Below are 47,699 nucleotides of genomic sequence, written 5' to 3' on the forward strand. Positions count from 1 at the left end.
CTTTTTCAACACGCGGACATTTATTGATACAAAATTTTATCTAACTTGTTGCTGCAAGGTCTGAAGTTCCGTTAATTTTTGGTCAGCTTATGGTTCAAAGTTTGGCCATTTTTGCGGTAAAAGCACACTCTCCCCCTGTTTCCGATGCTAGCAGCACAGAAACATGATCCCGAAAGGAAGCGATCGCCGCATCTTTGTCTTTGAGGGACATCCCACCTTGAAATTCCGCAAAGGGGATATTCGCAGCTTCTAGAGTTTTAGCTAAATAAGCACTTGTGGCTTTATGCGTGCTAAAAACCAAAGTTTTTTGGCGAGATTTTGATAGCATCTCCACCAATACCTTAGCTTTTTCCACCTGCTTAACCTGAGATGCGCGTTTTGCTAAAGTCTTTAATTCCTCATCAGGTAGGCGTTTACTCAGTTGCTTGAGTGAATCAGCCAAAGCACCGGGAGAAGAACCAGCCCGCATCAGTAAATTTGTGCGAGAGAGTTTGTCCAGCTTATCCTCGTGCGATCGCAGATATTCGCTTAAATCTTGGTAAAGCTTCTGTTCACCAGCCGCCGGGTTAACAGTGATTGTCGTAGCAAAACGTTTCGGTAATTTTACATCGACTAAGGCACGGGTATTTCGTACCATCACTTCCCGCATCAAAGAACGCAGCTTTTCGGGATTTTTGGGAACGCGGCCATTTTTGGAATCAACATATTCTTTCTTAAATGCTGCTTCGGTTTTAAGTAGCCCTGGCTTGAGGAGGGTGAGCAAATTAAATAATTCTACCAAAGAGTTCTGGACTGGAGTAGCCGTCAGCATCAGGATAAACCGCTTATTCAGGGCATTAACCAGTTTCCAGTTCAAAGTATTGCGATTTTTCAGGTGATGCGCTTCATCCACAACTACTAAATCCCAATTCCGACTGGTAACAAGAGGATAATGTTTACCAGATTTAGCTGTGTTTAAGGAAGCAATAATCCGGGGGTTTTCCGTCCAGAAATCTTCTAGGGGTGCAAGTGGATCTCGATTATCTGTGGTGATAGTAGAAATATTAAATTTGTCACTTAATTCTGATTGCCATTGGGAAACCAAAGAGGCAGGAGTTAAGACTAGCATGGACTTGACCATTCCCCTGGCTAAGTATTCGGCTATAATCAGCCCCGCTTCGATGGTTTTGCCCAATCCCACCTCATCTGCTAACAATGCCCGTCCACCGAGTTGTCTGAGGACTTTCCTGGCTGTTTCAATTTGATACCAATATTTGTCTATGGCTGTAAGGGTTGGCAGGCAAACAAGTTGGTCATAGTCTGCCATAACGGAGAGATTGAACAGGTCAAGACGTGCCTCGTAAAAGCTGATGGGGTCAGATTTCCCGGTTTTTAGGGCTTCTAAAGCCGGGGAATGGTTAAATTTAAATGTATACATTTAGATGCCTTTGTATCAACTTTCGTGAATCAATTGCAGCAACGCCTCTGTGGAAATTTTGCCACTCATATCAGTACCCTCCAGCAAGCTATCAGCTAAATCGCGCTTGTGGTGATGCAATGCCACAATCTTGTCTTCAATAGTATCCTTTGCCACTAAGCGATAGATAGTTACCGGGCGTTGTTGCCCAATACGGTGGGCGCGGTCGGAAGCTTGGTCTTCTACTGCTGGATTCCACCAAGGGTCTGTATGAATGACATAATCGGCGGCGGTCAGATTCAACCCAGTACCACCCGCCTTGAGACTAATTAAAAATACATCTCCTGTTCCTGCTTGGAAAGCATCCACCCGTTTTTTCCGCTCTGCCACTGGCGTACTACCATCTAAATATTGATAATTAATACCTTGCTGTTCCAGATAATCTCTAATAATGTGCAAATGGTCAACAAACTGACTAAACACCAACGCCTTATGGCGATTTTCCAGAAGTTCACCCAGCACCTCACCAAAAAGTTGCAACTTAGAACTGGATAACTCAGTGTCAGGCATCACCAAACTAGGATTACAGCAAGCGCGACGCAGTTTCATAATTTCCGCCAAAACTTGCAGATGTTTCTTTCCTGCCTCGGCATCGCTTTCGGTGAGTTTAGATATTGCCTGACGGCGCAAGGCTTCATAGAATGCCATTTCCTCCCGACTCAATTCCACATGAAGTAAAATCTCAGTCCGGTCAGGCAATTCTTCTAGCACCTGGTTTTTTGTCCGCCGCAACAGAAATGGTTGAATCAGTTTTTTGAGTTTATTACGTGCTTGTTTATCCTGAAACTTCTCAATGGGGATAGCAAAGCGTTGATTGAAACTTTCAAAAGAACCCAATAACCCAGGGTTAATAAAACGGAACAAATTCCACAATTCACCGAGGTGGTTTTCAATGGGAGTCCCAGTTGTAATCAGTTTAAAGCCAGATTTCAAATTCATGGCTGCTTGAGAACGTTTAGTAGCCATATTTTTAATCGCCTGGGCTTCATCCAGCACAATCGTTTGCCACTGCACCTCAGAGAGCATTTGAGCTACTTCTTCCTGCTGCAATAAACCATAGCTACATACCAACATATCCAACGGTTGCAGTTCATCCAGTAATTTTTGGCGATTAGCACCAGCAAACTGCACAATATTCAGGGTAGGGGCGAACCTCTGCGCTTCACTCACCCAATTCATGCACACGGAAGTTGGGGCAATAATTAGGGTTGGTCCCTCATGGGCGTGGTTGAGGATGACAGCCAATGCTTGCACGGTTTTACCCAGTCCCATTTGGTCTGCCAAACAAGCGCCCACACCCCAATGTGCCAGACGCGCCAGCCAACAGAAGCCATCCATTTGATAGTCGCGTAGTTCGGCTTGAAACGTAGAGGGCAGTTCTGGTTGGAGGTTCTGCACCTCCTTGAGCCGTTGGATATGTGTCTTCCAGTGTTTATCGGTTTTTACCTTGCCCACCTCATCGACAAAATCCTCTAACCCTAATGTTGCTAATGGGTGGAAACGGATACCTTTGTTGTGTTTTTCCGAAAACATTCGCAATTCGTCGAGGCGTTTGCGAAAAGCTTGAGTTAAAGCCAGAAATTCACCATCCCCAAGGGGGATAAAACGACTGGGGTTTTTCTCTAAGAGTTCTAGTAGTTGCTGCATATCCAGCACCAAATCGTTACTTAATTTCAACTCCCCAGTGGCTGCAAACCAGTCTTGTTGACGTTGAATTGATAAATTAAAGTCTTTCAAGTCTGCATGGTGGCGAACACGCAGTTTTTCTCCTTCTGGCCAGGCCATGACGACGCTGTTTCCCAGTGTTTGCAGTTCTAGCAGCAGTTCTAAACATTCTTCTGGGTCTTCTATTACCCATTCACCATCTTGTTCTTCAATTCGAGTTAATGTGGGACAAGCGGCTATAGCGGCCTGGGCAAGTTGCTGTTCTTCGGGCAGATTGCGTCTGGTTTGCAGGCGTTTGCCGTCAATCTCGGCAATTACAGTTTCACCACCTGCACCAGGACGGAAGTAGGGGCCACCCTGGGCAAAGGGGCGCGACAACAGGGTGACTTTCAATCCGGTATTAGCGGGTAAAAGGTGAATATGGGGTAAAGTTTGTGCGGGTACTTCTTCTGCTCCTTCTAGCCCCCCACCAATATCAGAATGCACGGTGACGATACCAGAGACGGCATTGATGGCTGCCAAGACTTGCTTCTCGGCGATTGCGGGTACGTTTAATTTATTATCTTTGCCGATAATTTCACCAATGCGTCGGTGTTCGGCGGTAATTTCAATGACTTTGATGCGGGTTGGGGTTTCTTTAATATTGAGAACATTTTGTGATTCTGTTAATTTGGGCGAAAATTCCAAGGTGAGACGACCTTGTTTGCCTTTTTTGACTAGTAGTTCTGGTTCTCCCTTGACAATTTCTACACGAATATTAGGGGTATCTTCCCAAAAAACTAACGGGTGTCCAATTAAGGCAGAGATGGCTTTTTCACTGAAGGTATACTCGACTTTGCCGTAATAAGAACTATCATTGTATGCCTCTATACAACTACATACCCGCATATCTTGGGATGTAATATAATTGAACTCACTCAAGCTATTGCTTAAACGTTTGATAGCTATGGGGCGGCCTTTACTCCATTCTCCTTTGGCATTAACTTTTTGTTCTCGTGGTTGCAAGATACATTTGCTGGGATAGAAGGTGATGAACCATGCTAAACGTAGTTCTGACTCAGCTTTTCCAGGCGTTTGTGGTACTTTCTGGAGATTTGCTAGGGCATTAAGACACATTTCCCAAGCTTCCTGGGGGTGTATCAGGTCTACGATGGTTTGGATGCTGCTATCTTCGCGCAGTGTTGCGGCTTGTTGACGATAGTTGCTACTGGGTTTGAGTCGAGATAGGAGTTCTGCGCTTTCCATTGCCAGCCAGTGATGACCGGATGCAAGCGATCGGCGATAGAATGGTTCTAGTAAATTAGGTAAGCGTTTTTTGGCACTATCAGCATCCATCCAGTAAAGGCACAGAGAACAAAACAATGTTTGTAAGCTATTCTCTTCTTCTACCGAAGAAATGTAGGCGTTAACTATAAATTGTTTTTGGGTAATATCACCTTGCTGAACTTGGAGTAAGATTTTCAGTCTGGCATAACTAAACTTGAGCCAATGGTCTGATTGACGGGAAATGAGACTGGCGTACTCTTCTGCTTCTTTGAGGCGTTGCATTGAGCCATCTTTTAACAGTGCTAGGATAAAAAATAAGCCGCCGATTGTATTGAAATATATTTGGCGTTTCCCCTTGGCTTTTTTCAAGGCTTTGAGAGCATCTGTATAATATTTGATAGCTTGGTCGTTCTCACCTTGCAGAAAACTTAGCCAGCCCCAAAAAACAAGGGTATGATCTCGATATTTCTCAGATATGCGCTCTAAAGTTTGTTGTGGTTCTTGGATACAGCCCCGTAGCAGTAATTGTTCTGTGAAAATCAGTTGCAGATTATCTGAGCTATGTGTTCCCTCTGTAGAGCATTCTTCTTCTAGCAGTGTAAACACATCTTCTGACGCAGACAATTTTAATGCTGAATTGAGGAGGATGCTAGATATGCCGAGTTCATATAATTCTTGTGGTAAAGTGTTAAACCAATCGGCATCAAAGGGGTTATTGCATATCTGCTCGAAGATATTTTCTATTGAAATTTTTTCTTCATCATAACTGTACTTCTGATAATCTTCAATTTGCTTATTAATAAAACTAGGGTCTTGACGATAAATACCAATGCGGATTTCTCTGATACATTGGCGGAGATTTTGGAATATCCGAGATTCGTTTTGCCAATGTTTATGTACGGGTAAAGTTTCCTCTACTGCCGTGACTAATATCTCAAACTGCCCTGTTTTTACCGCATGACGAGTCGCAATTTCTGTGAGTAACGAATGGCATTCATGACCTTGCTTACTTTCCTTAATTAGCAAGCCTGCTTTTAACAATTTATCGATTTGGGGACTGAGGGTTTTAGTGCCAAAAGGTTTATTATTTTCATCTACTGCCCCTGTTTTACTGAGGCAACTTAGGAATGAGTTTTTATCTATGGGTGCAAAAATAACCGAGTATAACTGAATAACTTTTTGGGCAAAAGGAGGTAAATCAAAGTATTTTTTCGCCAGTTGTTTTTGTAGTTGTGTGGTGTTAGGTTCAAAATTTGTCATATGATTAATTTAGTTCTTTAAATAATTCTCTTAATTTACGTTTACGACTATTATTTGCTTCTAGTTGTGAGCGACGACTTCCCGCCATATTTTGACAAGGGCTGCTTCTGCTGTATCCAGAAGAATTTTAGCCGCAGACATAGCCTCATCAATATGCCCCAAAGCTGTCAGAGTGAACTCATCTAAAATATTGACGAGCCTGAATAAGCGTGGACATCTGTGAGTTAAGGTATTTGATCATTCTGTGGAAATTCACATAAAATTAGTATAAAGTAAATTTCCTTTAACAAACAATAATGACTTACAAAGAACTATGACCAAACTCATCTTAATTACAGGCATAAGCAAAGGTCTAGGTTATGCTATGACTCAGGGGTTTATTCAACAGGGGCATACTGTTATTGGTTGCGCTCGTTCATCAGCAGCTATCGAGAAACTACGTCAGCAGTTTACTGCACCAAATGATTTTACAGTTGTAGACGTAAAAAAGGAACCGCAAGTAGAAACATGGGCAAAAGACGTACTGAGTAAATATGACTCACCAGATATACTCATTAACAATGCAGCAATTACGAATTACCCAGCACCTTTGTGGCAAGTACCTTCTGATGAATTCTCCGAGTTGATTGATATCAATATTAAAGGAGTAGTTAATATAATCCGCCATTTTGTTCCAGCAATGGTAAAAAACCAGCGTGGTATTATTGTCAACTTCAGTTCTGGTTGGGGACGTTCTACTTCTCCCGAAGTGGCACCATACTGCGCTTCCAAGTGGGCAATTGAAGGATTAACTCGTTCTTTGGCACAAGAACTTCCTGCTGGCATGGCGGCTGTTCCTCTCAACCCAGGGATTATTTATACTGATATGCTCTCTATTAGCTTTGGAGAAGAAGCTGCTAATTATACACCAGTGTCCGATTGGGTATTGAAAGCTGTGCCATATATTCTCAAGTTGAAACCTACAGATAACGGTATGCCCTTAACTGTCTCAATGTGAAAATTATTGCAATACAGGAGCATAGTGAATATATGTATAAGTATATTTTATGCGTAAACAATCGGCAGCAAAGAAACGGGCGATTGATTTGCTGAATGTGCCTTATAGTAGGCGGAAAAATCGCTGAGAATTTAACAATGCGACAATCAGTTAGAGCGTTCCCCTGCTCTGTTTGTTGAAGCTTATCGGCTTAAGTCCGATCAAAGGCATGGTTCGTAATCACAATTTGGCGAAGGCAATTTCTGATTGTGGATGGGGAACATTAACCAATTTTCTAGCCTATAAGCTAGAGCGTAAAGGTGGAAAGTTGGTTGAGATTGATAGATGGTTTCCCAGTTCCAAGCTCTGTTCTAATTGTTTCCATCAAGTGAGTGAGATGCCATTGGATGTAAGGGAATGGACTTTTCCTCATTGTGGTACTCATCATGACCGTGATGGCAACGCAGCGATCAATATTAGAGCCGAGGGTATCAGAATGCTTGCATTGAGCATCTCGACTTCGCTCGATGGAACCGCAGTCGAAATGATCAAGGCGGAAGGTTCAGCCGTCTCTGCTGTAGGAGGGGATGTCAGACCAAAGCTTGGGCGAAAGTCTAAGTGGGAGCAACGCGATTTTGTGAGGTGCTGAAACCTGCGACGTATATAGGTTGTTTCAGGATGCGATCGCAACTTAAAAACCAGGTTTTGTTGACAATATAGGGATGTAATTGAGAACTTAACCCCGATCTCACTTTTTCGCGTTGCTCCCAGTCTAAGTTGCGGCAACAGTCTCTTGTGGTACTTCGGCAACTTGAGGAATCGTGGCAGCCAACGACGGAACCAACCGACCACGATAAAACGGCTGCTGCAAACCCGCTAGAACACCCAGCACCCCCAATTCCGACCACTCGCCTAAATCTTCTCCGCGCAGAGATACCCAGTTTTCTCAAAACAGCACAGCGTTATGTCTTGTGGGTTTTCTTTGTGCTTGTCCACCCAAAGCTGTATCAGAGTAAGCCGGGAGTTCAAAATCTCACGGAACTGTCGCTTGTATTCCTGTTGTGTGGCGGTATCTTTCGGTGAAGACTTCCACCACTGCAATAATTCAGGAGTGGGGGCGAACAGAGGAAGGTGTTTACCAGTCCAGCCTTTGGGGGGATAGAGTGAGATGGAAACAGCCTCACCCTTGATTTCACCTGCGTAGTATGAAGTGTAAATTGTCAATCTGGCTGTTGCAAAGCAGGGGATCTCCACTCAATACCGTACAAGCAAGAGCCGTTGATTAACTGTAGTCCCAAAACGGTGCGAACTTTGGCAGCATGATCACCGAAACGAAAGTTAACCAATTCGCCCACCATGAACACGGGTTTTTCAGCTGCCGTAGATTGAATTTGCCCAGTGGGAATCATCTCAACCCCTGGTACTGATACAATCTTGTTATCCAGGGCAATTGAGTAGTTCCAGATGTTATCGCCCCACTCCACACCGCAGCAGTAACCGAAAGCACTAAATTTGGGCAGATAAACTCTCTCCAGCAAGCAGATGACCATTGGCGGGATTTCTTTTCCCCAGGGAGGTGAGATGTACCAACAGATTTCCAAAGAGTTGATGAGGTTATTCATGCGACTGCTCCAGTTGTTGTTGTATGTGGATAAATAACTGTGTTGCAAAACTAGGCGGGACAGAATAGCCGATGATTGACCCAGCAGTAGCAGTTTGGGGTGGGAACTCATACCAAGATGGAAAGCCTTGCAAAATTGCTGCTGCTTGGATAGACAAGGACTTGATAGTGCCATCAGGTAGCCAAATATCAGCGAATTTATTGCGGTTGCAACCCTTGTGGTCAGTGAAATGGGAGCGCAGTATGGTGTTAGCTGGTAAATGCTTAGGCTTGTATTTAGCTAATTTGCGTCCTCCAACTCGCTCTATAAGCAGTGGTGTTGGTTCATTAGTTGCAAGAAACTGGCTTAAAGCTTGCCGTTGTCTAGATAGTAGTTGAGAGTTGGGCATGGTAGGAATAAGATGTGCGATCGTCTCATACCAGCCAACTGGTTTAGATGTGGGTGGTAGCGTGAGAGTTGTATCCTGGCTGGCCACCAAGACCAAACGCCTCCGCGCCTGGGGTAGTCTGTAATCAGCCATGTTGACGACGCTGTAATTGACCCTATAACCAAGGGATTCCAGGACGTTGAGGATAATGGCGAAACTTTGGCTATTGAGATAGCGTGGAACATTTTCTAAAGTGAAAATCCGTGGTTGTAGGTTTAGGATAGCTGCTGCTACTGCTTGCGCTGCCGATAGGTCATCTGGAGTTTCTACCGCCGCCCCCGCTTTGGCTGTGTGGGCTTGGCTGAAGTTGGCGCACACCGGGGAAGCGTGAAGATAGTCGGGTTTGGGAAAGCCCTGAAATTCTGAATGTGCTACCTCCTGTACTGTCAGTTGTATGACTTTGCAGCCGTACTCATGAAAATTGCGGTGGTGGGTGTGAGCGAGCGCGTGACTGAGTTTTGGTTTAGTCGGGTCATATTCCACCGCGATGACCGGACGAATACCCGCTTGTACCATCGCAGCTTCTACACCGCCGCCTCCTGCGAATAGCACAACAGCGATAGGTGCATTGGCTGGAAGCTTTGGTTTACGTGGACTTTTGGTTTTCGCTCTTTTGATGAAAGAGATGATTTCTTCTCTGGTCGCTCCCTGAAGTTGCATTGCCCGGATCATGGGAACTGCGCCACAAGGGATGGAGCCGATACTACGACCCTTCCAAACTGAGTTGATTTTCTCTTTCCAGTTGAAACCCCATCGCCAGTGTTTTGGGTTATTCAAGTCACGTTCACCAATGATGCGGGGGTAGAAAACTGTTGAGCCGTTTTGTAGCTTTTTGCTTTCCAGGTACTGATAAAGACAACCGACTGATTCGTTTTCTGCTGATTGTAGTCCTTTCTCTAAGAATTTTTCGGGTATTCCAGATGACATAATATTTGTGGACTCACTTAAACCAGCAGTAGCGACCAGAGTTTTAGTCATGAGTTAAACCTGAGTATTGGTTTTAATGTTTTTGCATGATTATTCAAAATTCTCCTATAGTTTCGTGTTGATAATTTATATGTTATTCCAATAGCTTTGAATGATAAATTATCCGAATATTTTCGCATAACAAATATTTTTTGTAGTTCAGAATTATTGTTTTAAAGTCTGGTGTTTCAAAAATGTTTGACTTTTAATAATGAGAATATTTTACAAGAAAACTACTGATGAATTAACTTAATAGTTTTGTTTTTAATTTAACTTTATAAAGTAGAAATGTTTTTTTGAATCATTCTATAATCTCATTTTGATTTTTTGTTTTACCTAGACTAATCGTTGAAAAGATAATTTCTGAAGCTGATAATGGTAAAGTTTTCCCAGTTGCTGCTGCTAAATTACACAAAGCTAAATGCAATCTATCTGTAACTGTTGGTTTTTGAATTTCAAAATCAGGATTAGACCATAGCTTTCCACTTGCTGCGTATTTAATATAAGAACTACTATCCACAGAATCAACACCTACTGCATAAAGTTTTTGAATTATTGTAGGGGAACCTAACCCAAAAATATGCAAAGGTAAATCTCCAATTTCATTTCTGACAGTTTCAACAATGGATAGAACGAAATTTAAATCGCTAACTCTTGGTACTAATTCACCAATAGCAATCCCATCAAACCCACAATTAGCGTAGGCTTTAGCACAATCTTTATCTGATTGAGCGTTCCAGGTTTGTACACAAGCATAAATAGGTAAATCACGTCTACGTTTGTTATCTAATGCCCAATGTGCATTAGCAATTGTTAAGTTTTGGCGTTCTTTAGCCTGGGTTGAATCCATGTTTGGAGGGATGGGAAAATCCAGCGTAAAAGCTACATCAGCGATTTGTGATCGTAGTTCTAGGACATCTTTAGAGTGGATTATTTCAACTTCATCTCCCTTCTTAATTTCGATGATTCCCAATTTCCCTTTTGCACGAATAGTTACGCCTTCAAATAATGAAACAAATCCCCCACTGTCAATGAATAATGGTAGTTTTGGGTGTTGTTCTGGTGACATCTTTTTTGCATAATAATAGCTGACCATAACTGCGGGAGCTAATCGGCAAAGATAAGGGCGTACCAAATTATCTAAAGGGTACTTTTCGCCAAATGTGGTCACGGGAATATATGCGGGGTTTGAATTCGATAAAATGCTTTTGCTAACTTTTCAATTAGGATATCTTTTTGAAAAAGTCTAAGTTCCATATTTACACTCCCAATTCAAAAATTCTACAACCATCGACTTCCACGGGGCTAATATTGATTAATCCACCCCTTTAGATTCTGCATCCAAGCACGGATACCAATTGTGTTAAATGTGCGGCATACCAGTTTTGCCTGTTTGGTGCAGTAACGTCCTGCATCAAAAGCTTAATGCTCAAGGATGATGGCGATCGCGACATTTGGAATGCCATTGGTTTTCCACTCTGCTAGTTCACTAGTATCAAACCCTTGTGTGATAAAGCTTTTAGCTAATTTAATTGGTTTTAGTTCACCACTTTGGAGATGATTGATTATTCCAGTATGGCTGTAGCTCTAATACTGGCCTTATCTCTGCCTAATTCATCAACCTCTATTTCTTCCTGAATCTGTTCAATAACTTGAGTAATTTCAATTGGTGACATTTTTGGTTAAGTGCTGGAATACAAAGATTATTGTCTTTAACTTGCAGAAATCCTCAGACATTAACCTGTACTAAATCCTGTTCGTTGACAAATGAAAATCGGTTCACCTTATCTGGTGTTTGGTTTAAAACAGGCGATCGCAATTCGACAACATAAAACCAAGACCCATTAATTAGTCGAATCGCCAGAACAAGCCGCGGCTTTGTCTCATGCTTGTGAGAGCGAAACATCACTCGTTCGCCCAGCACAAAATAGGGTTTTTTTACAGTAATAGCCTCTAGCCGACCAGTGCCAATGATTTGATGTTTGGTGGCGTGTAGAATTTCGTGATCACAGGCGATCGCTAAGTTTGCGAGACTGGGGCGGTCGTCTTTTGTTTTTGCTGCATTTAATCTGTCACACATATACACACATCTATAAGTATGTATATAATTAAATCTGGTTGAATATATGTGTAGGTGTTGATATGGTTAAAACGCTAGTGGCAAAAGATTATCGAGTTAAGCCAGGAACATGGGGCGAAAGCAAGCAACGGGTTCAAATCATGTTGACCCCGACAGCGATTGAGCTTGTTGATGCTGTAGCTGAAAAAATGGAACTAACTAGAGCAGAAGTAATCGAGAGGTTGATTCGTTCTCAATGTCTTAACGTCGAAACTTTAAAAGAGATTGTAGGAGATGACAACTAAAAATCCTTTTAATACTCTTCAACGACTGTTCAGCTAGAGGTGGAAACATGAACAAACCACCCTCGAAGCGTAAAAAAGTCACCTTCCCAACTCCAAAGAATCCAGATGTACTGTCCCAGGATCATCAGGATTTAGTGACTATTGAGGTGACGGCTGTAGAAGTGGAGGAATTGACTGAGGAAGAACAGCGCGATCGTTTGCACCTGGAACGCAAAGTGGAAAGAGCGGTTTTTGAAGCTGGCAAGGCGCTGATGGAGTTGCGTGACCGCAGACTTTACCGTTCAACGCATTCAACCTTTGAGGAGTATTGCAAGAACAGGTTTGGGTTTGAGCGTCGTCATCCTTACAGATTAATCGAAGCTTCGGTTGTATTTGATAACTTGATGAAAATGTGTCCAAATTGGACACAAAACGAAATTGAAGATGATCCTGCTACAGTTAACTCTACTCAGCAACAAATCTTGCCTACCAGCGAAGGCCAAGTCCGCCCCCTCACGAAGCTAGAACCGCAGGAACAGCAATTCGTATAGCAGCAGGCAGTAGAGGAAGCTGGCGGTAAAGTGCCAAGTGGCAGAATCGTGAAAGATGTAGTGCAGCGAATTATGGAACGTACCAAAGTCCCCAATACTTACCAAGTTGGCGAAGTTTGTCAAATTCTAGCTAAAGAAAATCCTGATTTACGGGGCAAAGGTGGGTGCTGGGCAATTGTCAGTGCAGTAAACGAGTTTAGTTGCACCGTGAGAATCTGGAATGGAGAGCTTACGGTTGGACTGAAGCATCTGAAGTCTTATGACTATCTACCTGCGGAGTGTCAGCAGATGCAGGTGATTGGCGATCGCATTAGTCGGGTGTATTCTGTTTCGCTGGAAGAATCGGTGCTGAAGTTTCTGGACTCGTTGGGGAAGTTGAAGCGTACTTATTTGACGGCTTTGGAGGAGAAATTGTTGAGTGTTATCGAGTTGGAAACTACGATTTAGCGGGGGAGTATCAATAACTTCATCCCCCAGAGGGGATGGAAATTGAGTAAAATATTTAACAATACTTGTATAAAATCCGGTAATGGTAAGAGCAGATAAACCTACCAGTTATAAATTGAAGCCCAAATCTGAATCTACCTCTACTCTTCCCACATGGGCAGATGACATTGAATTGGTGGGATTAGAGTTTGATCTAGAACCACTTACTTCCAATTCCCTCTACTCTCAATACACCATCGCCCTCCATGCTTGGTTTCTTGACCAAGTGCGACAACTTGACCCAGACCTTTCCGCCTATCTCCATGATGGCGAGTCAGAAAAACCTTTCAATATATCAGCCCTAGAAAGTCAACTACTTCCCATTGGTAAACAATTACAACTAGAAGCCAACCAAATTTTACACTGGCAGGTCAATGCTTTATCTGCAAAAGTGGCAAATTTTCTCAAACAATGGTTAACTCAATTGCCACAAACCCTAAAAATAAGAGATGCTACTCTACAGATAAAACAGGTGAGAATTGCTCATCCACCCACCACCTACGCTCAACTATTACAACCACCAGCAAAATACTCTCACATCAATCTCAGCTTTATCTCACCTACCAGCTTTCGCCGCAAAGGTCATCACTTCCCCCTCCCAGTACCTGAGAATCTCTTCCATAGCTACCTGCGTCGCTGGAATGACTTTTCCCAAATCCCTATATCACAAGCAGATTTTCTCGATTGGATTGATGAAAGTGTGATTATTCATCAACACCGCTTGGAATCTGTGAAGGTCGCTGCTGGTAAACGGGGATCAGTTACAGGTTTTACTGGGGCGATTTCCTGCGGGTTAAGTAAAGCTGCTTTGGCTAATACTGAGTTTACCCAGTTGTTTTATGCTTTAGTTAAACTCGCTCCCTACTGTGGAACGGGACATAAAACCACTTTTGGCTTGGGACAAACACGCTTAGACTGGGTGGAACAAAGGTCAAATACATCTGCTCAGTTGCTGACAAATATTTTGGCAGAGCGCATTGAGGAACTGACAGCGCTATTTACTGCTCAAAGGAAACGTCAAGGAGGCGATCGCACTGATAAAATAGCGGCAACCTGGGCTACGATTTTAGCACGGCGAGAAATGGGAGAATCTCTCAAGGTGATCGCCGATGATTTAGAAATGCCTGTGGCTACTGTTAAAACTTACACCAAATTGGCTAAGCGATCACTGAAGCCGGAAAGTGCCAAGTAATATATCTCGACAAGGACAAACAATCATCCTATGATGATGTAATCAGCTTGAATTTTGGCAGACCTATAGTGAGGTCAAAAACCCTGGGGGGTTTGCCAAATCGCCAGAACCTTGACAAATCAATAGTTACAGAGTTTCATAAGTTTCAGTTGGCAGTTTTTCAAAGCCTGAAACAGGGTTTCTAGATCAGCTTTGCCAAAACTACCTCTAGAATCGCCTTGTAGACTATGTTTCAAATGGCGGGCTTTCCGCTAACCTAATCCCCGCAAGGGGACTGAAACATTTCCTTTTTTATATATTTGAGGGAAATTTATACTTTCCGCTAACCTAATCCCCGCAAGGGGACTGAAACTGTTCCTGCTCGGCTTACTCTTCAAGAAATTGAAAAGCTTTCCGCTAACCTAATCCCCGCAAGGGGACTGAAACGTAATACTCAGTATGTATAGCTTGCAGATACTACTGACTTTCCGCTAACCTAATCCCCGCAAGGGGACTGAAACAACCAAATAATAATTGAAGTCCCCCAAATCATGGCTTTCCGCTAACCTAATCCCCGCAAGGGGACTGAAACATAACATATTGCATTAGATTTGTCCTAACTCGAAGCTTTCCGCTAACCTAATCCCCGCAAGGGGACTGAAACATCATCTGGTGTTGCTTGTACTTCTTCAGCTTTTTGCTTTCCGCTAACCTAATCCCCGCAAGGGGACTGAAACCGATCGCGTCCCGCCGATAAAATTATCGCTATCAACTTTCCGCTAACCTAATCCCCGCAAGGGGACTGAAACGCAAATTTCCCGGCTTGCTCCTGAGCAACTTTATCCTTTCCGCTAACCTAATCCCCGCAAGGGGACTGAAACTCCGATTGCTCAAAATGTCCGCGCACGTTTCAAAAGCTTTCCGCTAACCTAATCCCCGCAAGGGGACTGAAACGATTATCTGCAAACCACTTTAGAGAAGGGATGGCTTTCCGCTAACCTAATCCCCGCAAGGGGACTGAAACTATTAATATCTTTACTGAGTTCTGCAAATATAAACTCTTTCCGCTAACCTAATCCCCGCAAGGGGACTGAAACTTCATATTTTCTCTATCTGTTGTGTGGGCTTGTCCATCTTTCCGCTAACCTAATCCCCGCAAGGGGACTGCACCCTTGTTCCATTAGTGCTAGTAGTTTCTTAGTAATTCTTTTTGCTATAAAGTAGAAATTCGGCAGAGATATCAGCAGCGATGCTTTGCCGTAAATCCCAAGGCATTAGGACTTCAGCTTTGGGTCGCCATGCCCGGATACGCATACTGACGTTGTGATCTAGATGTCGATAGTTGACACGGTAGTAAGCATCTTGTGAAGAACGTTCTGTGAGGACTTTGAGTAATGCTTGCTGTTGTTCTGGTAGTGGGGTGTGTTGTTTAATTAAACGTTTTACCTGCTGGTAGGCGATCGCTTCAAATGTGTCATGACGAAAAGTACCTTGAATATAACGGTCATGGTGATCTCGGTCAAATCGCAGCAGCATAACTTTAGAGGGTAAGTAAAAATCGAACCCCCAAGCCTTGGACATTTCCATTTCAATTTCTGCCGGACTAGGTAAATTAGCTCGTTGGTAGCGTTGTTGCAATAGCTGGGGAATGGATGGATCTGTCCACTGCATGGGTGTAATATCGTGAATCCGGTCTAGTCGATAGTTATACCAATCAGTCTGTCGATCAGGACTTTGCCCAAATGCACATAGATAAACTGCTCGTTGCACATAATAGATACATACTGGGTAGACTATAGATTCCACAGCTTTTCCTAATCTGGCACTGTTGTAAATTAGCTGCACAGGTGGGACTGGAGTTTGTCCCCACAGTTCCCGCAATTGATGCTGCCAGTCCTCAACACAGTCTATGGTATTACGAGGAATGACATAATCGAGTTTGAAGAACAATCGCCGTACACCACAGATCATCTGTGAATGATTTTGAGCGATCGCAGCTAAATCTTCTTGATTGAGAAAGTTCAATTCATCTCTACTAGCATTGGTAAAAGAGGCTTCTGAAGTTGTAGTTACGGGACGAGATGGTAACTTCCTAACTCGGTGATATTTCTGTTCTCGATATTCCAACCATCCCATCTGGGTGAGAATTTCCAAGTCTGCTTGCAGAGAACGACGAGTTACGCCAAATAAACGTCGTTGCAACAGTTTATGCAAATCAGTTTCTAAGATACCAGTGTGTACGATTAGCGATCGCTGCCATTGTGATTCTAAAAGTCCAGTTTTTGGGTGAAATAACCATGCCGCAGTGGTTTTAGCACAAGGACAATTTAAATCATGCAACTCAGGAATTGCTTCATTTTTGGGATGTGTGGCACTGAAAAAAGCATCCCGCCAGCCGGCAAAGGTAAAGGAGTCATCCAGCAGTAAGCGGTCTGAAGTTTCTCCATATAGAGATCCGCCTTCAGAACCGTATAACGAACGTAACCAGACCCACAATCGAATTGCTCGCAGTAGGTTTTGTTTGAGAGAACCGCGTGCTAACCATTGCAGCAGTTCTATTTGGGGAGTATCTACAAAAATTTGCTCGAACACTGGTCAAGTACATTGAGGTATAACACCAGCATAAAACAGTTTGGAAATGGCATCTTCCAATGCCGTGTATGATGTAGCTATTAATTGACCAATAGGAAGCAATGACTACCTACAAAATTGAATTCAGAGACGATATTTTACGAGTCAGCTTTGGCGAACCTGCCCAAAATGACCAAATTGTGAAGGATGCGGCGGCGCGACTGGAGGAAATGGCCACATCGGGAGAACTGACAGGAGGACAACTGCTCAAGATTAATGGGCCGATTTCTATACCTGTAGCATTTGTTTTAGCTCATAAATTGGCTCATATTTACGGTGCTATTGGTTTTTTTGACCCGAAATTAGGTAAATACGTGATTTGTATCACACATAATCCCTCGTATAAACTGGGAGACTTAATTGATTGATATTTGATTGCCGAAGGAGATGGGTATAGCTACCAAGAAATTTTATGACAACGTATAAAATCAGTTTGGATGGCGACGTTTTAAAGGTGGGGTTTGGTCAACCGGGAAATGGCGACCAAGTTGTGAGGGATGCGGCGCTGAGGTTGGATGAGATGATCGCGTCGGGGGGATTTTCTGGGGGCAGATTGCTGAAAATTGATGGACCTGCATCTGTGGCGGTGAGTTACCTGATAGCAAATAAGATAGCTGATCTTTATGGTGCGATCGCTGTTTTTGATCCCAAAATTGGTAGACCTGGATACAAGACTTATATTATTGCCGTTACCCATACACCAGCATATAAACTGGGTGAACTCATAGAAACCGATGAACCACAAAAGAGTAAGCCAATCATCAAAGTTGTGCTTTGCGGTCCACCCCAGTCAGGTAAATCATGTCTGCGTGAAGGTTTAAAGCAAGCTATTAGTGCAATTCCCGGCGCACCCTATCCTTATGTAATTACGGCTTGTCCAGATGGGGAAGGCGCTTGGTTTTCGGATGCTGCGAAGCGAGATCCTGATTTAGCCAGACGATTGAAGGATGAGTATAAAGCTAAATTTACACCAAAGTTTGCACAAAAAGCAGCAGGTTGGGTAAGGTGTGCAAATACACCATTGAATATTATTGATGTGGGGGGCAGAATTACTGAGGAGAATCGGCTGATTATCCGTGAGGCTACTCATGCAGTGATTTTGGCTGGCGATAGAAATAGAGAAGATATACTGAAATGGGAAGAGTTTTGTCGAGATTTAAATATACGTATCATTGCAAATCTTGATAGTGATTTGAATGGTAAAGAGGATACAATTAATACAGCTTTTCCGTTATTAACTGGTAGTATTCATTATCTCGCACGAGGCGAGGATGTTTCTAGTCGTCCAATGGTTCAGGCCTTGGCGCAGTTGTTGGTGGGGTTGTGTTGGGGGTAAGGAAAAAAGGCGATCGCTCATTAACTGCTTAGTTATTGATGAACACATAAATTTAAAACGCGAGGCAATTTATTATGAGTACATCTGATTTTGATAATCACAAAGTTGATCATCTATTTCTCCTTATTGGTGAAAACCCTTTACCTAACTATGTAACAGTAAATTTATTACTAGAAAAAGATGGTACTCCATACCTAGTACATACGACTGGTACAGAAACTCAGGCTAAACGTCTGAAAAATATCCTTGACAAGGACGAAGAACGAAAAGGCTTCCTACCAGCACAGCTAATCTCTCTTGGTAAATATGAATCTGATGCTTACCACATTCAAGATGAAATTCGCCGCAAAATTCAAGGTCTGAAGAATGGAAAAATCGGTCTGAATTATACAGGTGGTACAAAAGCAATGGCGGTACACGCTTATAGAGCAGTATTCAGTCAATCTCAACTTGATACTGTTTTTAGCTATCTTGATGCACGTAGGTTAGAAATGTGCATAGATAGGGAGGATGGAGAGCGTATTCGTATTAATGTAACACCTGAATTGCTAGAAGTAAAACTGGCAAGACTTTTTCAGTTACATGGGTTGGAGTTAAAACAAAAACCGACACAACAGGCGCAATTACCAAAATTAGCAACAGAACTTGCAAATATTTTTAAGGAAGAGAGTAAAGCAAAGCAGTGGTTTGACTGGTTTTACAACGTTTTTCGTGAGCAAGCGTATAAAAATAAATCAAATGGTGGGGGAGAGTGGAAAAGTAAAACTTCTTTGTTAGAAGTATCAACACCCCTGGAGAAGTTACCACAAGAAATCATTTCAGCCTTCAAAGCAGAAAATTTTGTTACGCCTGAGAATAAGCTTTCTTTGCAGCAAGTTGAAAAAACAGGAACTTTCAAAGAAATAAAACACTTTTGCAAGTGGCTTGATGGTTTATGGCTAGAGCATTACGTGTTAGAACAAGTCAAAAATATTGCTGATAAGCAGATAGAGGACTACGGTCTAAATTTTGAAATTCCTATTAAAGGTACTAGAGATGGGTTTGAGTTCGATGTTTCCTTTACACGGGGATATCAGCTTTTTGCTATTTCTTGTTAGACAACGAGTAAAAGAGACTTATGTAAAACTAAGCTTTTTGAAGCATACCTTCGAGCAAAACAAATGGGAGGCGATGAAGCTAGAGTAGCTTTAATTTGTTGTTTTAACGAACCAGATACTCTCAAAGCTGAAATTTTATCTTCTACGAATGATAAAAAAATTGCTGTATTTGGACGAGAACATTTAACAAATTTATCTGAAGAAATTGCTAATTGGATTGACCAAAATGATGAGTACGCAAAATGAATAAATTCACAATAACTGTAATAGATACATCAGGGATTCAGGGTTATATTTTCAGCAGTAACCGTCTGCGCGAAAATATTGGGGCATCTCATTTAGTTTCCGAAGTAACAGATGATTGGGTAAAAGAAACTTTAGATGAATTAGGTGTGCCAGAAAATCAACAAAATAAACCAATTGAAACGGGCGAATTTAATGCTGAAATAGTTTATGCAGGTGGTGGAAACACATTAATAGTATTCAAATCGCGAGATATTGCTATAAGTTTCACCAGAATATTGAGCAAGCTAGTTTTAGAAAAAGCACCGGGAATTAACCTAGTAGTTGCTCATGCTGACTTTGACTGGGATGAAGATAATCTTTATCAAGTAGTTAAAGATTTGATGGAAGGAGAAATTGACCACCGAAAACATGAGCGCATTCCTTCAGCACCATTAATAGGCTTAGGTGTAACAGCAGTTTGTAATTCTACTCAACTTCCTGCTGTTGATAGAAGTAATAAATATATTCAATATGGTGATGAAGAAGAAGCAGACAGCTATCTTATTTCCACTGAAACTAAGCAAAAATTAAAAGCTGTTGATAGAGCAAATAAAAAACTGCAAGATATGTTTGCTGATGTAGTTGACGGCGATATTTATCAGTTTCCTTACCGAACAGATCATTTAGGACGTTCTCAAAGGGAATCTAGTTATGTAGCAATTGTTCATGCTGATGGTAACGGAATGGGTAAACGATTTCAAAAATATGGTGAAGACGCAGAAAATAATAGAGATTACATTCAAAGAATGCGCGATTTTTCTACGAGTGTTGACAACGCAGGTAAAAATGCACTAAAGGCTGTTGTGCAGGTAATTACAAAGTCAATACAAGAAGGAAAAGTTGTCGGTAAACTAGGAGAATTTAAACTCAAGGCTAAATATTATCTCCCTTTTCGTCCTTTAGTTTATGGCGGTGATGATATCACGTTTATTTGCGAAGGAAGATTAGGACTAGAATTAGCTGCTTTATTCCTTCGAGAATTTGAAAAACAGCCTGTTGCAGATAGTGAGAAAAAATTAACAGCTTGTGCAGGTATTTGTGTTGTTAAAACTCACTATCCTTTCGCAAGAGCTTATAAAATTAGTGAGGAATTATGCAAAGAAGCTAAGAAATTTGTTAAAGAAAATAAAGAATCTGAGCCAAATGGATTTTCAGCAATTGATTGGCATTTAGCAGCCAGTGGTTTACTTGGTTCAATTTCTGAAATTCGCAAGCTTGAATATCAAATACCTGTTGATGACAAAGATATTTGGCATTTAGAAATGCGTCCTGTGCGACTAGAAAAGCATAGTAGTGAGTGGCGAACTTGGGAAGGATTTACCCAAGTTGTCAAAGAATTTAAACAAGGAGAAGATTGGAAAGAACGTCACAACAAAGTAATGGCTTTACGAAAAGTTTTACGGGAAGCCTCTGATGATGCAACTAAAGAGTTTTTATCAGCTTACAAATTGTCGCAATTACCTTCTTTCCCAGAATCTAGTGGTCAAAGTGAACACTTGGTAAGAAAGGGGTGGCTCAACAACCGTTGTGGATATTTTGATGCTATTGAAGCGATGGAATTTTATCTTGAATTGGGGGATTAGGTGACTATTTATCAACTAAAAATCAAACTTCTAAGTGATACAACCTTCGGCAGAGGAGATGGTGTAGCTGGTTTAATTGACCAAGAAGTCGAGCATAATTCTAGCGGATTTCCTTATTTACGTGGACGCACACTTAAAGGTTTGTTGAGTGAAGAATGCGATAACTTAATTGCTGTTTTACGACCTGAAATTCGTCATGACTGGGAAAATATTGCCTGCATTCTTTTTGGTACACCAGGTAGTGTTCAGGGAACAATAGCATCAATGCACGTAGGGGATGCTTGTTTACCTGAAGATTTACGAGAAGCAGTTGCTTTTCAAATTAAAAAGAAAACACTTCCTCAACTTACTAAAACAGAAGTTCTAGATTCACTTACAACAATTCGCCGTCAAACTGCAATTAATGCTGAAACTGGTGTAGCTGATAAGGGAAGTTTACGCTCTTTTCGTGTGGTAATTCGTGAACTTGAATTTAAAGCCGATTTAGTATTTGAAACCGAACCCAGTCAGGAAATACTGTCAGTTTTAGCAGTGGGTACATTAGCATTACGACGTATAGGCAGCGGACGCAATAGGGGTCGTGGATATGTACGATGTACTCTGCATGATGATTCAGGAACAGAAATTACACAAAGGTATATGAGCCTATTTGGAAAAGTTCAGGAGAAAAGCAAATGAAAACAATTACTTTTTCACTCCACACTAAACAACCACTACTTGCTACCTCATTCCAAGGTGATCCAAATAGTGATGTTTCCTACAATTATATTCCCGGTAGTATGATTCGCGGTGCAATAATTGGACGTTATATGAAAGAGTATCATTTATCACAGTTAGATTTGAATAATGATATAGTAAAGCGCCTTTTTTTTGATAAAAATACTTGCTATTTAAATGGTTATTTACTAAGTCAGAAGCAAAAACGCACGTTACCTGTACCTCTTTCTTGGGTTAAAGATAAGGATGCACAACTAAGTGAAAAAGTACCACTTATATCAGTTTATGATTTGAGTATTGAAGTAGAAGAGAAGCCAGAAACACCAAAGTCTGTTGGAGAATCTTTCTGGACAAAAGAGGGTGAAGTTACATTCTACAAGGAAAAGCGGCGTATTAATATTCATACCCGACGCGATCGCAAAAAAGGACGCTCTAGTCAAGAAGAAGGGGAAATATTTTGTTACGATGCCATAGATACTGGACAAGTTTTCCAAGCTGCTGTCCTTTGCAATGAAGCTGATGTAGATTTTTTGAAAAATTTGCTCCAAAAAACAGCAGATATTTGGATAGGTGGTTCTCAAAGTGCAGGTTACGGACATACGAAAATATCTGATGTGAATTGTCATGATACTTGGAATGAAATAAATATTCCATCTACTAAACGTATTAATCGTGAATGTTTAACAATTACACTTTTGAGTGATTTGATTTTACGTGATGAATGGGGGCAATATGCCGTTATTCCGCCATCAAAACAATATCAAACACCAGCACCGTTAACAAAGGAACTCGAAAAAGTTTTAGGAACACTTAAACCACAACGTAGCTTTGCTAGTAATAATTTAGTAGGTGGCTTCAATCGAAAATGGGGACTACCTTTGCCTCAAGTTCCAGTATTGAAGGCAGGAAGCGTATTTGTTTTTGATAAAATTTTTCTAACCTCAGAGAAAATTCAACAATTAGAAAATTTAGGCATTGGTGAGCGCAGAGTTGAAGGTTTTGGCAGAATTGCTGTGAACTGGCTAGAAGAACGACATTTTCAGGCAAAACAACCTGAACCTGCAAAAACATCTAGTCAGCCTCTATTAAAACTACCAGAATCACAAACTTTAGCAGCACAAATGGCAGAGAGATTACTGCATCAAAAAATGGAACAAGCATTACAAAAGCAAATTGGTTATTTAAAAATAGAAGGTCAAATCAGCAATAGTCAATTATCTCGTTTACAGATGGTAGCACAACAAGCTTTATCAACAGGAGATTGTGATTTAGTTCTATCTCTTCTGAATAATCTCCCTTCTAATGCAACTGGTCAATTTGAAAGAGCAAAAATTAGAGATAAATCTCTTAAGCAAAAGCTGAATGAATGGCTAAATAATCCTATGTCTTGGATTGAAAACTCACAAACAGTCAAAATTGCAGATGTAGAGCGAAGTATCACAGATAAATTTGCTAGAAAAAATAAACTAGCTGAGAAATATACATTGCGATTAATTATGGCAGTAGCTAAAAAGGCAATAAAGGAGAAAAAGAATGATTCATGAATGCCTAAGATATCGCAATCAGCGTCAAATTATTGAACGAATTATTGTACGCGGTACATTAGTATTAGATACTCCAACTTGTTTGGGAAGTGGTGATGCTGAAGGTGATACTGATTTAGTTATTTTACGTGACAGTGTAGAAGATAAAGCATTACTAATGGGTTCTTCCATTGCTGGAGCATTACGTAATTATTTACGAGACCATGAATATGGTTATAACGCAGAAGAAATATCTGTATTATTTGGTGGAAAACGTAGTGAGGAAGAAGGTGAACAAAGTCCTTTAATTATTAATGATGCCATTAGCAATACTATTCCTCGTATAGAATTACGAGATGGAGTCAAAATTAACAGTATTACCAAAACTGCTGAAGATGGACAGAAATATGACTTGGAGTTGCTGGAAGCTGGAACGCAGTTTGACATTTGTTTTGAATTAATAATAGAGAATAATCGAGAGCAATTAATTAAAGAGTTAGTAATTGTTCTCCAAGGATTAGAAAGCGGTAAAATTCCTATTGGAATGAAAAAACAACGTGGTTTTGGTTGCTGTCACGTAGAAGAATGGCAAGTATGGCAATTTGACTTACAAAAATATGATGAACGACTAGATTGGTTAAATTTTGAACATTGGAATCCTGGTTTATTTCCTAATTATCCTATTCATCGATCAATTGAAAAGGCTTTAGGTTTGTTTTTGGATGAAAAAGAAGATAAACGCGATCGCCTAACCATTCACACCACATTTACCCTTGCTAGTCCCCTATTAATTCGTTCTGGCCAAGCTTCTAGTGATAAAGTACCCGATGTTGTACACCTCAAATCCCGACGAAATGGAGAGTTTCAACCAGTTTTATCTGGTACAAGTTTAGCGGGGGTATTACGTCATCGTGCAGAACGAATTGTTAATACTCTCCAGAAAAATACAAGCATTATTGATGAGATATTTGGTGTCGATTTCAGCAAGGATAAAACTAATAAACCAAAAGCAAGTCGTTTGATTGTTCATGAGAGTGTCATTAAAGAAACAACTGATTTAGTACAAAACCGCATAGCTATTGATCGTTTTACAGGTGGTGCTTTACATGGTGCATTATTTAATGAACAACCAATTTTTGGGAGCGATAAAACAGAGTTAAAACTGGAATTGGAGTTACGTCAACCGAAACCTCATGAAATTGGTTTGTTACTATTGTTAATTAAAGACTTGTGGACTGGAGATTTACCTGTTGGTGGTACGAGTAGTATTGGAAGAGGACGATTGCAGGGGAAAGAGGCAATAATTACTTTAGCTTCAGAAAATAAAATTTGGAAAATTACCCAAGCTTCAAAAAATGACCCTTTGATTATAGATAATACTGAAGATTTAGAAAAGTTTGTTGATGCGTTAAATGAGGAGGTAGTTGCTTGAATAAACCAATATGTAAGACTTTAGCTATTTCAACCAATTCAGATATAAATGAATGGTTAGAAAAACAAGCTGAAGAATATCAATTAAAGTTTCTGTTAGCTCACGCAGAAGATGGAGTAATTTGGGGAAAATTTAAAGATGGTAAATTATTAACGGCAGACAGTGCATTTAAATTTCTGCCTAAATTACGTCTTTTTACTTTGCAACAATGTCGAGCTTTTGGTGAAACATCGGAAGTAATGCTTTGGCAGACTGATGAGGGTTTTAAAGCTCGTTTAATTCAAGATGAAAAAAATACAGAATTTATCCCAGAAAATCACATTCTTTCAGGAACACAAGCAGATAAAATTTGTGTTAATTTTACTTTAGTGTCAGATGGTTCTCAAGGTTTACGTCATGCCGTGCCTTTAACCAATATTGAATTTGATGATAATCAGAAATTATATCGTCCCTTGCGTTTAAGGGTTCATCACTATGTTGATTACAATTATTCGGGTGTAGCTCGAATTGATCTAAGTCGTCTAGTTAACTTAACTACTTTTAAGGTGATTAAATAATGAATCCTAAGCATATTTCTAAAGTCCCAGATAATCGTAAAGCAATCGCTCCCTACAATTTTGTAGAATTACCCGAAAAAATTGTAGAACTAGCACCAGATTCTCTACCAAAAGAAAACCGCTATTGCGATTTTCGCAATACTGGAAGAATTGAATGTACTTTAACCACTGAATCACCACTTTATATTCGCTGTGGATTAACAAAGGAAGAATTTAACTGTGGTGCAGAATCGAAAGATTTACCAGATTTCTTTTACACAAATCCTTTGAAAAAATATACAAAGCCTGTTATTCCTGGTAGTAGTTTGCGGGGAATGCTGCGGAATTTAGTTGAGATTGTTAGCTTTAGCAAAATTGATAAGTTAACAAAAAATAACTTAGTTTATCGTGCGGTTGGAGACAGAACTTCATTAGGAGATAAATATCGTGAGTATCTTCTAAAAAATGAAGGTAGTAATACCTACTCTTTTTTAATGCAGGCAGGTTTTATAACTAAACAAGGTTCTAATTGGGCTATCCGTCCTGCAAATGAAATAATTGATGGAGTATCTTTTGCCAGAATTGAAAAAAATAATATACCAAGAGATTTGCGACGTTGGCACAATTCACGTAATGCTTTAGAGATAAGTGTTCAAGTTGATCCATTTCGCTCACATCCTCATAATCAAGGAAAAGTCAAGCTACGTTATGCAAAGGCAAATTCAATAAACAATGGCGAAATCAATGCTGTAGTTGTTAAAACAGGTTCTGCTCCACGCAAACACATGGAATTTGTTTTTGGGTTTCCTAAGTCAAATGCAAATGATGATATTACTATTCCTAATGAAATGATTCAGGAATATAAAGAACAGATTACTGAGGGACAAAAGCAATTGCTAGGTGAAGAAGCTGTTTTACAAGAAATGCAACCAGTTTTTTATATTATTCAAGATAGTAGCCTAGTTTTCTTTGGACACGCAATGATGTTTCGTCTACCTTATGAAAAATCAGTTGAAAAATTTGTACCTGAAGAATTCCGCAATTCAGAAATACTTGATATTGCAGAATCTATTTTCGGTTGGGTTAAAGAGGAAAAGTCAAATAAATACCAAGCTAGAAGCAGTAGAATTTTTATAACTGATGCGACTTGTGTGACAACTAATAAACCTATTTGGCAAACAGGAGATTCCGATAAAACTATCAAACCTAAAATATTGGGTAGCCCTAAACCTACGACATTTCAACATTACTTAGTGCAAACTAATACTGATCGTAAGGAGCTACAACATTATGCTAAACAACCAAAGCTTGAAACTGTCATACGAGGACATAAACTCTATTGGCATAAAGGCTCTTCACCTCCTATTGAACTTGACAATCAAGTTTCAGAAAGTCAGACAACTGCAATTAAGCCTATCCAAACAGGCATAAATTTTAAGTTCAAAGTATATTTTGAAAATTTAAGCGATATTGAGCTTGGGACAATTTTGTGGGTACTTGACATTGCCCAAAGTGATAAATACCGTCTCAAACTTGGTATGGGTAAACCTTTAGGTATGGGTGCTGTTAAAATTGAGCCACAGTTGTATTTGAGCGATCGCATATCCCGATACAGCAAACTATTTGATGGTAATGAATGGGCAATTAAGGAAACTGATACTGTTACTGAAGACTATACAAATCTGATAACTGCATTTGAAAAATACATCCTTGATAATATTAGTATAGAAGACTATCCTCAAGAAAAGGGCAAAGGTGAAGTAGACAAAATTTATCATCTACCTCGGATTAAAATGTTATTAGCTATGTTGAATTGGAATAATTCTCTTAACATTGAGCAAGAAACTCGATATATGGAAATTACGCGAGATGTTAATGAGTTTCATATTGGTAGACCTACAAGAACTCATGATTCAACTGTCAATGAATACAAAGATCGTCCTGTACTACCAACTCCACTCCAAGTAATGGGATGGGATGATAGACGCAGATTTGATAATTCTCCTTCTTCACCCTCTAATTCTGATAATACTACCAGCATTCCAAAACCAATACCTAAAGGTCAAAAAAATACTCAACCAATACAAAAAAATAAGCAATCTCAACAAAGACCAAAAGGGAATTCTGAAGGAGGTAATACTGCTGCTATGGCTAGACCACCAAAACCGAAAAGATAGCGCTCGTGTCACGTATTGATTACCCAAAAACACCCCAATTGTCAGATATGCCAACAGAATTGACAATTAACTAACCTTCTAAACCCTCATCACCTACCCCCCACGCAACTTTCCACATTCTCCTTGATGGTAGCCCTTCTCTTCGGTCGTAACTTGTTAAGCTAGATATAAAGAAAACTTGCTGGGTTAAACTTACACTACTTTCACTCATCTTGTGCCTCCCATTGCAAAACTATGAATCTAACTAAAAACCGACTCACCTTTGATCAATTCCTTAACTACGACTTCCCCGAAGAAGGTCGCTATGAACTTGTAAATGGAGAAATTATGCGGATACAGGCAACCAGAAAACATGATAAAATAGCAGATTTTCTCACTAGGAAATTTGATATCGAAGTTGAAACTCGCAATCTCAATTATCGAGTATCTGAAAGAATTGCCATTAGAACTTTAACAGCAAGTGGCAAAGAACAAGGTCGTGTTCCTGATGTTAGCGTAGTCGATAAAAACCTGTGGGATGCTAATTTATCCGCTTACACCGCTTTTATTGAACCGTTACAATTAGCAGTAGAAATAGTTTCTACAAATTGGGAAGTTGACTATATAGATAAACTCGATGAATATCAACATTTAGGTATTCCTGAATATTGGATTGTTGATTATTTAGCTATTGGCAGTCGTAATTATTTAGGTAATCCCAAAGAACCAACGATTTTTGTATATATTCTCAATGAACAAGGCATTTATCAACCAAATGCTTATCGAGGTATAGATAGGATTATATCACCAACTTTTCCAGAATTAAATATTACAGTTGCTCAAGTTTTTGCAGCATAAATACAAATATCAGTAAAATTGTCAGATATGCCCACAGAATTGAAAATTAACCAACACTTCCAAACCCTGACAACCTTCCCCCCACGCAACTTTCAACGTCAAACTATCCTGAAACTCCTCCACCACCAAGATATCCTACTGCGCGCCCCCACAGGATCAGGGAAAACCGAAACCGCGATCGCACCTTTCCTATTTGCTAAAATCCTCAACCTCGACTTCCCCAATAAATTAATCTACGTTGTACCTCTGCGAACCCTGGCTAACAGCCTCCGTCAAAGAACAGAAATCCTCGTGCAACGCTGGTCACAATGCCATCAAATCCCCTCCCCAGTTGTTACCCTGCAAACAGGAGAAAACCCAGAAGACCCCCGCTTTGAAGGTGATATAGTCTTCTGCACCATTGACCAAATGTTGAGCAGCTTCTTGAATATTCCTTACTCAGTTGGTCGTGGTTCTGCTAACGTCAACTCAGGAGCAATTTTCGCTTCTTACTTAGTATTTGATGAACTGCATCTACTCGACCCTGACCGTTCCTTTACTACCGTGATTAAAGTTTTGCAACAAGTCAAAGGTATTTCACCCTTTCTCCTCATGACCGCCACATTAACCAATGAACTTGCCACCCAAATTCAAAGTTTAATCGATAATGGAAATAATTCAAATTGAAGAAGCCGATTTACAAGCAATTGAAGGTAAACGTTGCCGGGTATTTCAAGCTAAATCCGCAGCGCTGACGGCGGAAGTTATCAAAGCTGATATTGAAAATTATCATCGGAAACGGGTAATCATCATCTGTAATACTGTTTCTCAAGCCCAGGGATTATATAGGGATTTAGCCGAACTGAATCATCCAGAAACACTAAATATTACCCTGCTACATTCTCGATTTTTACCCGAACATCGCGCCCAAAAGGAAACATTCTTAAAAGAAACTTTTGCCGAAAACTGGCAAGATGATGGTACTTGTTATGTACTGATTTCCACTCAAGTAATTGAAGCTGGAATCAACATCACCTGTCAAGTTATGCACAGTCAACTTTGTCCCATGAACTCGCTGCTACAAAGGGCGGGACGTTGTGCTAGATTTCTAGATGAGCAGGGGACAGTTTGTGTTTATCGTACCGTGGAAGTTAACCAAACTTATGCTGCAATTACAACAGCAGATTTAGACCCAGAATCAGATGAGGCTACAGATAAAAAAATAAGTTTTCTCCCATATCCCAAAGAAACCTGTGAGTTAACTTGGCAAGTATTAACAGCACATACTGACTCAAATCAGGTAAATGAAAATGTCGGATTTCGCACCGAAGAAATCTGGATTAATCAAGTTCATACCGCAGAAGATTTACTGCAACAACAACGCCGACAAAATAATCAAATGCAATTTGAGCAACATTTTGAATCGGCATTTATTAGAGGTGAACAGTCTGCTGCAAATGAATTAATTCGCTTGGTTGATAATCGCAGTTTGTTTATTTGGGAAGAAACCGGATTTATTGACTGTGAGGAAGAACCAATCGACCCTCGTCAATTAATGGCTTTTTCAGTTCCTCTGACTACACTTTTCAAAGTCTGGTGGGAGTTTAAGAAACTGGAGTCTGGTACAAATTGGATTTTTAAACGAATTGAAAGACCAAAAGGAAAGGCAGAAAGTTACAGTCAACCTGTTTGTATTGAAATTAAAACTCGTGAATCACTGATTAGCAGTGTACAGATTTTGGTTAATCATCGCTATGTGAGTTATACGGAGGATATTGGATTATTAATTGGCGTTAATGAATTTGGTAATGGTTTCGTTTCACCCCCAAAACCACAGCTCTCAATTACCAGTGAATATCGCTATCATATGGATACTTACGTGGGACATTTAGGCTGTATGTGGACTTGCTGGCGTAACCAATTTCAAACCACACGCTTAAAAAATGGTCAACCGGAAACAACTGTTTATAATAGTGTGAGAAATGAGCTATTATCGGCAGGGACAAAATTAATTAAAAACAAGATTTTCCCGCACATACAGGAATCAGAAGCAGCAGCCTTATTTGAATTATTAGTATTTTTCGCTATTTTCACCCATGACTTGGGTAAACTACAAATTAAATGGCAAGAAGTAATGCGGGGATGGCAGTCTGAAGCTAATTCTCATCCTGCATTTAAAGCTAAAGATCCAAAACAACACCTCTTAGCACACACCGATTATAACCCAGAAGATAACGAGCAAAAAATAGCACTCAAGAACTATGAAAAGCAACACAAACGTCCTAACCACGCTGTTGAAAGTGCTTACCTAGCCCAAGATATTCTCAACCAATCTTTAGTACCCCTACTGCGTGATTATTTTGCCGCAGATACTGAACAAATTCAATATATCCGACATACAGTAATTATGGCCGCTGGTCGTCATCATTCGGCTTGGGCTGGTGGCTGGAGTCAGGCAGATATAGCTAAGATTAAGAGTATAGCATTACACCCCCATGCTCAACAGGCGATCGCCCAAAGTTGGCGAGGTATGACACGCTTCCTTAACTCAAGTTTACCTTTAACAGCAGCGAATTTGAGTAAAAATATTTACCCGATAAAAAAAGACTTTGACCTGAATAAATTAAATAATGCTGACCAACTTGAGTATTTACATTTGTACTTGCTGGTAGTCAGGGCTTTACGACTATGTGACCAACGTTCCGTACAACTTTAATATTCTGTGTCTGTATCTTCCTGACTTAATTGTTGCTGAAACTCAGAAATTGAGTCTGTAATACTAGCTTTTTTCAACAACTGCTTCAACCGAGCATTATCATAAATTTGATTGAGTTGTTCAACTAATTCGGGAGGAACATGATTAAATCTAGCCTCTAAAACTTCAGAAATAGATTGCTGGAGAGTCTGTGTTATGCTTATGCGCTCAATGCTTGTGATGTATGTCATCTCTTGTTCAGCCTCATATTTTTTCTATGTCTGTATCTTCCTGACTTAATTCTTGTTGAAACTCAGAAATTGAGTTTGTAGTTACAGCCTTTTCCAATAGTTGATTCAGCGACTCAACATCATATAATTCATTCAGTTGTTCAACTAATTCAGGAGGAACATCTTTAAATCGAATTGTTAGAATTTTAGCAATATGTTTCTGGGTAGCTTGTGCTATGCCTATGCGTTCTATACTTGTGATGTATGTCATCTCTTGTTCAGCCTCAAAACGCTTCAATTCAGCTTTGAAATTCAAGTCTAAATCCGGTGGTAAAGTCATTAATCTATCTAGCAACCGGAATAGCTGAGAGATTTTATCTCTACTATAGCCTAACTCATACATTCGTTTAATCAGGCTCAACTTCCAGCGCAATCGACCTGTTAAATCTTGAGTTGTCGCTTGTGTCCGCAGATGCGCCATCACCAGTACAGCAAAAGGACTCTCACTTTGTTCTAATTCTAACCAATGGGCTTCGTAGTCTAGTAGCTTCACAATTGGAAATTGTAGACTCAGCCAACATCCCCAGCGTCCATAACTATATTCTTGCGGTCGCCAATTTGCTTGATTATCCCCCAGAATGGCCAAGCTCACCACTTCCTGATTATAACGGTCAAAAATTCGGTAATGGTAAGAAAACATCCGTTGGGCAAAGTTGGGATCTACTTGGCTTTGAATTTCCAAATGCACCAGCAACCAAGTTTCTTTTCCATCATTCAGCCAAACTTTAATTAGTTTATCGACAAATTGCTTACCAACTTCAGACTCTCTCATCAACTGCTGAAGTTCTTGGTCGAGAAACTCATAGCCTCGCGTCCAGTCAATTTCTGCTTGAATTTCTGGAAAAAAGAATGTGAGAAACGCTTCAAAGTATTGTTCTACACCTTCCTTCCAAGCACCATCATAGTCATCTCGTACTTCATTCACGGTTATTTCCGGTCAAAATAGCAAAAATATCATAACCTACATTTTGCACCTAGCCCTGGCGATTATAAATCGCGTAACCACTCAAAATAAGTCCACCTGCGTGGACTGAAAGAAAATCAAGGTTTTTAACCCGCGTAGTTGGTCACTGAGCTTGTCGAAGTGCGGGTTTCGTCTGTGTAGCCGCGACTTCTAGTCGCCTAGTGCTTTAATTCACTAAAACGAGTCCAACACATTGGAATAGGCTTCTTCCATGCGCGTATACAATGTTTGGAAGTACACAACTCGCCAGGGTTGAAGTTTAGATGATACAGCAGCTATATGTTACCAAAAAATTCGGCACTTATGCTGATACCTTTCTCATGCTTGGTTTGGCGCAGCTTGTGGAGTATGCCCTGAAAGCAACTAACCAAAAAAGTACAATTCAGCTTGTAGATGAAGGAATACGCTACTGCCTAAAACTAAAACAGACTGTCAATTTAGAAGCGATCGCTCAACTCAAATATACCAATCCTTTCCCCCCAGTCAAAGGTCAAAAAACTGACATTAGCAAAATCCCGCCGGAAACCGAACCTTTTGACACAGTGCAGAAAAGTGACGAGCGCAAACTTTATCGCAACTATGTATTTGAACAACGGGGAAAAGTTCAATTCAATGAAGATGCACCGAAACCACCCCATGCAAGTACCCAAAATGGCGTAATTCTGACTTCCATGCGCCATGATCGTAATCATAATGAACTTTGGCATTTAGGATGGCAACTCAAAGATAATTATGGCATTTTACTTACTTCTTTGATTCAAGCTTTTAGCCAAGAAAATTACCCCACTCTAGATGCAGAAACTCAAAAAATAGCCGAGTTATTCCAACAAGCTACCAGCCATAAATTACCCGAAACCGCCAGTGCAGTTAAAATTTATCTTCCTACATCTGTGCAAGGTGTGAATCGCACTAAAGCAGATAGCAATAAAGTAGATTCTCAAAAAGCAGATTGGTTAAGTTTATGGCTAATTGCAGGGGGATTATTTAATTTTGGGGTAGCAGAACGGGTAAAGATTGCAGAACGAGTTTATGATTGGCGAGTTGTGGTGCTGGAACCTCAAGATATTCAATTAACCAAATATCGGGAGGTATTGAATAAACTCCGCAAATTTAACCCACCTTCTGGGGGACATGGAATTGCCCGATTTGATGCCGAATTAATATTACGTTTTTGTCGGGAATTACTCAATCATCACCAAGGACAAGCAGACGCAGAAGCCGATGAATTTGATATTTGGCAACCAATTAACCATTTTGTGAGCAGCTTTTTGGGGACTCACTTTGGTTCTAAAGGTCAAGTTTATGGTGTTAAAGAAGTCTTTAGCTTAGGGCTACCGGGTTGGATTAGTCCTCAAAATTCGGCGGAATTAATAGATTATCAAAGTGTTTTAAACGAGCATTTATTGGTAATTACTAGTCTTTCTGCGGAAGAAGGCCATAGTGAATTATTGGCAGCTTATCGGGACTTTATTACTGGTAGTAACCTGTACCATTTTTTTCACTTTCAAGTCAGTTATGCTGATTATATTGTCAAACGTCTAGCAGATGCCAAAGCTAAACCTCCCCGTTTATTTTCTCTCAAGGGATTAAACCTCATGGTCAAAAATTTCCATCATCGTCAAAATGACCAAGATTGGTCTTTAACAGAAATCACTGAAGACCCTGGTTTTTTACGCATAGCTAAAGCGATTAACAGCGCTACAGTTTATGCAGGAAAAGAAGAACACGGTTGGGAAAGAATCTATGGTTTAGCCCAACGCTTGAGTAGTCAAGCAGGTTCTAAGAAAGATTTTATCATTGAATTATCAACCTTTTTGGCTAGTTACGAAAATGAAAATCTTCGCATTGATGAGGAATTAAAGAAAAAAGGGAAGTTCCGCCGCATCTGGACTACAAAAGATGATTTAGATGGGGTAATTCATCTAATTGAAAGATTTGGTTCTAGTTTAGTAGCTAACTTGTTAATTGCTTACGGCTATGCCAAAGGTTGGGGTAAAGCTAAAGATGCTGATAAAACCGATGCCACTCATAATTTAGAAACAGAAGGAGAATTAGACAATGACTAAGGTACAATTTCCAGTTTACTCAGTTTCCGTCAGTGGTTTAGTATCCTGGCAACTTCACGCTTTAAATAATGAGGGTAATGAGGGTAATCAATCCTTAACTCGGCGCTATTATATCATTCAAAAAGATATGAATGAACCTGAATATGTGAATGGTATTTCCGGCGATATGCTCAAACATATTCAGGCAGAACATTTACACCGGGTGGCGCTGGAGTCTGGATTAAGTTTATCGGAGGGTGGTAAGCAATTTAATCCTGATCGAATTGGTTATGATTTGGAAAAAAATCTTGCTGTTTTTACAGACAAAGATACGGATTTAGCTGCTAAAACAGGTAAAGTTATTCAACTTTGCAGTATTAGCGATTTGGAAGGTTTTATGGTGACAGAAAAGAAGGGACAAACCCTGAAGCGGGATTCTGTCATTGAATTTGGGGCTGTTGTCGGTTTACCTCGTGCGGTGAAAACTCAGAGTTATTTTCATGCTAAGTACGGTGTGGATAATCCAACTCCTTATAATGTGCAAGTCAGTTCTGGTTTATATGCCACTGTTTTGAATATAGAGGCTTTTCGGATTGGTTATAATCCTCACAATTTTGGTTACAGCATTGATATTGCTGAACGCAAAAAACGCTTAGATGCTTTACTCAAAAGTGTGCTGTATACCTATTTGCAGCCTAATGGAGCTAAACGCAACACTCATTTACCCCATCCTGACCATTTTGAAGGTGTGATTACTGTCAGTAGTCGGCGCTGTCCTGCACCAATGATTAGCCCTTTGGAGCCAGAATACAACAGTCAAATTCATAGTTTGGCAACTACATTAAATAATCTTAATGGTGCGGCAACAATTCATTGTTTTGATTTTAATAATATGGCTGAATTTGCCGACCAAATAGAAACTTTAATTGCTCAAAGTCTACCTTGGGAGAGTGAAAATGCCGAAGCGATCGCCTAAATCCGGGCCTAAGCAATGGCTCACTGTCACCTATCAACCTGTTAGCCTATTTTCACTCAAAAGGTCTGATGCCACTAGCATGGCGGCACGGTCTAATTTAGTGCCAACTCCTTACGCTATTAAAATGGCATTGTTAAAAGTTTTGCTAGAAAGTCAGGGAAGACAACACCAAAGTGATTTTACCCAATGGATTAATAGCGAATTTACCTGGATTCGAGATTTAACAATTTATATTTGGCCTCCAGAAAAATTGGTTGTAAATCGCAATGGTTACAAACTGCGTTATTACGACCAAACTGCCGACAAAGCAGATAAAACTCGTCCGACAATTCCCATGCAAGGAGGGTTTGTTTTTCGAGAATGGGTATATATGCAAGGAAATCTGCAAATTTGCTGTAGTGCGGGAAATCACTTAGCAGAGCTGGATGGACTGTTTGCCCAAATTAACTACTTCGGTAAACGCGGCTGTTTTTTCCAGTATCTTCCTGAATATCAACAAACAACGCCAGAACCCAGCTTTGAGCCAAATCCTACCACCGGCTTTACAGTGCAGCCGATGGATGATTTAGGTGAAAAAACTACTTTTAATCGAATTAATCCCTTTTCTAAGGATAAAGCCCAACTGGATAAAGACCGCGTAATTAAACCTGGATTTCTGCCTCTGCAACTTATGGCTACAAGTACCCGTTATGATATGTACCAAAGATACTGAGATTGCATTTGCTGGAGTTAACCTAGTTCTCAAGTCTACACCAAGTGCGCTCGCGCCAGCGCTGAGAAATCAGTTCGCTTCCACTGCGTTAACATCTTGGCTACCAGAAATTCAACCCGCACCGAGTTGGATTCCCTTACGAATTTCTGAGGGTGTAACTAAAATTATGCCTGTGTTGCCAGAAGCAATTCTATATCCCCATCTCATGCAATCAATCTGTCAGCGTATTACTGAAAATACTTTGGTGGAGTGGGAAAAAAAGCCCTATGAATTAACGGGAGTGGAAGTAGATGATCAGGCTTTGCATATCATTCAAGTTGCTATTTCCACCACACAACCATTACCATCAACCTTGGGACGAGCCATTCATGCTCAATGTTTTCAATGGTTAGCTATTGCCGATACTGCTTTAGCTGCACACCTGCATCAACAAGACAGTCTGCCCATAACTCTGGCAATGCGGTATAGTTCATCCCAAAAGCTGCATCTGAGAATTAGTTTATTACAAAAGGAACTCTTAGCACCGCTACTTTGGGGATTGAGTACTAACTTGGGTGGAGAAATTACTCTGGCGGGAATACCTTGTCGATTGGGTAAGTGCATAGATATTCTCCAAGCTAGCAGCTTTGAACAACTGGCGCGTATACCTGCTCAAAATGTTGTTGAATTAAAATTTCTCTCTCCTACCAGCTTTAAACAAGGTCGAGTTATACAGCCTTTTCCATTGCCAGATTTGGTTTTTGGCAGTTTATTACGGCGGTGGAATATTTTTGCCCCCGTAGAACTTCATTTTTCTCCAGTTGAATGGAATGCTTTAATTTCTGCTTTTGAACTGAAAACCTATGCTTTGAAAATGGCAGGCGGTGCAGAAATTGGGGCGGAAGGCTGGGTAAGGTATCGGTTTCTTGACCCTGAAAAATCCAGAATTGCGACAATCTTAGCTCATTTTGCTGAATTTGCGGGAGTGGGGCGGAAAACAGCGATGGGAATGGGACAGGTAGTAGTTCGTAATTCGTAATTCGTAATGCCTCTTTCAGAGGAGCTTCGCTAACGTAGTTCGTAATTTATGACGGAAAATTATTTGCCTTTGGCGTATCTGAATGCTTGGGAATATTGCCCACGTAGGTTTTACTTGGAATATGTACTCGGTGAAATGGAGGACAATGAACATATTATTTTAGGTCGCCATTTACACCGCAATATTGATGAACCCGGAACACTCCAGGAGGGAGAAACGCTAATTCACCAGCAGCAATGGGTGTGGTGCGATCGCCTTAAAGTTGCTGGTATTATCGATGCTGTGGAAGAGTGTGATGGTCAACTCGTGCCTTTGGAATACAAGAAAGGGAAAATGGCACAACACCTCAATGACCATTTTCAACTCTGTGCGGCGGCTTTATGTTTGGAAGAACGCACTGGACGGAGTATTACCTATGGTGAAATTTTTTATCACGCTAACCGCAGAAGGCAGACTGTAGCATTTACACCCCAACTGCGACAAATGACCGAACAAGCGATCGCTTTGGCGCACTTTGCTAGTCAAAACCCCATGCCAGCACCCATAGATCATACCAAGAAATGCGAGTCTTGCAGTCTGCAAGGAATCTGTTTGCCCTTTGAAGTTAAAAAATTACAACAGCAAAATTCCTAAAAATCACCATGAGTACTCTTTACCTCACCCAGCCGGATGCAGTTTTAAGCAAAGACTACGAAGCCTTTCAAGTTGCCTTAAAACAAGAAGATGGTACTTGGAAAAAACGAAAAGTTGCCGCCCAAACAGTAGAACAAGTCATACTCATGGGTAATCCCCAAGTCACAGGTGATGCTTTCGTCTACGCTTTGGAATTAGGAATGCCCGTTCATTACCTTTCCAGCTTTGGTAAATACTTGGGTTCAGCACTTCCGCGTCATTCTCGCAACGGTCAATTAAGATTGGCACAGTATCAAGTTTATCAAGACCCTGTGCGGCGTTTGGAATTAGTTAAAGCGATCGTCATCGCCAAAATTCATAACCAATATAATGTGTTGTACCGACACAATCAAAAAGATAACCCCCTCAAAGAACGCAAAAGTCTAGTCAAGACTCAACAAACCATAGACCAAGTAAGAGGAATTGAAGGTTTAGCTGCTAGAGAATATTTTGCCTGTTGGCAGCAGATGGTGGGTAATCAATGGACTTTTAATGGTAGAAGTCGCCGTCCAGCTACAGATCCAGTAAATTCTTTAATGAATTTTGCCTATGCTTTACTGCAAGGTCAGGTTATGGCGGCTGTTCACATTGCTGGATTAGACCCCTATATTGGCTATTTGCATGAAGTTCATCATGGTCAACCAGCGATGGTATTAGATTTAATGGAGGAATTTCGGGCTTTAATCGCTGATAATTTAGTGTTATCGGTGTTGAATAACCGCAAAATTCAGCCCGAAGATTTTACCGACAGTTTGGGCGCTTATCGTTTGAAGGAGAATGCTAAGAAAACCTTCTTGCAGGCTTTTGACCAAAAAATGAATGATGAATTTAAACACCCTGTATTTGAGTATAGATGTACCTACAGACGAGCCATAGAACTACAAGCACGTTTGTTGGGTCGTCATTTACAGGAGGGTATTCCTTACAAACCGTTAACATTGCGATGAGTACATTATTCTATCTGTTTATTTACGACTTACCCGATAATAAAGCGGCGAATAAGCGGCGGACTCGCTTGCACAAAATGTTGACTGGTTATGGGAAATGGACTCAATACAGTGTTTTTGAGTGTTTTTTGACTGCTGTGCAGTTTACCCAATTGCAAATAAAGATTGAGAAATTGATCAAACCTGATGAAGACTCGATTAGAGTATATGTGCTGGATGCTGGCAGTGTTAAAAGAACTATCACGTATGGTTCTGAAGTACCTCGACAAGAGCAGACAATCATTATATGATTGACCCATAACCAAAATTTTTGGCAGACCTATAGTGAGGTCAAAAACCCTGGGGGGTTCGCCAAATCGCCAGAACCTTGACAAATCAATAGTTACAGCGTTTCATTAGTTTCAGTTGGCAGTTTTCCAAAGCCTGAAACAAGGTTTCTAGATCAGCTTTGCCAAAACTACCTCTAGAATCGCCTTGTAGACTATGTTTCAAATGGCGGGCTTTCCGCTAACTAAATCCCCGCAAGGGGACTGAAACTTTTTCTTTGCCTGGTTCCATTCTGGCTGAGAATACCTTTCCGCTAACTAAATCCCCGCAAGGGGACTGAAACAATCGACGACGGGGGGGCGGCTGTGCCGCCCACCTTTCCGCTAACTAAATCCCCGCAAGGGGACTGAAACTTAATAAGCGTCGTTTGGGTTTTCGCCGTTTTTCTAACTTTCCGCTAACTAAATCCCCGCAAGGGGACTGAAACCTGGCATGGTAGTGAAGGAGGTTGTTGTCATTCAGCTTTCCGCTAACTAAATCCCCGCAAGGGGACTGAAACACTATTTTCGCAAGGGCTTTTGAATAGTCAAGGCGACTAAAAGCTTTCCGCTAACTAAATCCCCGCAAGGGGACTGAAACAATCGTAGATGAATGCAGATATAGGTTTTTCGTAGCTTTCCGCTAACTAAATCCCCGCAAGGGGACTGAAACAAATCTGTTTTTCTTTTCTCTTGTTCTCCCTTTTCTTTCCGCTAACTAAATCCCCGCAAGGGGACTGAAACTTTTGAGTACAAAGGGCTGCAAGATGCCAACTTCACTTTCCGCTAACTAAATCCCCGCAAGGGGACTGAAACATTTGATTGACACTATTGCTTGTATACCTGCTTTTCTTTCCGCTAACTAAATCCCCGCAAGGGGACTGAAACTTGATTTACAAAGGTTTTAGGAAGAAGCGATCGCTTACTTTCCGCTAACTAAATCCCCGCAAGGGGACTGAAACACAGACTTCCTCTCTCTTGACGAATTCCTCTACTTTCCGCTAACTAAATCCCCGCAAGGGGACTGAAACTAAATGGTCAAAATTTGTTACCATGTTGGAATATAAAGCTTTGTGGCATGACAGAATTGTGCAGAAAGTTAGTAAGTTTTATCCTTTGTCTCAGATTTGCAACTGCTGTGGTTTTAGCAATCCACTAGTCAAAGATTTAAAGTTGCGTGAATGGTCTTGTCCCAATTGTGGTAAACACAATTTGAGAGACGTGAACGCCAGTTTAAATATTCTGAGTGAGGGCTTGAAAATTTTAACAGCCACCGTGGGTATCCCGGAGGCTTTAAACGCCTGTGAAGAACTTGTAAGACCTGAAGCTATTCAGGCACAAATCGTTGAAGCTCCAAATCGTGTGACTTCTAGTCATGCGAGGTTCAAAAATGAATCTATGTTCATTGAATTAAGCTCAAAAGTGCCAATTTAAACAGATGCAACTAGAAGAAATTTTATCGGAATTAGAGAACAATACAAATAAGTTTCCCCGTTTAGCTTTAGAAAGAGCAATTGAAGAAAGAGAAGCTATAACTCCCATATTATTATCAACTTTAGAAAAGTTGAGTAGTAATCTTGAAGAGCTAGTAGAAAAAGAAGAATATACTTTACATCTTTATGCCTTATATCTACTAGCACAATTTAAAGAACCGTTAGCATATCCTGTAATCATCAAATTTTTCTCAGTGCCAGGAGAAATGGCATTAGATGTAACCGGAGATATAGTAACTGAGGACTTATGCAGGATACTGGCTTCTGTTAGTGATGGAAACATTGAACCAATAAAACAACTAATAGAAAATGAAGAAATCAATGAATACGTTAGAGGTGCTGCTTTAGAGTCATTATTGGTTTTGGTAGCTCTAGAAGTCATTTCTAGAGAACAAGTCATACAATACCATGCCGAATTGTTCTCAAATAAAGTTTGGAAAGAAGATGACTATATATGGACTAAGCTAGTTATTAATAGTGCAAAACTTTGTGCAGTTGAACTGAAGGAACAAATTGATAAAGTTTTTGCAGAAGATTTAGTTGATTTGTTTTTCATTAATGAAGAAGACGTAAATGATGGATTGCAAGTAGGGATAGAAGCAGCTTTGATTAAACTGCGTGAGAATCCACGTTATTCTTTTATTGAAGATGTGATATCAGAAACGAGAGACTGGGCTGCTTTTCACCCAGAAAGATTCCAACAACTCGATAACAGGTTAATTAACCCAGAAGGGTTTAGCTCTTATATCCCCAAGAAAGGGAAAAATCAAGCTAAGAAAAAGAAAAAAATCCAAGAACAATCTCGTCGAAAAAATCGGGCTAATAAAAAATGAATAAGCAAGAAACTCAACTTAAATAGTAATAATTGATGAAAAATAAGTATGATAGCGGTAGATTGATAAAATTTTCTTCACCAGATAAATTAAGTGGAACTGAAAATATACTGAAGTGTTCTATCTCCTATTCACCAATGCTTCGTTTTATTTTAATTGATGAGCAGAAACGAATATTTATGACCCAAAGATATTGATTTTTGGGAAGAATCGATGATTGGATAGATATAGGGAAACAAGATAGTCTTCAGGAGCTTGTGGAAAATTATGTGAAGCATCTCGGACAAGAGTCATTCTTTGAATTGCATTAATAATCAAACCAGAAAGAATAAAAATTATTGATATTATTTCTTTTCGTTAGGATACCAACCTGCCGGAATAATTGTAAAATCCCAGACATCCTTGAACACGTATATGCGCCCTATCATTTCTGATGGAGAGAGTAAATTCTTGTCGCCTTCTTTCCAATCTTTGTTATCGACTGTTCCCATAACTACATAGTTATTCCATACTATGTTAGGATTAGTTTTAATGAAAGCAGCAGCCATCAATGGCTCAATTTCGTGCTTCTTAGCGATAATTAAGTCACAATGTGGGCAATATTTACATTGTTTATTTAGTAAAAATAGTTGTTGTGGTTCAATATGAATAACTAAAGGAAATTTACGAACTTTCGTTTTCGTTTCACACTTTGGGCATTTAGTAAAAGCACAATCCTTGTAAGGATTTAGAAAAAATTTGTGTTTTTGTTTTGGAGATTTAGGTGTTGATATATTGTAATTATTTTTAGGCATTGTATCAATTTGGATAATAATCAAACCCTAAATGTTTTACTGGTGATAGTTTGTAGTAAAGCATTTATATTCTGTGGCTGCCAAGGCCAAAGCCCTACTAACCGAAATCTTTCGAGTGCTGCTTGATATGACTGTTCATCATTATATTCTTCTTCAATATACTGATTGTTATGATAACCATAAATCATACAACTTGCATCAATTGCTTTCAAAAATGGTTCGGGGACAGTTACAGAATTTAAACTATTAAAAGATGCATTAATATATGTATGTATGTAGTTGAGAAAATTATTAATTTCTTGGCGCGTCAATTCTGATTCAAATATTTCATTCTGTATTTTATCAGGTATATCTGATTCATCTTCAAATACTTTATATAGTCGATAATATATCCAACCTTTAGAATCGAAAATATGCAATAAATACAAAAAACTTCCTATTGCTTTATTAATAGTTAGTAATAAGGGGAAACTAAAAGAACTTTTATAACTATCAACTAAATCACTGCTATTTCCAAAAAGCCAAGTTAATGTAATAAACGACTTTGCTAGATCCAAATTCGATTTGTTTTTATCTTCAGATAAGTAAATATCATTGTAAAATGAAGAGTCATCTTTAATAGCAAGACTATTTTTTTGAATTTTTCTATATTCATAATCATCTAATCTCCACAATTCATATTTAATTCCTTCCAATTCAAACTCAAATTTGATTCGCTCTTGAATTTGTCTAACTACTTGCCTCATGTGCTTTGACTCATTTATTAAATACAATCAAATACGGTACAAGGCATATAAATCTTCTAAAGCTAGCATATTGACGTGAAAAACTTCTACATCAACATCTTAACACAAAAAGCAGTCCTGGAAGGCTTGTACTGAGCTTGTTGAAGTGGCGGGGCTTGCATCCCATTATTTTTGGTCATCAGATGTTGAAACTTGCACATGAAAGCGGTAGGCGATGTCAAGTTTTCATTGGTGAATTGCTCAGACGGCAAACTGCTAAATGCTAAAGGGAGCATCCCACTTTGGTAAATATATCTTTTTTGTTTAACCGGGGAATCAGGTTTTTACGTTTTAACGAAATATGTATCTTCCAAATTGGGATACGCCCCCGCTAAAGCTGTATCTGTCGCCTGACCATTAGACCTTTTGCTTAATAAGCTCTGTCCACTGGCTGGGAGCAATAAATATGGCTACGCCAAATTCCTGTGAGATGCGTTTTGATTTATCCACATTGTGCCATTAGAGATATCCACCAACTAAAAAATAATCATCAGCTTGGGACAGCAACAATCAATCATCAATCCCAAATAGTTCGTAACCAAGGGACTTATTGGGTAATTGTTTAGCTGCATTCTGATTCTGGCGTTTAAGTGAACCCTGGTTTTAGTATGTGCAAATACAAATTTTGCGTAGTTGTTCAACTATGAACGCTACGCGAAATTTGAGTGAAAATAATTATCAACTAACTAAAATGGTACAAGCAATTGCAAATGAAGCATTTCTGAATGATGCTGTAGTTGAACGTTACAACTTTTCTAAACTCAATAAAACTCGGATTCGGCTGACGATCAAGCTGAAGAAAACCACGAAAAGCAATTCGCCTCGTTGGACTGATGTTTTAAAGGCTGAAGGCGAAGAATCAGACTTAATCAAAGTTAAATCTTCCGAAGTAGGTTTGCGAGGTATAAAAGTATTCAAAGCTTTGGACGAAGCAGCATCTCAATTACGACAGGAAATTGCTTCTGTTCAGGAGTGGATGACTTCAGACAATGGCGACTGGATTTGTCCGATTGACCTCGCACCTTTAGTTTGGAGTCAGTTGCTCAATATTCGGGATGTAATTGCGCCAACACTCCGCGATGGACTCAAAGAGTCATACACAGAGGGATTGGCTGATTACCAAGAACGCATCGAAAACTTCATATCGTTGAATGTCTGGGAACTACCTCAAGACAAACAAGAAGAAGTCAAAGCCAACTTACTCAAGGCATTCCCAACTTTGCCTGATTTGGAGGACTATTTACAAGTTGTGATTGGTCGTCCGGTGATTATCCCGGCTTTGTCCGAACAACTGAACCAACAACAAGCTGAGTGCTTGCAACAAATTACTCAGTTCATCCAACAGTATGACCAAAACCTGGAGGAACGGTTGCGGGAGTCTGCGATCGCCGGTGGAGAACAATTAGCATCCCAGTTGCTGGAGGAACTAGCTGATTGGCAGCCAGGACGTAAGCCAGTGCAGTTCAAGAAGAAGATGGAGAAACATCTGAAGAAAGTGCGGGTGCTGCTAGCGAATGCCTCACCTGACGCTGGAGCCAGTCTTGCCCAAATGATGGAAAATCTGGATGCCATTGTCAATGATCCTGCTATTGAATCTAAGAATTTAGGTTCAGATGGGCGGTCACAACTTCAGCAGAAGATGGATGCAATCTACTCAAAACTACTGGATGAGCAGCGCAATCTGCAACAGTTAGCAAACGGTGACGTGGGATTAACTCAAGCCACTGTCAAATCGTTCAAGTTCCGTTAGAAAAAGTGATGCCCTGAGAAATTCGGGGCATCGCATCAATGCTAGTATTTCAGGTTTCATGATGTCACATTTCTCAAAAATCGCAGTCAAATTCAAAGACCAGTCCTGTCTGGTCGAGGGGTTGCAGCGATTCGGTTTCTTTCCCATGCTTCACGACAAGCCAGTTAATCTTTACGGCTATCGGGGAGACAAACAAGCGCAGATGGCTCATGTTGTTGTACCCCGAAACCAAATCAGCAGCATGAGTAACGATTTAGGCTTTTTCTGGAACGGGACTGAGTACGAGTGCCTGATTAGCGAATACGACCAGGGAGCAGGAATGGCACAAGCAGGACAAGGACTGGGTGCAAATTTTCTCTCTAAGCTGCAAGAGCAGTACGTCAACTTGTACTTACCAAAACTTGCTACGCAACTTGGTGGTGAAGTGGTAGCAACTGCAACAAATGGTTCTGTCACGACCGTTCGCGTTTCATTAACAACTCAAACTAGGAGATAAAATGTCACATTTCTCAACAGTAAGAACTCGATTAGTCAATCGTGAGTGTTTAGTTCAAGCCTTAGAGGATTTAAAACTCAAACCCCAAGTTCACGAAATAGCACAGCCGTTAACTGGCTACTACGGGGATTCGCAAGGGCAGAGTGCGGAAATTATAGTGTCTGGTCGCACAATTAAAGCCCGTGCAGACATTGGTTTTCGGTGGAACTCGAATTCTGGAGTGTATGACGTAATTCATGACGATTGGGAAACTTCCCCCCGACTTGGTGAAAACTTCTTTAGTCACAAACTAATGCAGACTTACGGAAAACGGATGGTACTAGCCAAAGCTGAAGAATTGCGCGAAAAATTTGGCGAATGTTCCATAGCCGAGACAACTGAAGGTAAAGTACAAACCTTTCGGCTGACTTTCGCCGGACATCAAGAAGTCAAACAATACGCTAGGAGATAATCAATGGAACGTTCAATACTGATACATTTTGACAAAAAGACTGGTGAAGTTCGAGTAGAGGCTGAGGGGTTTGAAGGGCTATCTTGCCTAGAAGCGACCCAGCCGTTTGAGGAAGCGTTGGGAGTTGTGGGCGATCGCGAATTTAAAGCCGAAGCGCAAACCCAACAGCTTAGAACTAATTCTAATCATCAAACTCGTTTAAGACAATAACAAAAAGGGGGGATTAAGTTCCCCCAATCGATTATGGAATTACCCAAAGAATACGCGATGGTTCATATTTACGCGCCTACGAAAGCCAGAGAACCAATCGTAATCAAAGGCAATACAGAGGGTTTGTGTGTGCTGGTTAATGCAATTCTTTCTGCTATTGGCTTTGGTGATGGAACTGCGGAGATTTTTGACGGCAAAGCCGAACTTCATGAGGTAGTCGTGAAACTGGTTGAAACTCACGATGAACTCGCACCATTGCCTTATAAAGATTTACAAGATGAACCTAAATAATATCTTTGCCACTCTAGATTCTCAAATTCCAATTGTGGCTCTTGAAGTTCTTGCACCAGAAGAAGCCACGATTATTCAGTGGCTCACAACGCAAGCTAAGGAAAAGCTTGAGAGTCCCGTATTCTTCTGGAATCTGGGAGTTTCGAGTCTGGAGCAATGTCTGATAGCTGAGGACGGTGGGCTAGTATTTAAGCCAGTCCCAGAGTACAAGCGCCCGACTCATGTTGACTCGTTGTTGTACATTTTCGAGTACATTAACAACTTTGATGGTGTAGGTGTTTTCATCCTGGGTGATGTCCATCCCTTTGTGGGTAAAAATTCTGCTCAATTGAGTTGGGAAATTCTCACCAGGGTCAAGAACTTGTACCACAGACTCAAGCCCACGGAAAAACGCATCATCTTTCTGGGTCAAAGTATTGAACTACACGATTCTCTGGTGCGGCTGATTCCGTTCGCGGAAGTGCCTCTGCCAACAATTGAGCAAGTTCAAGAGCGTTTAGAATCGTACTTGCAGTATTTGAAGGAATCAGCCTCCGAACAGGAAGTTTCATTCCGAATTCTGCTATCAGACGACAATAAAGAAACTTTGGCACGGGCAGCGCTGGGATTGACCCTAGAAGAAATCAGCGACTTTCTGAGGCTCACGGTCAAAGAAAGTTTGAGCAGCGCTGGCATTACAATTGATGCCAGTGTCATCGCCAAGGTGGTTGAGTACAAAACCCGGCTGCTATCTCAAATGGGTATTGAGTTGGGAAAACCAGCTACAATCCCATTCGGTGGACTTGACCTATTGCGTGATTGGTTGCAACGGCGGCGACGATTGTTTACACAAGAAGCGCGATCGCTCAATTTACCCCAGCCTAAAGGTGTGTTATTAGCGGGTCCACCGGGAACTGGTAAATCTATATGCGCTAAGAATATCGCCAGCATTCTCAACTTACCACTATTGCAACTGGATATTGCATCAATGCTTGGTTCTTTGGTTGGGGAATCTGAGGGCAATGTCCGTCGCGCACTCAAGACTGCCGAAGCGATCGCACCGTGCGTTCTATGGGTGGATGAAATTGAGAAAGCCTTATCTGGTCAGAGTGATAGCTCTGGAGTATCCCAAAGAATCCTGGGGAATATCCTCACATTTATGAGTGAGTGTACGGCTGGGGTGTTCGTTGTCGCAACCTGTAATGATCCATCGGCGCTACCCAGTGAACTCAAGCGAAAGGGTAGATTTGATGAGAACTTCTTTGTTGATTTACCGAGTGAGCCTGAGAGAGTGCAGATTCTCAAGATTCATCTGCAACGATTTGGCATCAGTGTCGAGGATGAATATTTGGAGGCGATCGCTAACAATACTAACAAATTTTCCGGTGCTGAACTGGAAACTCTAGCATCTGAAGCGGCACTACTGGCATTTGATCAGGGACGACCGCAACAGGTCACTTTGGGTGATTTAGAGGCTTGTCGGCAAACTATAACACCTTTAGCTGTCCAAGATGCTGCTTCTGTAGAACGAATGCAAACTTGGGGTGCGATTCGTTGCTTAGTGAATCTCGGTATCCAGCCCGTACATAACTAAGCCAGCCCGACAGCAGATTACTGTCACTAAAGGCTGAACTCTCGGTCAGATGCAGGTGTAAATCCTGCCATTCAGAC

The 47,699-nt window shown here is 40.5% G+C and carries 44 protein-coding genes, 2 pseudogenes and 2 CRISPR repeat arrays; of the genes and pseudogenes, 34 read left to right on the forward strand and 12 right to left on the reverse strand.

What is annotated here, in order from left to right:
* Positions 1–94 precede the first annotated feature (94 nt).
* Both AACX33_RS14760 and AACX33_RS14765 read right to left on the reverse strand, forming a co-directional pair.
* Complete coding sequence (locus AACX33_RS14760; protein WP_227789091.1) at positions 95–1,417, reverse strand: DEAD/DEAH box helicase; 1,323 nt, start codon at positions 1,415–1,417, stop codon at positions 95–97.
* Between the two features lie 15 nt (positions 1,418–1,432).
* A complete protein-coding gene (locus tag AACX33_RS14765; RefSeq protein WP_227789092.1) occupies positions 1,433–5,647 on the reverse strand; it encodes a DEAD/DEAH box helicase in 4,215 nt (1,404 codons plus the stop codon).
* Positions 5,648–5,960: 313 nt separating this feature from the next.
* Here AACX33_RS14765 and AACX33_RS14770 point away from each other — a divergent pair, with 313 nt between their 5' ends.
* Positions 5,961–6,644, forward strand: coding sequence for an SDR family oxidoreductase (locus AACX33_RS14770; protein ID WP_227789093.1), 684 nt, complete (start codon positions 5,961–5,963; stop codon positions 6,642–6,644).
* Between the two features lie 199 nt (positions 6,645–6,843).
* Positions 6,844–7,272: pseudogene (locus AACX33_RS14775) on the forward strand (RNA-guided endonuclease InsQ/TnpB family protein); the annotation flags it as partial.
* Positions 7,273–7,535: 263 nt separating this feature from the next.
* Here AACX33_RS14775 and AACX33_RS14780 read toward each other — a convergent pair.
* The 5 genes from AACX33_RS14780 to AACX33_RS14800 all read right to left on the reverse strand — a co-directional run bounded on the left by AACX33_RS14780 (position 7,536) and on the right by AACX33_RS14800 (position 11,718).
* Positions 7,536–7,847, reverse strand: a complete 312-nt coding sequence (locus tag AACX33_RS14780) for a DUF488 family protein, N3 subclade (RefSeq protein ID WP_227789094.1) — start codon at positions 7,845–7,847, stop codon at positions 7,536–7,538.
* Positions 7,844–8,245, reverse strand: a complete 402-nt coding sequence (locus AACX33_RS14785; RefSeq protein WP_227789095.1) for a DUF1392 family protein — start codon at positions 8,243–8,245, stop codon at positions 7,844–7,846. The genes AACX33_RS14780 and AACX33_RS14785 overlap by 4 nt, the downstream gene beginning before the upstream one ends.
* Positions 8,238–9,650: a DNA cytosine methyltransferase gene (locus AACX33_RS14790; RefSeq protein ID WP_227789096.1), complete on the reverse strand. Its 1,413-nt coding sequence runs from the start codon at positions 9,648–9,650 to the stop codon at positions 8,238–8,240. Before AACX33_RS14790 ends, AACX33_RS14785 begins: the two co-directional genes overlap by 8 nt.
* 289 nt (positions 9,651–9,939) lie before the next feature.
* On the reverse strand, positions 9,940–10,809 hold the full coding sequence (locus AACX33_RS14795; protein ID WP_227789097.1) for a tRNA-guanine transglycosylase: 870 nt from the start codon (positions 10,807–10,809) through the stop codon (positions 9,940–9,942).
* Positions 10,810–11,367: 558 nt separating this feature from the next.
* Positions 11,368–11,718 carry a DUF1392 family protein gene (locus AACX33_RS14800; protein ID WP_227789098.1) on the reverse strand — a complete coding sequence of 117 codons (351 nt, stop codon included), beginning with the start codon at positions 11,716–11,718 and terminating at the stop codon, positions 11,368–11,370.
* A gap of 62 nt (positions 11,719–11,780) precedes the next feature.
* Here AACX33_RS14800 and AACX33_RS14805 point away from each other — a divergent pair, with 62 nt between their 5' ends.
* The 4 genes from AACX33_RS14805 to cas6 (AACX33_RS14820) all read left to right on the forward strand — a co-directional run bounded on the left by AACX33_RS14805 (position 11,781) and on the right by cas6 (AACX33_RS14820) (position 14,210).
* Entirely contained in the window at positions 11,781–12,002 is a 222-nt protein-coding gene (locus tag AACX33_RS14805) for a hypothetical protein (RefSeq protein ID WP_227789099.1), read from the forward strand.
* A gap of 47 nt (positions 12,003–12,049) precedes the next feature.
* On the forward strand, positions 12,050–12,532 hold the full coding sequence (locus AACX33_RS14810; RefSeq protein ID WP_339406746.1) for a hypothetical protein: 483 nt from the start codon (positions 12,050–12,052) through the stop codon (positions 12,530–12,532).
* A gap of 30 nt (positions 12,533–12,562) precedes the next feature.
* Positions 12,563–12,979 (forward strand): hypothetical protein, encoded by a 417-nt coding sequence (locus AACX33_RS14815; RefSeq protein WP_339406749.1) that lies wholly within the window; start codon positions 12,563–12,565, stop codon positions 12,977–12,979.
* Between the two features lie 82 nt (positions 12,980–13,061).
* Positions 13,062–14,210 (forward strand): CRISPR-associated endoribonuclease Cas6, encoded by a 1,149-nt coding sequence (cas6, locus tag AACX33_RS14820; protein ID WP_227789100.1) that lies wholly within the window; start codon positions 13,062–13,064, stop codon positions 14,208–14,210.
* Between the two features lie 244 nt (positions 14,211–14,454).
* Positions 14,455–15,360: a CRISPR direct-repeat array (repeat unit 37 nt; unit sequence CTTTCCGCTAACCTAATCCCCGCAAGGGGACTGAAAC).
* 26 nt (positions 15,361–15,386) lie between these two features.
* Here cas6 (AACX33_RS14820) and AACX33_RS14825 read toward each other — a convergent pair.
* On the reverse strand, positions 15,387–16,781 hold the full coding sequence (locus AACX33_RS14825; RefSeq protein WP_227789101.1) for a TIGR03985 family CRISPR-associated protein: 1,395 nt from the start codon (positions 16,779–16,781) through the stop codon (positions 15,387–15,389).
* A 101-nt stretch (positions 16,782–16,882) separates the two neighbouring features.
* On the opposite strand from AACX33_RS14825, the gene AACX33_RS14830 reads away from it, so the two are divergent.
* The 13 genes from AACX33_RS14830 (at position 16,883) to cas3 (ending at position 31,038) form a co-directional block, all read left to right on the forward strand.
* Positions 16,883–17,188, forward strand: coding sequence for a CRISPR-associated protein Csx3 (locus tag AACX33_RS14830; RefSeq protein WP_227789102.1), 306 nt, complete (start codon positions 16,883–16,885; stop codon positions 17,186–17,188).
* 44 nt (positions 17,189–17,232) lie between these two features.
* The gene (locus tag AACX33_RS14835) at positions 17,233–18,156 is read left to right on the forward strand and encodes a CRISPR-associated protein Csx3 (RefSeq protein WP_227789103.1); all 924 of its coding nucleotides are present in this window, start codon (positions 17,233–17,235) and stop codon (positions 18,154–18,156) included.
* 74 nt (positions 18,157–18,230) lie between these two features.
* Positions 18,231–19,253 (forward strand): DUF1887 domain-containing protein, encoded by a 1,023-nt coding sequence (locus AACX33_RS14840; protein WP_227789104.1) that lies wholly within the window; start codon positions 18,231–18,233, stop codon positions 19,251–19,253.
* 63 nt (positions 19,254–19,316) lie between these two features.
* The gene (locus AACX33_RS14845) at positions 19,317–19,499 is read left to right on the forward strand and encodes a hypothetical protein (protein WP_227789105.1); all 183 of its coding nucleotides are present in this window, start codon (positions 19,317–19,319) and stop codon (positions 19,497–19,499) included.
* Positions 19,496–21,121 (forward strand): Cas10/Cmr2 second palm domain-containing protein, encoded by a 1,626-nt coding sequence (locus AACX33_RS14850; RefSeq protein ID WP_227789106.1) that lies wholly within the window; start codon positions 19,496–19,498, stop codon positions 21,119–21,121. The genes AACX33_RS14845 and AACX33_RS14850 overlap by 4 nt, the downstream gene beginning before the upstream one ends.
* The gene (locus AACX33_RS14855) at positions 21,122–21,799 is read left to right on the forward strand and encodes an RAMP superfamily CRISPR-associated protein (RefSeq protein ID WP_227789107.1); all 678 of its coding nucleotides are present in this window, start codon (positions 21,122–21,124) and stop codon (positions 21,797–21,799) included. It abuts the gene before it with no gap.
* Positions 21,796–23,382 (forward strand): RAMP superfamily CRISPR-associated protein, encoded by a 1,587-nt coding sequence (locus tag AACX33_RS14860; protein WP_227789108.1) that lies wholly within the window; start codon positions 21,796–21,798, stop codon positions 23,380–23,382. Before AACX33_RS14855 ends, AACX33_RS14860 begins: the two co-directional genes overlap by 4 nt.
* On the forward strand, positions 23,372–24,793 hold the full coding sequence (locus AACX33_RS14865; protein WP_227789109.1) for an RAMP superfamily CRISPR-associated protein: 1,422 nt from the start codon (positions 23,372–23,374) through the stop codon (positions 24,791–24,793). Before AACX33_RS14860 ends, AACX33_RS14865 begins: the two co-directional genes overlap by 11 nt.
* Positions 24,790–25,350, forward strand: a complete 561-nt coding sequence (gene csx19, locus AACX33_RS14870) for a type III-D CRISPR-associated protein Csx19 (RefSeq protein WP_227789110.1) — start codon at positions 24,790–24,792, stop codon at positions 25,348–25,350. Before AACX33_RS14865 ends, csx19 begins: the two co-directional genes overlap by 4 nt.
* Positions 25,350–27,506 (forward strand): TIGR03986 family type III CRISPR-associated RAMP protein, encoded by a 2,157-nt coding sequence (locus AACX33_RS14875; protein WP_227789111.1) that lies wholly within the window; start codon positions 25,350–25,352, stop codon positions 27,504–27,506. The genes csx19 and AACX33_RS14875 overlap by 1 nt, the downstream gene beginning before the upstream one ends.
* A 234-nt stretch (positions 27,507–27,740) precedes the next feature.
* Complete coding sequence (locus AACX33_RS14880) at positions 27,741–28,343, forward strand: Uma2 family endonuclease (protein ID WP_227789112.1); 603 nt, start codon at positions 27,741–27,743, stop codon at positions 28,341–28,343.
* Positions 28,344–28,370: 27 nt separating this feature from the next.
* Positions 28,371–29,009 (forward strand): DEAD/DEAH box helicase, encoded by a 639-nt coding sequence (locus tag AACX33_RS14885; RefSeq protein ID WP_227789113.1) that lies wholly within the window; start codon positions 28,371–28,373, stop codon positions 29,007–29,009.
* Positions 28,990–31,038, forward strand: a complete 2,049-nt coding sequence (gene cas3 / locus AACX33_RS14890) for a CRISPR-associated helicase Cas3' (protein ID WP_227789114.1) — start codon at positions 28,990–28,992, stop codon at positions 31,036–31,038. The genes AACX33_RS14885 and cas3 overlap by 20 nt, the downstream gene beginning before the upstream one ends.
* On the opposite strand, the gene AACX33_RS14895 is transcribed toward cas3, so the two are convergent.
* Together AACX33_RS14895 and AACX33_RS14900 are read right to left on the reverse strand one after the other, a co-directional pair.
* On the reverse strand, positions 31,035–31,268 hold the full coding sequence (locus AACX33_RS14895; protein WP_227789115.1) for a hypothetical protein: 234 nt from the start codon (positions 31,266–31,268) through the stop codon (positions 31,035–31,037). The two genes, cas3 and AACX33_RS14895, sit on opposite strands and share 4 nt — an antisense overlap.
* Positions 31,269–31,281: 13 nt before the next feature.
* Positions 31,282–32,232, reverse strand: coding sequence for an Rpn family recombination-promoting nuclease/putative transposase (locus AACX33_RS14900; protein WP_227789116.1), 951 nt, complete (start codon positions 32,230–32,232; stop codon positions 31,282–31,284).
* A 302-nt stretch (positions 32,233–32,534) separates the two neighbouring features.
* On the opposite strand from AACX33_RS14900, the gene AACX33_RS14905 reads away from it, so the two are divergent.
* The 9 genes and pseudogenes from AACX33_RS14905 (at position 32,535) to AACX33_RS14945 (ending at position 41,272) form a co-directional block, all read left to right on the forward strand.
* Positions 32,535–34,337 carry a hypothetical protein gene (locus tag AACX33_RS14905; protein WP_227789117.1) on the forward strand — a complete coding sequence of 601 codons (1,803 nt, stop codon included), beginning with the start codon at positions 32,535–32,537 and terminating at the stop codon, positions 34,335–34,337.
* Complete coding sequence (locus AACX33_RS14910; RefSeq protein ID WP_227789118.1) at positions 34,330–35,292, forward strand: DevR family CRISPR-associated autoregulator; 963 nt, start codon at positions 34,330–34,332, stop codon at positions 35,290–35,292. Before AACX33_RS14905 ends, AACX33_RS14910 begins: the two co-directional genes overlap by 8 nt.
* Positions 35,273–36,004 carry a hypothetical protein gene (locus tag AACX33_RS14915; RefSeq protein WP_227789119.1) on the forward strand — a complete coding sequence of 244 codons (732 nt, stop codon included), beginning with the start codon at positions 35,273–35,275 and terminating at the stop codon, positions 36,002–36,004. The genes AACX33_RS14910 and AACX33_RS14915 overlap by 20 nt, the downstream gene beginning before the upstream one ends.
* The gene (gene cas6 / locus AACX33_RS14920; protein WP_227789120.1) at positions 35,982–37,022 is read left to right on the forward strand and encodes a CRISPR system precrRNA processing endoribonuclease RAMP protein Cas6; all 1,041 of its coding nucleotides are present in this window, start codon (positions 35,982–35,984) and stop codon (positions 37,020–37,022) included. Before AACX33_RS14915 ends, cas6 (AACX33_RS14920) begins: the two co-directional genes overlap by 23 nt.
* A gap of 48 nt (positions 37,023–37,070) precedes the next feature.
* Positions 37,071–37,655: a CRISPR-associated protein Cas4 gene (gene cas4, locus AACX33_RS14925; RefSeq protein ID WP_227789121.1), complete on the forward strand. Its 585-nt coding sequence runs from the start codon at positions 37,071–37,073 to the stop codon at positions 37,653–37,655.
* Between the two features lie 8 nt (positions 37,656–37,663).
* The gene (gene cas1d, locus AACX33_RS14930; protein WP_227789122.1) at positions 37,664–38,641 is read left to right on the forward strand and encodes a type I-D CRISPR-associated endonuclease Cas1d; all 978 of its coding nucleotides are present in this window, start codon (positions 37,664–37,666) and stop codon (positions 38,639–38,641) included.
* Complete coding sequence (gene cas2 / locus AACX33_RS14935) at positions 38,638–38,931, forward strand: CRISPR-associated endonuclease Cas2 (protein WP_089093472.1); 294 nt, start codon at positions 38,638–38,640, stop codon at positions 38,929–38,931. Before cas1d ends, cas2 begins: the two co-directional genes overlap by 4 nt.
* A gap of 210 nt (positions 38,932–39,141) precedes the next feature.
* A CRISPR array of direct repeats spans positions 39,142–39,977; the repeat unit is 37 nt; unit sequence CTTTCCGCTAACTAAATCCCCGCAAGGGGACTGAAAC.
* 16 nt (positions 39,978–39,993) lie between these two features.
* Positions 39,994–40,380: pseudogene (locus AACX33_RS14940) on the forward strand (zinc ribbon domain-containing protein); the annotation flags it as partial.
* 4 nt (positions 40,381–40,384) lie between these two features.
* Positions 40,385–41,272 (forward strand): DUF1186 domain-containing protein, encoded by an 888-nt coding sequence (locus AACX33_RS14945; RefSeq protein WP_227789124.1) that lies wholly within the window; start codon positions 40,385–40,387, stop codon positions 41,270–41,272.
* A gap of 344 nt (positions 41,273–41,616) precedes the next feature.
* Here the strand turns inward: AACX33_RS14945 and AACX33_RS14950 are convergent, their stop codons facing one another.
* Complete coding sequence (locus tag AACX33_RS14950; protein ID WP_227789125.1) at positions 41,617–42,066, reverse strand: hypothetical protein; 450 nt, start codon at positions 42,064–42,066, stop codon at positions 41,617–41,619.
* A 20-nt stretch (positions 42,067–42,086) separates the two neighbouring features.
* A complete protein-coding gene (locus AACX33_RS14955; protein ID WP_227789126.1) occupies positions 42,087–42,812 on the reverse strand; it encodes a hypothetical protein in 726 nt (241 codons plus the stop codon).
* 730 nt (positions 42,813–43,542) lie between these two features.
* On the opposite strand from AACX33_RS14955, the gene AACX33_RS14960 reads away from it, so the two are divergent.
* The 6 genes from AACX33_RS14960 to AACX33_RS14985 are packed head-to-tail and all read left to right on the forward strand — an operon-like array spanning position 43,543 to position 47,622.
* Entirely contained in the window at positions 43,543–44,601 is a 1,059-nt protein-coding gene (locus AACX33_RS14960) for a hypothetical protein (RefSeq protein ID WP_227789127.1), read from the forward strand.
* A gap of 58 nt (positions 44,602–44,659) precedes the next feature.
* On the forward strand, positions 44,660–45,097 hold the full coding sequence (locus AACX33_RS14965) for a DUF1257 domain-containing protein (protein ID WP_227789128.1): 438 nt from the start codon (positions 44,660–44,662) through the stop codon (positions 45,095–45,097).
* 1 nt (position 45,098) lies between these two features.
* The gene (locus AACX33_RS14970) at positions 45,099–45,548 is read left to right on the forward strand and encodes a DUF1257 domain-containing protein (RefSeq protein WP_227789129.1); all 450 of its coding nucleotides are present in this window, start codon (positions 45,099–45,101) and stop codon (positions 45,546–45,548) included.
* 3 nt (positions 45,549–45,551) lie between these two features.
* Positions 45,552–45,758 carry a DUF2997 domain-containing protein gene (locus tag AACX33_RS14975; protein ID WP_227789130.1) on the forward strand — a complete coding sequence of 69 codons (207 nt, stop codon included), beginning with the start codon at positions 45,552–45,554 and terminating at the stop codon, positions 45,756–45,758.
* 33 nt (positions 45,759–45,791) lie between these two features.
* Positions 45,792–46,049, forward strand: a complete 258-nt coding sequence (locus tag AACX33_RS14980; RefSeq protein WP_227789131.1) for a hypothetical protein — start codon at positions 45,792–45,794, stop codon at positions 46,047–46,049.
* Positions 46,036–47,622 (forward strand): AAA family ATPase, encoded by a 1,587-nt coding sequence (locus AACX33_RS14985; protein ID WP_227789132.1) that lies wholly within the window; start codon positions 46,036–46,038, stop codon positions 47,620–47,622. Before AACX33_RS14980 ends, AACX33_RS14985 begins: the two co-directional genes overlap by 14 nt.
* The last annotated feature ends 77 nt before the right edge of the window (positions 47,623–47,699 follow it).

The organism is Nodularia sp. LEGE 04288, assembly GCF_963896525.1.
GTDB lineage: Bacteria > Cyanobacteriota > Cyanobacteriia > Cyanobacteriales > Nostocaceae > Nodularia.

Bases quoted from the DNA above. Each gene is read 5' to 3' on its own strand.
- AACX33_RS14760 (WP_227789091.1), bottom strand. From the start codon at position 1,417: ATGTATACATTTAAATTTAACCATTCCCCGGCTTTAGAAGCCCTAAAA.
- AACX33_RS14765 (WP_227789092.1), bottom strand. From the start codon at position 5,647: ATGACAAATTTTGAACCTAACACCACACAACTACAAAAACAACTGGCG.
- AACX33_RS14770 (WP_227789093.1), top strand. From the start codon at position 5,961: ATGACCAAACTCATCTTAATTACAGGCATAAGCAAAGGTCTAGGTTAT.
- AACX33_RS14785 (WP_227789095.1), bottom strand. From the start codon at position 8,245: ATGAATAACCTCATCAACTCTTTGGAAATCTGTTGGTACATCTCACCT.
- AACX33_RS14790 (WP_227789096.1), bottom strand. From the start codon at position 9,650: ATGACTAAAACTCTGGTCGCTACTGCTGGTTTAAGTGAGTCCACAAAT.
- AACX33_RS14800 (WP_227789098.1), bottom strand. From the start codon at position 11,718: ATGTGTGACAGATTAAATGCAGCAAAAACAAAAGACGACCGCCCCAGT.
- AACX33_RS14805 (WP_227789099.1), top strand. From the start codon at position 11,781: ATGGTTAAAACGCTAGTGGCAAAAGATTATCGAGTTAAGCCAGGAACA.
- AACX33_RS14810 (WP_339406746.1), top strand. From the start codon at position 12,050: ATGAACAAACCACCCTCGAAGCGTAAAAAAGTCACCTTCCCAACTCCA.
- cas6 (WP_227789100.1), top strand. From the start codon at position 13,062: ATGGTAAGAGCAGATAAACCTACCAGTTATAAATTGAAGCCCAAATCT.
- AACX33_RS14830 (WP_227789102.1), top strand. From the start codon at position 16,883: ATGACTACCTACAAAATTGAATTCAGAGACGATATTTTACGAGTCAGC.
- AACX33_RS14835 (WP_227789103.1), top strand. From the start codon at position 17,233: ATGACAACGTATAAAATCAGTTTGGATGGCGACGTTTTAAAGGTGGGG.
- AACX33_RS14840 (WP_227789104.1), top strand. From the start codon at position 18,231: ATGAGTACATCTGATTTTGATAATCACAAAGTTGATCATCTATTTCTC.
- AACX33_RS14845 (WP_227789105.1), top strand. From the start codon at position 19,317: ATGGGAGGCGATGAAGCTAGAGTAGCTTTAATTTGTTGTTTTAACGAA.
- AACX33_RS14850 (WP_227789106.1), top strand. From the start codon at position 19,496: ATGAATAAATTCACAATAACTGTAATAGATACATCAGGGATTCAGGGT.
- AACX33_RS14860 (WP_227789108.1), top strand. From the start codon at position 21,796: ATGAAAACAATTACTTTTTCACTCCACACTAAACAACCACTACTTGCT.
- AACX33_RS14865 (WP_227789109.1), top strand. From the start codon at position 23,372: ATGATTCATGAATGCCTAAGATATCGCAATCAGCGTCAAATTATTGAA.
- AACX33_RS14875 (WP_227789111.1), top strand. From the start codon at position 25,350: ATGAATCCTAAGCATATTTCTAAAGTCCCAGATAATCGTAAAGCAATC.
- AACX33_RS14880 (WP_227789112.1), top strand. From the start codon at position 27,741: ATGAATCTAACTAAAAACCGACTCACCTTTGATCAATTCCTTAACTAC.
- AACX33_RS14885 (WP_227789113.1), top strand. From the start codon at position 28,371: ATGCCCACAGAATTGAAAATTAACCAACACTTCCAAACCCTGACAACC.
- cas3 (WP_227789114.1), top strand. From the start codon at position 28,990: ATGGAAATAATTCAAATTGAAGAAGCCGATTTACAAGCAATTGAAGGT.
- AACX33_RS14895 (WP_227789115.1), bottom strand. From the start codon at position 31,268: ATGACATACATCACAAGCATTGAGCGCATAAGCATAACACAGACTCTC.
- AACX33_RS14905 (WP_227789117.1), top strand. From the start codon at position 32,535: ATGATACAGCAGCTATATGTTACCAAAAAATTCGGCACTTATGCTGAT.
- AACX33_RS14910 (WP_227789118.1), top strand. From the start codon at position 34,330: ATGACTAAGGTACAATTTCCAGTTTACTCAGTTTCCGTCAGTGGTTTA.
- AACX33_RS14915 (WP_227789119.1), top strand. From the start codon at position 35,273: ATGCCGAAGCGATCGCCTAAATCCGGGCCTAAGCAATGGCTCACTGTC.
- cas6 (WP_227789120.1), top strand. From the start codon at position 35,982: ATGATATGTACCAAAGATACTGAGATTGCATTTGCTGGAGTTAACCTA.
- cas4 (WP_227789121.1), top strand. From the start codon at position 37,071: ATGACGGAAAATTATTTGCCTTTGGCGTATCTGAATGCTTGGGAATAT.
- cas1d (WP_227789122.1), top strand. From the start codon at position 37,664: ATGAGTACTCTTTACCTCACCCAGCCGGATGCAGTTTTAAGCAAAGAC.
- cas2 (WP_089093472.1), top strand. From the start codon at position 38,638: ATGAGTACATTATTCTATCTGTTTATTTACGACTTACCCGATAATAAA.
- AACX33_RS14945 (WP_227789124.1), top strand. From the start codon at position 40,385: ATGCAACTAGAAGAAATTTTATCGGAATTAGAGAACAATACAAATAAG.
- AACX33_RS14950 (WP_227789125.1), bottom strand. From the start codon at position 42,066: ATGCCTAAAAATAATTACAATATATCAACACCTAAATCTCCAAAACAA.
- AACX33_RS14955 (WP_227789126.1), bottom strand. From the start codon at position 42,812: ATGAGGCAAGTAGTTAGACAAATTCAAGAGCGAATCAAATTTGAGTTT.
- AACX33_RS14960 (WP_227789127.1), top strand. From the start codon at position 43,543: ATGGTACAAGCAATTGCAAATGAAGCATTTCTGAATGATGCTGTAGTT.
- AACX33_RS14965 (WP_227789128.1), top strand. From the start codon at position 44,660: ATGATGTCACATTTCTCAAAAATCGCAGTCAAATTCAAAGACCAGTCC.
- AACX33_RS14970 (WP_227789129.1), top strand. From the start codon at position 45,099: ATGTCACATTTCTCAACAGTAAGAACTCGATTAGTCAATCGTGAGTGT.
- AACX33_RS14975 (WP_227789130.1), top strand. From the start codon at position 45,552: ATGGAACGTTCAATACTGATACATTTTGACAAAAAGACTGGTGAAGTT.
- AACX33_RS14980 (WP_227789131.1), top strand. From the start codon at position 45,792: ATGGAATTACCCAAAGAATACGCGATGGTTCATATTTACGCGCCTACG.
- AACX33_RS14985 (WP_227789132.1), top strand. From the start codon at position 46,036: ATGAACCTAAATAATATCTTTGCCACTCTAGATTCTCAAATTCCAATT.